This window comes from Collinsella sp. TM05-37, from assembly GCF_003436455.1.
GTDB lineage: Bacteria > Actinomycetota > Coriobacteriia > Coriobacteriales > Coriobacteriaceae > Collinsella.
This window is the reverse complement of sequence record NZ_QSPN01000011.1, coordinates 1-57,671: the sequence shown is the minus strand read 5'-3', so window position 1 is coordinate 57,671 and position 57,671 is coordinate 1. Positions and strand designations below refer to the sequence as shown.

The window sequence follows — 57,671 nt, the reverse complement described above, 5'->3', positions numbered from 1 at the left end:
CGCCCCGACGTGCAGGCCGCCTGCGAGATGCTCGGTTACGATGTGCTGCAGGTGGCAAACGAGGGCAAGATGGTTGCCGTGGTGCCGGCCGAGCAGGCCGATGCCGCACTGACGGCCATGCGCGCCGCGCGCTACGGCGAAAACGCCGCGATTATCGGTCGCGCGCTGCCGCTTGCCGAGGGCGCCCGTCCCGCCGTGCGCGTACGCACCGGCTGGGGATCGACCCGCATCCTCGACATGCTCGTAGGAGAACAGCTGCCGAGAATTTGCTAGCGGCTGCTCTGCAAGCTGCTCAGCATCCGGCCACAATCGGCCCGCCCATTTTCACTGGGACGTTGGCCCACTCAAACTGCGAGGAGATGGAAGGGCCCTCCTGCCGAGCTGATCGGTAGGAGGGCCCTTCGCTTTGCAAGACCATACTCCTTGCAGTATTTACCTGGTAGGCAGAGGCTCGCTACGCCGCGCGGCGTTTGGTGTAGACAAACCAGCCGCCGACGGCCCCGATACCGACGATGCCCACGGCAACGCCAGCGATAGCAAAGCCGTTTGGACCCGCGTCCGCAGCCTTGTTGGCGGCGCCGGCGCTCAACGCGGCGGTCTTGCCGGACGTACCCGACTTTTTGCCGCTCTTGTCTGTCTTACCGGCGACGGAAGACTCCGTCAAATCCTTCTTGCCGGATTCAGCCTCGTCCTTGGAATCGCCAGCTGCCTTGGCGCCCTCGCGCGAGGAAGCACCGGCCATCTTGGCGGCCACAGGAGCCATTACGCCCGCAAAACCGCCGGTCCCGTTGCCGGCACCGCCGTCCGACCCGGCACCCGGCGTCAGGACGCCCGGCGCCACCGTGGGCTTCTGCGGGTCCTTGCTGCTCGAGCCCTTGCCCGCCGTCACGGCCGTCTTCCAGGCAATCGTCTCTCCCGAGGAGACACGATATGTCGTGAGCGCGCGGAGCGCCTGCTCGGTCGCCATGGCGTTGGCCGCGCCGCCCTTGCTGTGCGCATAGCCGTTGCCGCCGTCCACGCGGTACAGGTCCAGCGCGCAGACCACGTTGGTCACAGCATTTGCAAACCCGTTGACGGGGTTGGCCGGGTCTCGGTCGAGCGAAAGCAGCGCGAGGATCACCTGGGCATTGGCCTCGGCAGAACCAAAGTCGCAGGTGCCCGCATTCATCTTGCCCTTGAGGTAGGAGAGGCCATTCTCGATGGCAGCATCGACCTTGGTGTCAACCGCGTAAGGCGCCACGGCCTGGATCGCCATAGCCGTCAGGTCCACGTCGCCCAGGCGCGTACCCTCCACAGCCGCGTCGCTGCCGAGGAGCTCACAGACGGCATCCACGAGACTCGCGCACGTCCAGGTGGAGCCGGCGGGCGCATCCGAGCCGCTCGCATTGAGCGCCATCAGCGCGAAGATCTTCTCGTTGGCGCGCGCCATATCGGTGCGGCTGCAGATGAGCTCGACCAGGTTGACGCCGTCATAGTTGGTGATGTCCTTGCCTATGGCGGAGAGAGCCAGCGCCACACGCTCGGTCTCGGTCAGAGCGCAGGTCGCACTCCCCCACTCGGCCTTGTGCTCGGCCAGCGAGGCATGGTAGTTGTCGAGCAGCTTGGAATCGATCTTGCGGCCCGCCTTGGCAAAGTCGTAGATCTCCCACTCGTCGCCGTACTGGAAGGCGTCGGAGCTGCGGCGCGCGTCGATGAACGCAGCGGCAGCGTCGATGCCCGCCGAGGCGGACTCACTCGTGGCGGGGCTCGCGGCCACACCGGCCACGGTGATGGTAAGCGTCACGGGCTCGGCGGGGGCAGTCGTGTCCACCGGCGTACCCGTCGCGACCACCGTGCCGGCCGAAAGCGCCGTCACCGTGTAGTCGCTCGAGGCCACGTACAGGCCGTCGTCGGGAGCGCCGTCGACGTGCTTCCAAGCGCCCTTCTCGTTGCGGTCGATGCTCACGATCCCCGAGGCGTCCTTGCCGTCGAGCGTCTTGAACGTCCAGGTGAGGCCGGGTTCGGTCACGCTCCAGCCGTCCGCGTCGTTCTTGCCGGTAAAGGCCAGGTCGAGCTTTTGCGCCGAGCCGGCCTTGAGGTAGAGGCTGTCCGTGCCGGCCGTCACGCTCGCAAGCGGATTTTGGTAAGCATAAGTCACGTCGCACGACGCGCTGATGACCTTGCCATCGGCGTCCGTGTCGGGCAGCGTCGCGGTAAACGTGGTGGTGCCAGCCTTGTACGCCGTGTAGCCGATCTCGCCCGCGGTGGTGTAGGCCGCCACGGCAGGATCGCTGCTCGTCACGGTAAAGTTGTCGCGGTTGGTGGCGTTGTCGGGCGCCACCACCGGGCGTGCGTGATCGGTCAAAAACGCGCCGCGCTCGGAGAGTGGGCTGCGGCCCTGCAGGTAGACGGTGGCGCCGTCCTCGTTATAGCCCATCGAGATGGACGTGGCGGCCACGGCTTCGGACGTCAGCGTCACGCTCTTGGAGCCGGCGCCCGCAGATGCGGCGTCGCGCGGGGTAACGGTAATCGTGGCACTGCCGGCATGCTTGAAGTAAAAGCAGGCCGAGTAGTCGTTGCTGTAGATGGTCGTAGGATCGCTCGAGGCAAAGTGGAAGCGGCTGAACGAGACGGGCACGTACTCGCCCTTATCGGCATCGACGTAATGCACGCGAATCTCGAGGTTGCGCACCTCGGAGCCCTGGACGGTAGCCGTACCATCGGTCACGTTGCTCACGGTGCCGTCGGAGGCACGATACCACAGCTCAAAGTCGTCGAACTGCTTGGCTTTGGCCTTGATCTTGATGGTAGCCACGGTCTGCTCGGAGCCATCGGCCTTGCGCTCGGTGGCGGTCACCGTGCCGGTAGCGTTGTCGTAGACGTAGAGCTCTCCCGTGGACTCGTTGATGCCGATGTTGCCGCGGTTGGCGTCATCGGTGCCCCAGGTGATGGTGCTCGTGGCCGGGACGCCCTTAAGTGCAAAGACGCCAAGTTTGCGGTAGGCGTCCACAGCATCAGGCGAAACCTCGAGCATATGGCCGGCAACCGTCTGGCTGGTGCCGTCGTTGGCCGTGAAGCTCACGGTGTAGGCGTCGGCGGGCGTGGTGTCCTCGGGCGCCTGGTAGCTGTTGCCCGAGCCAAAGACCGGCGTGCCATTTTTATCGATACCCCAGCTGCTGCCGTTGGCGCCGCAGTTGGCGTTGATAAGATCGGCGAAGGCATCGGTGGCCATGTCGGCGGGGTCGACGGCATAGGAGTTGACGAATGCCGAGGCGGGAGCGTCCATCTTGTTGGTGAGGAATGCGCCCCAGTAGGTGTTGACGAGCTGGCCCGCGCTATAGGTCGCGAACAGCGCGCCCGCTGTGCCCTCGGAGGTCGACACGCAGTTGGACACGATGCCGCCGTCGAGCGTACGCGCAAAGCCCGCAACGCCCTTGCCGGTCACACTCGTGGAGCAGTTGAGCACGGCACCCTGAACCTTGTTGCCCAGGGGGCCGAACGCCTTACCGTCCGTCGCCTGCTTGAGTTCACCGGAAAACGAGATGTTCTGCACCACGCCCGTGGAGGCAACGCCGTCCATGAGCGACTTCACGCCGCCACCGTTGGCGAAGGTGATGGTGTGGCCCTGGCCGTCGAGCGTGCCCGCGAGCATGCCCATGGGGGCAAAGAACCAGCTGTCATCGATGGTGATGTCGTTGTCGAGAACGTAGTAGGCGTCGGCGTCGGCGGGCTTGAACTTGTTTTCGAGGTCGCTCTGCGAGCTCAGGCGCACTACGTTCTGCGGCCGAGCCACGGGCTCGGTGGGCTTGGGCTTCTCGAGTGCGGCAATGGCATCGGTGAGCGCCTTGGTTGCGCCGTTGACCTCGACCTGTGCGGCATCGTCGTTGGCGTAGACGTCCTGGGCGCTCACAAGGGCCTCGGCGAGCTTCGACCAGCTCTCGGCCGTGTAGTCGCCCTCGACCCTGGCGCTGGCATCGTCAATCGCAGCCTTAAGGGCATCCTTGTTCACGACGACCGCAGCACCGCCCGAGACCAGCACGGGCAAACCGCCCTGTGCAGACCAGCTAAAGCCGGTGGCAGGAGCATCGGTGTTGAGCTTATCGACCGAGGCCTGGGTCTTGAGGTCGTCGACAGAGATTTTGCTGCCGAAGGAAGAATCATTGCCAAAACCGCAAGCCTGGTCGCCCGCGGTGAAGAGGTTGTTGACCATAGCACCGGAGCTATACCGGCAAACGAGACCATGAGCGAAATAGCCCGACATCGATCCGGAAACGTAAGAGTTGATTACAGACCCACCGTTGAGCGTTCCCACCAGGCCACCGTAATCGGCCCAAGTGCCGCCATCGCTCAAAGTGACCGTCGACCAGCACATCTGCACGGTTCCCGAGCAATTGATCGCAAGGGCGCCCTCATAATCGCCCATGGTTGCCCGGCCCGTCACGCCCAGATTCTGCACCGTGCCAGTCACGCTCTTCGCAAGTGCCTTGCCGTTAAGCACGATGCTGTGGCCCTGGCCATCGAGCGTGCCGGCCACGGTCTCGATCTGCTGGTCGGCGCCAAGACTGATATCCGCCGTAAGCCTCACGACGGCCCCAGCCTCGATGGTGGTAGGCAGCTCGCCAGCAGAAGAGACCGTCATGGTCTCGCCGGCCTTGGCAACGCGCACGTCACGTGCCTGCTGAACATCGGCGTCGTCATCGTCGACGTTCACCGCAGCGGCGTTCTGCCCGTCCGCACTCAGCATGGCGGCAAGCCCCTCATCGGCAGACGGAGCAACGTCGGATCTTGCCTCGTCCGCCGACGCCTCGGCGCCTTCAGCACCCGTCTGCTCGTCCGCAGTGAAACTCGACTCGTCGGCATTCTCGGCAGTATCCGCCTGCTGCGAGGCCTGGGCCTGCGCCTGCACAGCGATCTCTGCCACGCCCTCGGCAAATGCCGACGTACCCGGCATCGACCAGACTAGCAGCACCGAGAAAGCAGCGGCCCCCAGGCGCTTGAGCATAATGTTGTTTCGCGTCACCCGTTCTCCTTCTTTCGCGAACCTGCAATAGAGCCATGGCGAAGAAGGCGGGACAGGCGATACCCCGGCAGCACAAAGGCGCACGTCAGCCACCCTATCGGCAGCAAAACACACGCTCAGCAGCACCCCTTGTAGACCGGAATCCAGCGGCAAACAGAAAGGCCCTCGGTTTCGAGAAGAGCGCGGGCAGGTAATCTGGCTCGCGGGCGCGCCCGCACACAGTAACCGCCTTGCTCGGGATTCTCACCCGATTCCCCTTTATGCGCTCGCGCGCACCCGTGCTCCGGCTTCTATTTTTTAACGGAGGAAGTGTACGTTACCGCAGGTAAATTGGTCAATGCACTACACAAAAACCGCCATATCCGAGCCATATGGCTCCCGGATAACCGCCTATAGGCAACCTCTATCGCCACCAGGCCGCTGACGAACCAAACCCACCCACAAGATTGAGCGGCCCGAATGCCCCCGCGGGACTTTTGACCCGCCCATTCCCGGCTGGGCGGCACGCGCTATTATGGTTGCCGTTTGCGTGAGCTATATAGATGGGAGCGTACCTATGGCAGCTTTTTCCACCGTGATCTTTGACCTTGACGGCACCATCCTCAACACGCTCGAGGACCTGGCGGCCGCCGGCAACCATACCTGCGAGACGCACGGCTGGCCTACGTTTGCCGTCGACGAGTACCGCTACAAGGTGGGAAACAGCATGCTCAAGCTGGTTGAGCGCTTTATGCCCGCCGAGTATGCGGGCGACGGCCGTATGTTTGAGCAGACGCTTACCGAGTTTAGGGCTTACTACGGCGAGCACAAGGAGGACCACACCGCCCCCTATGCCGACACGATCGAGATGCTCGACCGCTTGCGCGCCGCGGGTGTGCAGCTTGCCGTACTCACTAACAAGGACCACGTCTCGGCGGCTCCGCTTATCGAGAAATACTTTGGTTCCGAGCGCTTTGCGCTGGTGCAGGGCCGTGTCGATGCGTTTCCGCCCAAGCCCGAAGCGCCCGTCACGCTGCATGTGATGGAAGAGCTGGGTGCCGATCCGGCAACCACGCTCTATGTGGGCGATTCCAATGTCGATATCCTGACCGGCCACAACGCCGGCCTTAAGAGTGCGGGCGTCAGCTGGGGCTTCCGCGGCCGCGCAGAGCTGGAAGCCGCCGGCGCCGACTACGTGGTGGACACCCAGGCAGAGCTCACGGCGCTGGTACTGGGCGAGTAACCGCCCATCCCTCCCACGGGCAGCTAATGTGGGACGGAACTCTTTTAGCCGTCCCCCGCACCAAAGAAATGTCCCCCAACTGCCGGCAGAAAAGGAACGCCCCCAAGTGCAGCACCATGGCAACGTCGCAGGTAGAGGACGGACAGCGAGCGGGCACCAGAGCGAACAAATTGGCATGAAAAGAGGACGGCATAGACCTTCTGGTCATGCCGTCCTCTTTGAATGACAAGTTGTCGCTCTGGTGCCCGCGTAACCCCCCTAGTTCATCATCGCATTCATCATCTCGGTGGTTGCGGAATCGTCGGCAGACCACTCGCCATCGTCATTGCAGGAATACTTGAAGGTGACCTTGGTGTCCTTGGTCTTAGCAGCCTTGGTCACATCGACCATAACCTGACCGGCCATCTTGTACAGCTCGTCATCGGAAGGCATCGAATCGAGCGCGGCGACCTTCTCCTGATACTGGGTGGCAAAATCCTCAACGATCTGGTTCATGGACTTGCAGGTAATGGTGACCTCGGCAGTTGCGGTGCCCTTGTCCTCGTCGACCGTCACGTCACCGATCTTGTAGTCAAAACCCTCGAGATAGCTCTTGGCGTACTCCTTGGGATCGATACCCAGCTGCTCGAACTCGTCGCCCGAGGCCTCTTCCAGGCCGGCGAGGAAGTCGTCGCCGCCGTTCTTGACCTCGTCAAACTGCGTCGTAAGATCCTCGGTGATGAGCTCCTCAACCGAAGGACCTCCGCAGCCGGAAAGCACAACCACGCACGCGACCAGAACAGCCATCAGGGGCGCAAGCAGCAGCTTCTTCTTCATGACATTCCTCCCAACAAGCGGCACCGCGCTTCCCGACGCGGTGCGCGTCGTAACAATAAGGCCATATTAGCCGATAACGAACACCCCCGGCAAAGCAAAGGCGCAGTCGGCTCGATTTAACGTCCGAACGGTTTACCGGTCCGCCCAACGCGCAATAAAACGTTCCGCCGCATTGCAATAAAAAAGGGCGGCCGGATAACCCGACCACCCCAAAACACCCTTATGTTGCCGCAGACTACTTGCGGACGACCTTGACGATGGCATCGCCGGCGGCGACAGCGGAGTCAGCCTCGACGGCGAGCTCGACGTCGGCGAACTCGGCGGTGTTGGACACGGCCACCACGACGCAGTCCTTGTAGCCGGCAGCGGCGATCTTGGCGCGGTCGATCTTGAGCATGGGCTGGCCAGCCTTAACGACGTCGTCGGCCTTGACGAAGCCCTCGAAGCCGTCGCCGTTCATGTTGACGGTATCGACGCCAACGTGCACCAGAACCTCGATGCCGCTATCGGACTGCAGGCCCACGGCGTGACCCATGGTGACGGTCACCTTGCCGTCGCAGGGAGCGTAGACCAGATCGTCCTCGGGCCACACGGCGCAGCCCTTGCCCAGAACCTCGCCACCAAAGACGGGATCGGGCACGTCGGCCATCTTGATGACCTTGCCCTTGACGGGCGAGCACAGCACGTCGGCGCCGGCAGAAGCAGAGATGGAGGCCGGAGCAGCGGCAGCCGCGGGCTCAGCCTTCTTCTTGAACATGTCAAACAGACCCATACGTTTTCTCCTCTTGATCAAGCGCAACGTTATGCGCATGCCTATGGTGATTATAGTGCCAAATGGTTCAAATGCTAAGGTGGGGACTCGAATCGCGAGCCCGTACCAAGGCTTTCCCCGGTGGCACTCATCTTGTCAATTAAGCCAGGCCCTCGGTACCGTTGGACTTGATGATCTTCTGGTAGGCGAAGAAGCTGTCCTTGCGGCGGCGCTCGTAGGTGCCGGTGCCGTCATCGTACTTATCGACGCGGATAAAGCCGTAGCGCTTGCGCATCTCGCCGGTGCCGACGGAGACCAGGTCGATGGGACCCCACCAGGTATAGGCGATCAGGTCGACGCCGTCCTCGATGGCCTCGCCCATGGCTTTGACATGGCTCTGGAGGTAGGCGATGCGGTACGGGTCGTGGATGGAGCCGTCCTCCTCCACCTCGTCGTAGGCGCCCATGCCGTTCTCGACCACCATCAGCGGAATCTCGTAGCGGGCGTAGATCTCGTTGAGGGCGATGCGCAGGCCCGTCGGGTCAATCTGCCACCCCCAGTCGGTGCTCTCGAGGTAGGGGTTCTTGCCGCCAAAGGCCATATTGCCCTCGGTCATCTCGTGGTCCTTATGGGTGCCCACGGTGCCCGACATGTAGTAGCTAAAGGTGTAGAAGTCAACCTTGCCGTCGGCGATGTCCTGCAGGTCGCCGTCGGCGATGTTAAGCTCGATGCCGTTCTCGGCCCAGAAGCGCTTGGCGTAGAACGGGTACTTGCCGCGCACCTGCACGTCGGAGCAGTACCAGTTCATGGTGTTCATCTCCTGCTGGGTGGCAAGGACGTCGGCCGGGTCGCACGTGGCGGCATAGGACAGGATAAAGCAGTCCATGTTGCCCATCTTGAGCTTGGGGAAGTGCTCGTGCGCATAGCGGATGGCGCGACCGCTCGCCACAAACTGGTGGTGGAGGGCCTGGAAGCGCTGCTGCGGAGTGGTGTGGGCGCCGGAGGCCGGGCCCTCGTAGCCGCGAATCATGCTGGTCTCAAAGAGGTTGCCCAGGTCCAGGGTGCCACAGTTGATCTCGTTGAAGGTGAGCCAGTAGGTCACCTTGTCGTGATAGCGCTCGAGCACGGTCTGGGCATAGCGCTCAAAGAAGCCGATAAGCTCGCGGCTCTCCCAACCGTTGTACTTCTCGACCAGGGCATAGGGCATCTCGTAGTGGCTAAGCGTAACAAGCGGCTCGATGTTGTGTGCGCGCAGGCAGTCGAAGACGCGGTCGTAGAAGGCAAGGCCGGCCTCGTTGGGCTCGGCATCGTCACCGTTGGGGAAAATGCGGCTCCAGGAGATGGACATGCGGAACATGGTAAAGCCCATCTCGGCAAAGAGCGCGATGTCTTCCTCGTAGTGATGGTAGAAATCGATACCGTCGTGATTGGGGTAGAAGCGGTTGGGGTCGATGTCGAGCGTAATCTGACGCGGCTCCTTGTAGCTGCCGCCCAGGAAGTGGTCGTCTACGCTGGGGCCGCGGCCGTCAACGTTCCATGCGCCCTCAAACTGGTTTGCGGCCGTGGCGCCGCCCCAAAAGAATCCCTCGGGAAATCCCATATGTGCCTCCTCGCAGCGGGTTTTATGTGCTGAGCTGAGTATCGCGCGCGCCCGGGCGCCCAAGGCGCGGAGGCGGCGCATTGGACACTTCTTTTCGCCCCAGCGCGTCCGCCGGCTGACACTTTTTGATACCGAGGTCTAGACGAGGCAAAAATCGACCTGACGGCCACCCTCCAACCCGGGTGGATGAAACGAAACGACCTATTTAGATGTGGCATATCGATAGCTAAAAGCCCGCCCCGCCTTGCTCATCCACGGTATGTTGCCGGCGTGCAGCCGTAGGCGGTGCGGAACTTGCGATAGAAAAAGCTCATGTTCTCATAGCCAACGGCACGCGCCGCCGCCTCGGCCGTGGCACCCGTGCGCAAGAGCTCCGCGGCACGCGCGAGCCTGCGCTCCTGGACCAGCTGTCGGTAGGTCTTTCCCACATGCTGCTTGAGCAGCGCCGACGCGTAGTTAGGGCTCACATGAAAGCGTGCCGCCATCTCCTCGAGCGAGCAGGTGGCAAACGAGCGCTCGATGTAGCCGAGCATCCCTGCCACGAGCGAGGCCGCGCGCCCCGACTCATCGCGCCCCGCCGCCGCGCCGCGCACGAGCTCGTGCTCGTAGCAATCCATGAGCTCGGCCAACAGAAGCTGAAACAGGCGCAGAACGATCTCGGCGCTGTTGAGGCTCGGCTCGTAGCGTTCGCAGAGCATCTCCTGCATGTAGCGCCGCACGCGCCGGCTCTCCCCGCAGCGAAAGCGCACGTGCCCGCGATGGTCGGTCTCGCTGTTGAGCGCGTTGAACAAAAACCGCGAGACCGCGCTCTCGCGCGAGAGGCTCGCCTCGAGGCCGCGCTGCAAAAAGGTACGTGAAACGGTCATACTTAGCATGATGTCATCCTCGCCGAGCGCCGCCACCGCGTGCGGGCAGGCGGCATCGAGCAGCAGTACCTCGTTGCGTTCGAGCACGAGCTTCTCCCCCGCAACCGTCTGCGGACAGCGCCCCCGGTACACATAGCTGATCTCAACGTAGTCGTGCACATGCTCGGGTACCGCGTTAAAGCGCGAGTTTCTCCTGATCATCAGGCCAGCTGGCATTCCGGCCTGAGCATATTCCGCCCCCATCTGCCCGATCTTTCGCACCGACCGTCCATCGACCTCAACGCGCTCGGTCATGATCGACCAGTCAAAGGGAGCCTCGTCCCTATATCGCCTCTCGCTGGCGCTCAGCTCGCTCAGCCGGCGCTCGAGCTCCAAGATCTCCATGGCCCCACCAATCGTTGATTCGGTCATATTCTGTCGTGATTTGGATATTAGCACGCCATCGCCCGCACGCCAGAATGGAGTCATGCAACATACGCTGCCCACCATCGGCTTGCAAGGAGGATCCATGACCGCGTACTACCAGCAGGTGCTCAACGGTGCCTATGACAACCACGTGCTCCCGTTTTTGTGGATGAAGGGCGAGGACCAACAGACCATTGCCGAATATCTGGAGAAGATTGCCGGCGCCGATATCCACGAGGTCTGCCTCGAGAGCCGCCCGCATCCCGATTTTTGCGATGAGGGCTGGTGGCGCGACCTGCACTTTGTGATCGACACGTGCAAGCAGCTGGGCCTCAAAATCTGGATCTTAGACGATGCGCACTTTCCCACCGGATACGCCAACGGCGCCGTCAAGGAGGCGGCGCCCGAGCTCCGCAAGATCGTTCTCACCCACCGCACCATCGACGTGGTGGGCCCCACGCCGCAGGCGAGCATCGCGCTCACCAACATGTTCGACAAGACGGAGCGCTTCTATGGCGTAACGTTTATGCAGGAAGGGCGCACCGTCGAGGTCGAGCACCGCGTAATCGAGGACGAGCACGGCATGCCCTGCCGCTTGGTCTTTGACGCACCGGCCGGCACCACGCAGGCGTGCGTGATGTTCACGAGCGGCAAGACCTCCTACAACGAGGACTACATCAACATGGTCGACCGTGCCTCGGTGGCGCAGCTCATCGATGCCGTGTACAAGCCGCACTTTGCGCATCTGGGCGATGAGTTTGGCAAGACCATCCTGGGCTTTTTCTCCGATGAGCCCGGCTTTGCCAACGAGAAGGGCGTCACCGGCGCCAACGGCATCTCCGACACACTCATCGGTAAGGCCACCGCGCCCCTGCCCTGGTCGGCCGAGCTCGAGCGCCGCCTGCGTGCGGCGCTGGGCGAGCGCTACCTGGACGAGCTCCCGCACCTGTGGGATCGCAAGGACGCCGGCGCGCACGTGCGCCACGCGTACATGGACATTGCGAGCACGCTCTACAAGGAGTGCTTCTGCGACCAGCTCGGCGACTGGTGCCGCGCGCACGGCGTGCAGTATATCGGCCACGTGATCGAGGACAAGGATTGCCACGCGCGCCTGGGTGTGGGCGCCGGCCACTACTTCCGCGCCGTGGGCGGCCAGGACATGGCGGGCGTGGACATCGTGATCAACCAGCTCATCCCCGGCATGGACCGGGGGCTCCACTCCTACGGCCGCGGCGTGTGGGACCTGGAGTTCTACAACTACGTGCTGCCCAAGCTGGGCTCCTCGGCAGCGCATCTCGACCCCAAAAAGCAGGGCTGCTGCATGGCCGAGGTATTTGGCGCCTTTGGCTGGCATGAGGGCCTGCGCGAGATGAAGTGGATCGCCGACCACGTTATGGTGCGCGGCGTCAACTGGTTTGTGCCACACGCCTTTAGCATGGCCGCCTTCCCCGATTTCGACTGCCCGCCGCACTTTTACGCGCACGGTCAGAACCCCCAGTTTGCGCACTTTGGCAAGCTCATGAGCTACATGAACCGCACCTCGAGCCTGCTTTCGGGCGGGCGGGCCGCCACGCCGGTGGCGCTTCTGTACCACGCCGATGCCGAGTGGGCGGGCGAGGCCTCGTTTATGCAGCATGCCGCCGCCGAGCTCGTGCGCGCGCAGATCGATTTCGATATCGTGCCGGCCGAGTCGTTTGAAGATACCGAACGCTACTCCGTGGAGTTCGCCGCAGACAGCAGCGGCTTTAGCGTGAACGGCCAGGCGTACCGCTGTCTGGTGATGCCCGGCGCCGAATATGCCGGCGGGGCCGTACTCAACTTTGCCGCGCGCGCTGCGGCCGCAGGCGCTGGCGTATATGCCCTGGATAAGCTGCCGAGCAAGCGCTATGACGGCGAAGCTGCCAGCCGCGCGGGCTTTGCCCCCGTGGAGGCCAGCGAGCTTGCACGTGTGCGTGTTGTTGCCACTTCCGAGCTTGCGAGCGTGCTCGCCGCAGCCGGCATGCAGACCGTGTCGTGCACCGAGCCGCAGCCGTGGCTGCGCGCGCTTCGCTACGACCGCGCCGGCGAGAGCTACCTCATGCTGGTAAACGAGCATCCCAAGCAGGGCATTCACACGCATGTTGAGTTCGCAGACGGCGCGCCCGTGCACGGCGTGCGCCTCGATTTGCTCAACGGCAGCGCACCCGTCGCCTTTGACGGCACGCTTGAGCTCGCGCCCTACGAGAGCTGCATTGTGGTGCTCGGGGCCGAGGCGCCCGCTGCCGCCGAGCGCGGAAACTCCGATGCCGAGCGTGAGGTCATGCGCGTTGACGGCCCCTGGAACGTCTCCTTTGCCACGCCCGACGCCGATGCCACGCACCTGGTCTTTGACGAGGCCGTCGAGCTTGGCGACCTGCACGATCTTTCCTGCGCCGAATTCCCCGGCAAGGCAGGCACTTTCCGCTACCAGGCAAGCTTTGCCGTTGCTGAGAACCTCGCCGGCGCCGCGCTCGACCTGGGCGAGGTCTTTGAGACCGCCACGGTCGCACTTGACGGCGCGGATCTGGGCTGCCGCATCTGTCCGCCCTACCGCTTTGAGCTCGGCACCCTTGCCGCCGGTGAACATGCGCTCACAATCGATGTAATCAACACCCTCGACCACGCCATCCCCGACATCTTCGCCCTCACCGAACCCTCCGGACCCAGCGGCTTGCTCGGCCCCGTGCGCCTGCTTGGCTAACGGCATCGAAGCCCACTTCAATCAAGGCAAAATCCTTGGTTGAATCTAAGTCAGCGAGCGGGTTCCAAGTGCCCCAGGTTGCCACGAAGCAAGGCGGCATAGGGCTTTTGCCCATGCCGTCGAAGCTGAGCGGCAAGATGGGGTGCTTGGGGCCCGCGCAGCGTCAAGCGGTCCGCCGTTCGTTAGAACGGCGGACCATAGAAAGGGCTTGCTCCCCGGCGTTTTGTTTACCGCTATGATTGATACATAGCGACACGAACGCATAGGAGTCATATGGACATCAAGCGCAAGATCACGCAGGGCAAGGAGCTCACCCCCACCGAGCAGCAGCTCGGGCAGACGGTTCTCGCCATGGGCGAGGACGTCCGCGGGCTCTCCATTAAGGAATTTGCGCGCCAGGCCAATGTCTCCGTTGCGAGCATCCACCGCTTTTGCAAAAAGCTCGGCCTCGAGGGCTTCAAAGAACTCAAGGTCGAGCTGATGCGCGCAGCCTCGCGCGCAGACTCCGCCCCCGAGGTGGATATCAACTTTCCCTTTGATGCGACCTCCAGCGCCCAGGAGATCTCCGAGCGCATGGCGCGACTGTACGAGACCACGCTTTCCGAGACGCGCGAAATCCTCGACCCGGCACAGCTCGACTACGCCGCCAAGCTCGTCTTACGCGCCGGCACCGTGGACATCTACACGGGCTCGCACAACCTGTATCCGGCGGGAATGTTCCGCGATCGCCTGCTTTCCGCCGGTAAGAGCTCAACGTGCTACGACAATATCGAGGCCCAAGTGCGCACGGCGCTCGCCTCGGGCCCCGACCATGTGGCAATCGTCATCTCCTACAGCGGCCTTGCCCCCAACCTCAAGGAGATCTTGCCGATCCTCTGCAGTCGACATGTCCCGGTCATCGTCATCGGCACGCCATACTGTGCCCGCATTCACCCCGGCTTTGCGGCATATCTCACCGTAAGCGATATCGAGAGCCTGAGCCACCGCATCACGCAGTTTGCCAGCCACATCGCCGTGCAATACGTACTCGATTCGCTCTACAGCAGCTACTTTGCCAAAGATTACGCCCGCTGCTCCGAGTTCCTCGAGCAGTCCTTCCCCTTTACCAAGCTGCCCGGGCTCAAATAAAACGAGAGAGGATTTTTGGTCACTTAAATGACGAGGGTGGATAATCTCCCACTTTGAGCCCGTACACAGGCAAAAAACGGGAGATTATCCACCCTCATTCTGTAGTCGTTACTCGGGCCTTTTTGCCGCCGGTCGCGTTGGAACCGCGCGCTACTGAGCGGGCGAGACCACCAGGAGTGCATCGTGCTCGAAGGGATGCTGGGCCACGCGCACGGCACCGTCGACGGGCACAACCGGCAGGTTTGCCACGCGCTTGTTCTCTAGGTCAAACGCCACAGCATTCCAGGCGGTGGTGCCGCCCTCGAGTTTGAGCTTGACGGACGTGGTCCTCGGCAGATAGACCACCACGCGTTCGCCCACGCGCGCCACGCGGATGGCCTCGCGTGCGTCGTCGAGCAACTCCTGCGCGGGTTCAACAGCTACCGCCCCATCCGCGCTCGTGGCACCCAGGCCGCGCAGCACGTGCTCGATCAGGCCAAAGTCCCACACGCCCGCAAACTGCAGGCACTCTTGCCAGCGGAACGGCATGTCAAAGCCCTCGCCAAGGACGCTGCCACGGCTCTGAGAGGTCTGCCAGTTCCACACGCCGTGCGCACCGTAGGTAATGCCCGCCGAGGCACCGGCCAGGATGCTCGACCACACGCTTGCACGGCAATCCTGCGCGGTAAAACGCCAGTACACGTTGCGCGACGCACCCATCTGCTCGTAGCAGGGCTCGGAGTTGACCATCGGGCGCTTGGGATAGTTGGCGCGGAAGTCCTCGGGGAGCTTCCAGGCCTCGGGCTGACCCTCGTAGTTGTGCCCGGGCTGGAACATGTAAAAGTCCAGGCGCTTGGCAAACTGCGTGGGCAGGCTGCGGTTGCCGCGGTTGATGTGCATGGTGCGCAGGGCCTCGGGCGCCAGTTTGGCGGCCTCGTCGAGCGCCTCCTCGTAATAGGCAATCGCCTCGCCACTGGCAAAGTCGGTATCGCCCGTCACCACGTAGACGGGGTCGAACTCGCCCAGGTTCTCGACGACACGCGCAACGTGGGCGCGAACCTCCTCGCGCGGCATAATCTCGGCACCGCAACGCTCGGCAATCTTGGCGCCCCAGGTACCGGGCACGTAGTTACACCACATGAGCACGAGCGCCGGGCGAATGCCGTGCTCCACAGCTGCCTCGCACATGCGGCGGGCGCGGTCCCAGTACTCCTGGTTGGGCGCGTTCCAGTCAAAGTGAACGCCGTCCTCGCTCGCGTAGGGCCAGATACCCAGATCGGGCAGGCAGCGGTCCCACTGCGGCAGGGTGTTGATCTGCAGTACGTTCATGCCCTGCTCGGCACGGCGGGTCAGGTAGTAGTCCCAATCCACCTCGGTGATGCTCGTGAATGCGCTCCAGCACGTATCGGCAAACCAAAAGAATGGTTTGCCGTCGCACAAGAAGCCATCCTGGCGACCGTTAACGGTCAGTTTTCCCAAACTCATCTGCATGTCCTTTCGTTTGACAAAGGAGTTGCGAACCGCCGGGGGCTTTCGCGGTAGCCCCGCGCGAAAGCCCTCGGCACTTGGCAATTCCTCGCGGGCGGATCTCATCCGCCCCCAATCAGTCTACCTTGCAAAAAAGACCCCGCCGGGCTTGCGCCTGACGGGGCCCTGTCGTGTAGGGGTCTTTTTAGACCGAATGGCTTGGCCTTAGGCCTCCATCTCGGCGAGCTCCTCCTTGGAGAAGCCGGAGACAAAGACGACGGCAGCGGCGATGACAAAGGAGATTGCCATACCGACGATAGCCCAGACGGTGTTCATCTGGCCGCCCTGCAGGTAGTTGGTGAAGACCAGGAAGTTGGAGGCACCGCCTGCGAGGTAATAGGTAACGCCCATGAGGCCGGAGAACACAGCGCCGATGGCACCGCCGATGAACATGCCAAACATGGTGCGACGGAAGCGCATGAGGATACCGAAGAGCGCGGGCTCGGTGACGCCGCCGGCGATAGCGGAGATGACGTAACCGATGGCAAGGGACTTCTCGTCGGGGTTCTTCATCTTGAGGAAAGCACCGAAGGCGCAGCCCCAGACAGCGGCCATGGCGCAGTTGGTGGAAACGAAGACAAAGGGATCGAAGCCGGCGGCGATGATCTGAACCTGAGCGAGCAGGATGACGGGCATGTGCATGCCGCAGACCACGAAGAGCTGCCAGAAGGCGCCGAGCACGGCCATGACGACGAGGACGCCGATGCCGCCCATATCAGCCAGGCCAAACAGAGCGTTTGCGATGAGGGAACCGATCTCGTTGCCGACGGGGGCAAGGACGATGAAGGCAATGGGGATCGTGACGATCATGGTGCAGAACGGCGTGAAGACCGTGGAGAGCACGTCGGGCATGACCTTCTTGAAGAACTTCTCGATGAAGTAGAGGACAGGCACCGAAAGGATGATCGGCAGAACGGACTGCTGATAGTTGGCGGCAGCGATCTGGATACCGTAGACGGAGATGATTCCGCCACCCTCCTGCGTAGCGGCCGTCACCACGGACGGGGCCATGAGAGCGCCGCCGAGGAGCATGCCGAGCACAGGGCTGGCGCCGAGCTTCTTAGCCGCAGCATAGCCCAGATAGATGGGGATAAACGTAAAGGTTGCCTCGTACAGCGTGGTGTAGAGGAAGGTGTAGGTCGGGTCGTCGGCCGAGAGCACGCCGAGCATGGTGGGACCGAGGACCGCGGCGATGGTGCGGAACAGACCGCCGGCCATGAGCAGCGGGATGAGCTGGGTCATGGAGCCGGACAGATAGTCGAGGATGATGTTCGGCAGGTTCTTGAGCTCGAACTTCTCCTTGGGCGCGTCGAGGTTCTCGTTGACGGCCTCGCCCTGCTTGACGCCGGACATGGCCACAAACTCGGCGAGCACCTTGGGCACGTTCTGGCCGATGATGACCTGGAGCTGGCTGCCGGCGAACTGGCAACCCAGAACACCCTTGACCTTCTTGATCTTCTCCACGTCGGCCTTGCTGTTGTCCTTGAGCGTCAGACGCAGGCGCGTCATGCAGTTGGTGGCGACGGTAACATTCTCCGCACCGCCCACGAGCTCGAGGACATCGGTGGCAATCTGCTTGTTATCTACTGCCATGGGACCCCTCCCCATATCTTCGTGTGCCTATCCGCTTGGGCGTAGGCACGCCTTTGGCCCGGTGACTATAACCCCTTACGGTTACCGAACCCTTGGATACGTCGTCGTAAACATTGTGTTTACTGAACGTTTACGGACTTTAGTTTACACGGAGCGCCTCATTTGTGGCAATTCTGCCGTCTAGAGTCCGGTGAACGGTAGGAAATCGGGGGTAAGCGTATTTAGACGGTAGAAGATCGTCTATTTGACCCGATATTGATATATGGCTATTTACGTGGGCTTTTATTTTGATAAACACCTCTATAACCTGTTGGATCCTCAACAAAAGTCCTGCTAGTTAATAGTAAACGTCTGTTTAGTAGTTCATTGCGTGTTCAGTTTTACCGTTTACCGAGTTCATCTGCTCATTCTACAGTTCTGCATTAAACTAAACATGTTTAGTCTGTATTGCCGCTCTTGTTTAGTACTTGCGGCACAAAGGAGTAGCTCATGGAACTCAAATCGTGTACCTACGCAACCGTCACCACGCTGGGCGATTTTGGCCCCTGGATCAGCAAGGTCGTACTCGACTTGCCCTGTACCGTGCGCGCCAACGACGTGAACGAGCACACGTTCAATATCTACTGTGCCCGCCACGAGCGCGCCGGCGAGGTCTTGATGCGCAAGGAGCACGGGACCGATCACGCGGCGCCCTCCGTGGGCTACGTGCCGGTCCTCGCCACCTACCCCTGTGATGAGAACGGCCAGCGCCTGCCCAAGGGCACACACGTAGCGCTCGAGACGCCCGAGGTGCGTCTCACCAAAGAGATCGAGGGTGGCGTGCTGGGTTCGCGCTATATAGAGAACCGCCTGCGCGTGACGCAGCTTGTGGCGCTCCCGGGCGAAGACGGCGATGACCCCACCGCAGGTCTCGTCTTCGACCGCAGCCGCGGCGACATCTGCCCCGCGCTCAAGGGCTGGCATAACGCCGTGCAGCAGACGCCCGTCGACGGCATCGCGCTCGAGTACGGCTATTATGAGCCGAGCTTTGAGCCCGCTGACTCCGCGCTCTTCAACCCGTTTGCGCCTGAGGACACGCCCGCCGTCGAGAAGGCGCCGCTGATCGTGTACCTGCACGGCGCCGGCGAGGGCAAGGGCGCCACGCAGGGCGAGGGCGCGACGCGTGCTTACACCGGCAACCGCGTGACAGCGCTCTCACAAAAGCAGATCCAGCGCTACTTTGGCGGCTTTGCCTGGGTGCTCGTGCCGCAGTCGCCCACCTTTTGGATGGACAACGGCATCGAGCAACTCGGTCGCTCCAACCAGAGCATCTACTCCCCCGTGCTCAAGGCGCTCATCGACGAGTTTGTCGCCGAGCATGCCGACCGCATCGACACCGATCGCATCGTGGTCGCCGGTCTTTCCAACGGCGGCTTTATGACCCTGCGCCTGTGCGCCGACTACCCCGATTTCTTCGCCGCGGGCCTTCCCTGCTGCGCGCCGTGGTACAACGCCACGGACGAGGACGTGGCCGCACTCTCCAAGACGCCGTTGTGGTTTACGCACTCCAAGGGCGACGAGCTCGTGTGCCCGCAGCAGACGGTGCTGCCGCTCACGGCGCGCCTGCGTGATGCCGGCGCCAACGTGCACCTCACCTACTTTAGCCATGTCGAGGACCTGACCGGCGTGTACCGCGAGGCCGACGGCTCGGCCAAGAAGATATTCAACCACGGCGTGTGGATCCACCAGTTCAACGACCTGTGTTATCAAGACTTCGACGGGGGCAACGTACTCATCGACGGCGAGCCGGTGGGCTGCTGGGAGTGGTCGGCCAGGGTTTCGAGGTAACCATTCCATCGGGTGCCCCGCCCTTTAGTTTTGTGAACGTCCTCGCGCATGGGCCCGTTCATCCTGCTCCTTCGGAGCATCGGATAAACGGGCCCGCGCTGCGGAATGTTCACAAAACTAAAGGGCGGGGCACCCTGAGCTAACGTTGTTCGAAACGCTGGCCGGGCGCTTCCGGCGGACCGCCGGGTCGGTGGCGATGTGAGCGTGGGTCCCGTCTTGCCTTGCGCGTAACTGGCTGAAAAAAAATCGTGGTTGGAGTTGTTCCTATGTCTCAGAATTTGACTCGGGTGATTGTCACCACCGATATGGAAGTCGATGATATGAACTCTCTGGTTCATTTGGCTCTGTATCTCAATGTGCTCGATGTGCAGGCTGTGGTGTACACGGCTTCGCAATATCACTTTCTTGGCGATGGTGTCCATACGCTGGGCGAGGTGAATCCGCATTGGCGGACCAAAGGTGTGCGCTCCTATACCTGGGACGTCGTTCCGCACGAGCCCGACCCCGAAGCTGGCTCGCTCATGGAGTACCGTCCATTCCCCGAGGGTTGGATCGAAAGCCTGTGGAGCAACGAGTATGCCCAGGCCTGGCCGCAGCTGCAGGCCAACGCCGCTGCCGCCGGCGAGCCGTCCTTCCCCACGCCCGCTCAGATGATCGAGCGCACCTATATGGGCAACGCCGCCTTTGAGGGCGACGTGCGCGAGGAAACGCCCGGTTCGCGCGTCATCGCCGACGCCATCATGGATGACGATCCCCGCACGCTGTGGCTGCTCAGCTGGGGCGGTATGAACACTATCGTTCGCGCCCTCATGAGTATTTCCGAACGCTATCGCGCCACACCCGAGTGGCCCGCCGTTCAGCAGCGGATCTATCAGAAGGTGCGCGTGATGGGGGTTGCCAATGGCGTAGGCCAGGACAACTCATGGCTCGACCATGGGCGCGAGCTCTTTCCCAAGCTCGTCTTTTGGCGCGTGCCCTATAGGTATGGCGGCTATGTCGACGCCAAGACGGCTCAGCCCGATACGCTGCGGCTGTTTAAGGCTCCTTGGCCTGCACAGAACCTCACGCAGGGCAACGGCCCCCTCATGGCGCGCTATATGCTCTATGGCGATGGCAAGGTCTACGAAAACGAGCCCGAGCGCTTTCAGTTTGGCAAGCATGCCCGTCTGGATTGGGGTCTGGAAGGCATGCCCGCGATGCAGTTTGAGCGCGGCGACTTTATGGCCGAAGGTGACAGCATGACCTATATTCCGCTGCTGCCGTTTGGCCTGCGCGGTATCGACGACCGCGGCTTCGACACACTGCTCGGCCGCATGTTTCTTGATGGGCATCCTGATGCAAACGCGCCCGCCGGTTTTGCCGCTATCAGCACGCCCGCAGACGACAATCCCAATCCCTACCTGCGCGCTTATCAGGAAGACTTTGCCGCCCGCGCGCAATGGTGTGCCCACGATCCGGCAGTCTGCTCGCATCCGGCGTATGTTGTCGAGGTTACGGCCGACCGTAGCGCCGCTGCTAGCGAGCGCGTCGCCCTTGCAGCGACGATTGTCGACCCCGACGACCGCGGCTTCGACGCACATTGGGATGTCGCCGTAGGCCCGTCGAGCTATGCGGGCGCCCAAGATCTGTCGCTTTGGCAAGAATGCACGGTGGACACCGCCTTCATCGTGCCCGCCGACGCACGACCAGGCGACCGCTTCGTGCTCACCCTCAGCGTGCAGACGCGCGCCGAGCGCCCCTGCACCCGCTACGCCCAGATCGCCATCACCGTCGCGTAGCAACCGGCGGCGCCCACATTCGGCAAGGAGTGTCCCCAGGTGCCGGCACAAAAGAAACGTCCCCAAGTGCCAAAATGACGAGAGTGGATAATCTCCCACTTTGAGCCCGCAAACAGGCCAAAAACGGGAGATTATCCACTCTCACTCTGCGGGCACTCATTTAAGTACGTCCCCAATGAGTACCCAATGAGTACCCCCACAGCAACGGCAACGCCGATGTTTTGGCAACGACAGCGAGCGGGTCGCATTTGAGACAAGGTGACGTGAAACGAAAGGGCGCTGACCTTCTGGTCGCGCCCTTGAAGTTGAACGTCAGATTGTCCAAATGCGGCCCGCGCAGCGTCGGCCGGTCCGCCGTTCGGCAGAACGGCGGAACCTACTTAACTCCGTACTGCTCGTAGTAAGCGTCGATGGCGGCCTTGAGCTCGTCATCGATGACGACCTTGCCGTCGATCTCGTGGTTGTAGAGGGTCTCGACGACCTCGGCCATGGAAACGATGCTCGCGACGGGGAAACCGTACTTGGCCTCAATCTCCTTCTGAGCGGTGGTCACGCCGCCCTTGCCGACCTCCATGCGGTTGAGCGAGACGATCAGGCCCTTGATCTCGACATCGGCCGCAGCCATGACCTTGGGATAGGTCTCGTCGATGGACTTGCCGGAGGTGGTCACGTCCTCGACCATCACCACGCGATCGCCGTCCTGGGGCTCATAACCCAAAAGGTTGCCCTTGTCGGCACCGTGGTCCTTGGCCTCCTTGCGGTCACAGCAGTACTTGACCTCCTTGCCGTACAGCTCGTGGTAGGCAATGGCGGTAACAACAGCCAGCGGAATACCCTTGTAGGCCGGTCCAAACAGCACGTCAAAGTCGTCGCCAAAGTTATCGTGGATGGCCTGGGCATAATACTCGCCCAGCTTCTTGAGCTGATAGCCCGTCACGTAAGCGCCGGCGTTCATAAAGAACGGGGACTGACGGCCGCTCTTGAGCGTAAAGCTGCCGAACTTAAGGACGTCGGACTCGACCATGAACTTGATGAACTCTTGCTTGTAAGCCTCCATGCGGGCTCCTCTCGTGTTCGCGTACGTGCCTTCCAGTTTAGCGCAGGCAGGGCTCATTGCGGGCGCGCTTTGAGACCGCGACATTCTGTAAAGGCTTTGTCAGGGGCGATGATTTTCCGAACAATGGGGTTGACACGGCAAACCCCCTCATCAAGAATACGGGCGGATTCAAACGGGCACGAGATGCCCGAAGCGCGCCGCGCCCGGCCTTAAGGAGGTGTGCCATGGAAGGCAGTCATAGTCGAAAAACCTGCATGTCGCCCTCGGCACGCCGCGAGGATTCCGCGCACGCATAAGCGCCACTAACCGATCGTCAAAACCACCACCAAGGTGCCTGTCCCCTTTGTGGTGGTTCGCGAGTATGACGTGAGCGACATCTAGGTTTTTTAAAGCAAATACGACACGTACGCTAACTCCCTTCAACAAGGAGGACCCTATGCTGATGCTCAAAACCGCCACGGTACTCGAAGCCATCTCCAAGCGCCGCCGCACGGCGCGCCCCGCCGCTCACGCCGGCCTGTCAAAGAACACCATATTCGCCGCCACCCATAGCGCCGAGGACGCCCTCGTGCTGCTCGACACCACGGCCGACGGGCTCACTGCCGAGCACGCCGCCGAGCGCCTAGACGCCACCGGGCCCAACACCATCGAGGCGCCGACCAAAACGCTCGCCCGCCGCATCGCCGACGCGTTCATCGATCCCTTCGCCGGCATCCTCGCCGCGCTCGCGCTGGTCTCGCTCTACATCGACGTGCTCGCCGTGCCCGAGCCGCAGCGCGACCCTTCCACGGTCATCGTCATCGGCATCATGCTGCTGGTATCGGGCGGCATGAAGTTTATCCAGGAAGCCCGCAGCGGCAATGCAGCCGAGGCCCTCAAGGACCTGGTCTCCAACACCTGCTGCGCCCTGCGCGACGACGAGCGTCTCGAGATCCCCTTCGACGAGCTCGTCCCCGGCGATGTGATCCACCTCTCTGCCGGCGATATGGTACCGGCGGACGCCCGCATCATCACCGCGCGCGACCTGTTTGTGATCGAGTCAGCGCTCACGGGCGAAAGCGAGGCCGTCGAGAAGACCGCTGCCGCCACGGTTATCGAGGGTGCCGACAGCTCCGCGCTACCGCTCTCTGCCTGCAAGAACATCGTCTTTACCGGCACCTCCGTGCAAAACGGCAGCGCCATGGCACTTGTCGTCGCTACCGGATCGGACACCTACCTGGGCGGCATCGCCAAGATGCTCAACGGGCGCGGCGAGAAGAGTGCGTTTGACCGCGGCGTCTCGAGCGTCTCCATGTTGCTCATACGCCTCATGCTCGTTATGGCGCCGGCCGTCTTTGCCATCAACGCCGCCACCAAGGGCAACGTCATCGACGCGCTGCTGTTCGCCACGAGCGTGGCCGTGGGCATCACGCCGCAGATGCTTCCCGTCATCGTGACCACGAGCCTGTCGCAGGGCGCCAAGGACCTCGCCCGTCGCCAGGTTATCGTCAAGGACCTGCCGGCGATTCAAAACCTGGGTGCCATGGACGTCCTGTGCTGTGACAAGACCGGCACCCTCACCGAAGACCGCATCGTGCTCGAGCGCTACCTCAACACCGACGGCAACGAGGACGCACGCGTACTGCGCCATGCATTTTTGAACAGCTTCTTCCAGACCGGCCTCAAGAACCTTATCGACCTGGCCGTAATCGACCGTGCCGACGTGACGCCCTCGACCGTCGTGCCCGATTCCATGCTGGGCCAGAGCCTGCGCGACCGCTATACCAAGGTCGACGAGGTGCCCTTCGATTTCTCACGCCGCCGCCTGAGCGTAGTTGTCGCCGACGCCCAAGGCAAAACCCAGATGGTTACCAAGGGAGCTGCCGAGGAAATGCTCGAGATCTGCTCCTTTGTCGAGGTCAACGGCATCGTCCAGCCGCTCGCCGACGAGGAGCTCGCCCAGATTCGCAAGCAGGTCGCCGGACTCAACGCCGAGGGTCTGCGCGTGATTGCCGTGGCGCAGAAGACCAATCCGCGCTGCGTGGGCGAGTTTGGCATCGCCGACGAGTGCGACATGGTACTGATGGGCTTTTTGGCCTTCCTCGATCCGCCCAAGGCAAGTGCCGCGGGCGCCGTCGCCACCCTCGAGGCCAAGGGCGTAGCGGTCAAGGTCCTGACCGGCGACAACGATCGCGTCGCTGCAACCGTCTGCGAACAGATTGGTATCGACGCGAGCAACGTCTTGCTGGGCTCCGAGATCGATGCGCTCGATGACGCCGAGCTTGCCGAGCGCGCTGAGAAAACTCATCTCTTTGCCAAGCTCTCGCCGCTGCAGAAGGCGCGCCTGGTGCGCGTCATGCGTGAGCTGCTCGGTCACACCGTGGGCTTTATGGGCGACGGCATCAACGACGCCGCCGCCATGCGTGCGAGCGATTGCGGCATCTCGGTCGACTCCGCCGTCGACATCGCCAAGGAATCCGCCGATATCATCTTGCTCCAGAAGGACCTGGGCGTGCTCGAGCGCGGCATCATCGAAGGCCGCCGCACCTACGGCAACCTGCTCAAGTACCTCAAGACCACGGTGAGCTCCAACTTTGGCAACGTACTGTCCGTAACCGTCGCGAGCCTGTTCTTGCCGTTTTTGCCCATGAGCGCCCTGCAGCTGGTACTGCTGTCGCTGGTCTACGAAATCGTGTGCATCGCGCTGCCGTGGGACACCGTCGATGACGCCTGGACTGCCCGTCCGCGCGCCTGGGACGCCGCGTCCATCAAGGGCTTTATGCTCGAGCTGGGCCCCGTGAGCTCGCTGTTTGACATTGTGACCTTTGCCGCGCTCTTCTTTGTGGTATGCCCCGCCGCCGTGGGCACGAGCTGGTCCGAGCTTGCCGCCGCGGGCGACGTCGCGGGCATGGCGACCTTTGCGGCGCTCTTTCAGAGCGGCTGGTTCGTTGAGTCCATGTGGTCGCAGACGCTCGTGATCCACATGCTGCGCTCCCCGCGCCTGCCGAGCCCGCGCGACCACGCCGCCCCCGCGCTGTGCGTACTCACCGTGCTGGGCCTGGCGCTCGTCACCTGGCTGCCGGCAAGCCCCATCGCCGATGCACTGGGGCTCATGCCGCTGCCAACGAGCTTCTTCGCGCTGCTCATCGGCATCGTCGCCGCCTACATCGCACTCACTCAGCTGGCCAAGCACCACTACATCGCCCGCCACGGCGAGCTGCTGTAGCGTCGCCGGAACTATCGTCAAGAATGCCCGGGCCGCCGCGACCCGTCCCTGCTGGCCGCAGCGGCCCAAAACAGCTAAAAAAGCCCCGTCCCAAATTAACTAATCATTTGGTGTCCAAGACCAGAAGAAGTTGATAAGGGCCACGCGCGAGGCGGCGCCGGTCTTTTTGTTAATCGAGGCGATATGACGGTAGAGCGTGGAGCGCGAAAGGAAGAGCGTTGCGGCGATGTCCTGAACGCTCTCGTGCGATGCGACCAAGGCCTCCAAAATATCGCGCTCGCGCTCTGTAAGCTCAAAGGCGGCGACAAAGGCATCGAGCCGCTCGCCGAGCGTGAGCTCCGGAACCTCCGCGAAATCGGGCTCGCTCTGAGCAGACGCGCGGTCCGCACCAAGATCATCGGCAGCAAACGCCAGCTCGCCGGGCGCCGCAGCGTCATCGGTCCGATGCCCAGACTGCCCCAGCAGCGAAATCGCAATGCCCACAAACAGCACGAGCACCGCACTCACCGCCAGCAGCACGTTCTGGCTCGAGACAATCGCCACCGCCGGCGCCGTCACGAGCATCGCGCAAACGTTGCTGATGACACGACCCATGCACGGCCACAGATACGACCAGTGCGCATAAACCGAAATGGCAGCAAATTTCGTCGTGAAAACACCACGAAGAAGCCCGAACCCAGATAGAAAATCGCCATGGCCGCAAGCGCATTACCGCCATTGCCGTCGACGAGCAAGACAAAGAACGAAAGCGTGGACAACATGGCAGTGCAAGTCATGGTGATGTTCATATACGAACGACCGTGCAGGTCAAATAGGGCGCCGGCGACTAGAGCGCTCACGCCCATCAGCAAGCGCGGCCAATCGCCCAAGTCGATGGCCCCGGCGGCGTGCGAGGTCGTGAGCCCCGCATTGAGGGCGGCAAACACGCCAGCAAGACAGGCGATTGCGACCGTCAAACGCACCACGGCGCGCCGAAAAGCCGCCGTTGATTCAGAATCGTCTTGCCATTTGGCGCCAAATTCCGACGCATCCACCGAAAGCTCGGCGATATCGGACTCGCTCCCAGGCTCAGATTCACCGCGCAGCTTGGCACGACGAGCGTCGTGGAGCAGCGCCACCTGCACAACCGCACAGGAAACAAGAACAAACTGTTGCGGAATTCCCGCGGGCATCACCATATGGTTGAGCACCTGCACCAGAACGCCCAGGGCATACGAAAGCGCCGCCGCGCGCGCCAAATACGGCGTCCGTGCAAAGCGTCGCGCAAAGTTGGCATGGGCGGTCGATCCGCAGTAGCCCAGCGTGCAGCACGCTATCAAACCGCCAGCGATTACCACCTCAAACCGAACAGCCATAATCAGCAGCAGCAATGCCGATACCAGCAGCACGCCCGTGACGTCGCTCGTCGTATCGATCGCATGGGGGCGGCGGTAGTACAGAAGGGGGCGCACAAGAAAGCCGATCACGCTCGCACCGACGATGAAGCTCTCGTAGACACTGACCTCGCTCGGCGGCACAAACTCGGCAACGCGCACGTCAAAAAGATACTCGCCAGCCAAATACGTAAAATAGAACAGCGCCAGGCATATAATCTCCCGAATGCCCCGACGCAAGTATGCGGCTGCGTCTCCCATGCCTCTCATGAATCCCCCCCCCCGCACTCAAATGTCTGTAAAACTATTTTAATAAAGAATCAGTCCCAATATCGAAGCCGTGCTCGAAATGCCGCATATTTGGCCCCAACAGTCCACGCGTGCAGCGTTTTTGAGCCGTCTGGCCCAGAAAGAGCACGACGTAGACTGCCGGCTCGGCAAGGAGTGTCCCCGACGACTAGTCGTTTAAGAACGTCCCCGATGACTACTGCCATCCCGCTTTCACTTCTTTTGCAAGCTTTAACTTCTTTTGCTTTCTTTCACTTCTTTTAACAAGGCGCCCGGCGGGCATAAGTTGCTCGCCGGGCGCCTTGGTTAGAACGTTATAAAGCATGACTTTCGAAATGCGACGGTCAGGTCTACCTCCTAAGGGCCTGAGGTGCTCAAGATTGGGAGCGACAAGCCCGACGAAGCGTACTTTAGGTACGCGAGGAGGGTTGGAGCCCCAAGGTTGAGTGCCTCAGGCCCTTAGGCCAGGTCTTCGCCGTTGGAGGCGATTACCTTCTTATACCAATCAAAGCTCTTCTTCTTGGAGCGCTTGAGGGTGCCGTTGCCCGCGTCGTCGCGGTCGACGTAGATAAAGCCGTAGCGCTTGGACATCTGGCCGGTGCCGGCAGAGACGAGGTCGATCGGGCCCCAGGTGGTGTAGCCCAAAAGGTCCACGCCGTCCTCGGTCACCGCGTCGCGCATGGCAGCGATGTGCTGGCGCAGGTAGTCGATACGGTAGTCGTCGTTGATGGAGCCATCCTCCTCGACAACATCCTTGGCGCCCAGACCGTTCTCAACCACAAACAGCGGCTTCTGATAGCGGTCGTACAGGTCGTTGAGCGTGATGCGGAAGCCCAGCGGATCGATAGCCCAGCCCCACTGGCTCTCCTGCAGATAGGGGTTCTTGGCGCCGGCGAAAGCGTTGCCCTGAGTGCGCTCGATATCGGGGTTGTCGGCACCGGCAGAGCAGCGGGTGCTGTAGTAGCTAAAGCTGATGAAGTCGACGGTGTTGGCGGCCAGGATCTCGCGATCCTCATCGGTCATCCCGACGTCAATGCCCAGGCGCTCGAGCTTCTTGAGCGCATAGGCCGGGTAGTAGCCGCGGCTCTGGACGTCGACAAAAAAGTAGTTGCTCTGGTTATCGAGCTGCGCCTGGCGCACGTCGCCCGGACGGCAGCTGTAGGGGTAGTAGCTACCCGCGGCGAGCATGCAGCCGATCTTGACCTCGGGGTCGATCTCGTGGGCAATTTTGGTTGCCCAAGCGCTGGCGACGAGCTCGTTGTGGGCGGCCAGGTACTCGACGGCCTCTTTGTTCTCGCCCTCCTCAAAGACCAGACCGGCACCCATAAACGGCAGGTGCAGAATCATATTGATCTCGTTGAAGGTGAGCCAGTACTTCACCAGGCCCTTGTAGCGGGTGAAGATCGTGGTCGCGAGGTTCTTGTAGAAGTCGATGAGCTTGCGATTGCGCCAGCCGCCATACTCCTTGATGAGGTGAATCGGGCAGTCGAAGTGCGTAATGGTCACGAGCGGCGCGATGCCGTGCGCCTGACACTCGCGGAATACGTCCTCGTAAAAGGCCAAGCCGGCCTCGTTGGGCTCGGTCTCGTCGCCGTTGGGGAAAATGCGGGTCCACGCCAGGCTCATGCGGAAGGTCTTAAAGCCCATCTCGGCAAAGAGGGCGATATCCTCCTTGTAATGGTGATAGAAATCGATGCCGGTCTGCGCGGGATAGTAATAGCCGTCCTCGAAGTCGAGCATCTTGCGCTGACCGGAGACCACCGCATAGCGCTCGGGGCCGTGCGGAGCCACGTCCACGTTGGCAAGGCCGCGGCCGTCCACGTTGTAGGCGCCCTCGCACTGGTTGGCAGCTGTTGCGCCGCCCCACAGGAAGTCGTTACGGAAAGCCATGCATCGATCCTTTCACACGTTGTTTGTCGTAGGCTCAGTATCCCTGCAAACAGTGCGTCGCTCAACGGCAACAGCACAAGTCGATACTTCTTTTCGCGCGCAGGCGCCTACCGGCCGCCCCCGTCTGACACTTTTTGATACCCGCCTGCCCAAACCACCACAAAGGGGACAGGTACCTTTGTGGTGGTTTGGGCCGGTTTGTCTTGATCTGTAACAGCTAGGCCGTCAAAATCGGGTTTGGTGTTACAGATTGAGATTTTTCGGGCGGCCCTCTACGGTTTGTCTCGATCTGTAACAGGTAGAGGCGATTTAGCCCGCTAGATGTTACAGATCGAGACAGAAGATTCTAGTCGCAGGTGATGTCGAGGTTTTTGCCGATGAGGCCTACGTAGCCGCCTTCGGCTGCCTTGGGGCTGTCGGCGTGGCAGAGAACCCACTTGTCGGCCTTCCAGTAGCAGTAGCTGTCGCCGACCGCAGGCATGTCGGCCGCGGCCTCGGGGCGCGGCCCGTTGGTGCCGGCGGGCAGCGCCACCATCACCTGGAAGCCGCCGCCGTCGACCATGCACGGCGTGTAGTGAAGCGTGGTGTTGAAGACCTCGATGACCGTACCCGCCGGCACGCGGAACGCCTTGACGCACGCGGTGTCGAGCTTGCCGTCCTCGATCTCCCAGCGATGCGCCACAAGCAGGATAAAGTCGCGAGCGCCCAGGTTGAATTCGCTGGCGCGGTGATACTCCAGACAGTTGAGTTTCGTGTTGTGGCCATTGCACCAGCCGAGCTGGAAGGGACGACCGCCAAACATGAGAAAACCCAGTTTGTCGGCATCCTTGACGCCCTCGAGCTCCGGCGCACTCGCTACGTACTTGCTGCCCTCAGGAATGGGCGTGGCAGAGAGCGCCTCGAGCACGGGCGACGTGAGCTCGGACGGAACGTCATCCCAAACGTTGCCATAGGATTTGAACTCGGGATCGTTAACAGAGTAGATATGCATGTTCGCTCCTGTTCGTAAATGTGACTATACGAACATTCTAGAACAAACATGAGCGATTTTGAACGCTCGTCCCGACCACTCAACAAAAAGGCGCCCCCGTATAAGCGAAGGCGCCCAATGCGCGCGTTTTAGGCGATATAGCCCTTAGGCCTGCTGATAGTGCAGGTGCTTCTCGTCGATATCGGCCAAGTCGCGGTCGAGGTAGCGGCGCGCGAGCCAGTTTGCCATGGGGAGGTTCTGGTCCAGGTAGTTACCGCACTCCTCGGGAGCGGCACCGGGGACATCGCCCTCAAAGTCGGCGACAAACTCGAACAGCTCACGCACGAGCGGCAGGATCTCCTCGCTCGTCACTTCGCCAAATACGACGAGGTAAAAGCCCGTGCGGCAGCCCATGGGGCCAAAGTAGACAATTCGGCGCGACCACTCGGCATGGTTGCGAAGGAACGTCGCACCCAAGTGCTCGATGGTGTGGCACTCGGCGGTGTTCATGACCGGCTCCTTGTTGGGCGTGGTCAGGCGCAGGTCAAACGTGGTGACGGCGGCGCCGGTCGCCGGATCGCGGTCGATGCGGCTCACATAAACGCCGGGCTCAAGCAGCAGATGGTCAACGGAAAAGCTGGCGATGCGCTCCATGGCAGATCCTCTCGATAGTCAATTTGGGACGGGCTCTTTTAGCTGGTTCGAATGGTCGCACCAATCATACCAGTCAAAAAAGCCCCGTCCCAAATGAGCTGCCTAGGACGAGGATCAATGAGTTTTTAATCCCCGTCCCAGAAAAATCATTTTAGGCCGTGTACGCGATGGTCGCATCGACGGCATGCCGCCAGCCGACGATCTTTTTGGCTCGCTCGTCTGCGGGCATGGCAGGCTCCACGATGCCGCGGGCGCCATAGACGTCGACGACATCGCGCGCGTACATGCCCAGCGCAATGCCGCAGGCCCAAGCTGCGCCCAGACCGCTCATCTCGTCATTGCTCGCAATGCGGATGGGCGAGCCGACCAAGTCGCTCTCAAACTGCATCAGGTACGCATCGCGCGTGGGGCCGCCGTCAACACGAAGCTCGGCAAGCGCCGCGCCCGAATCCTCGACCATCGCATCAATGACGTCGAAGATCTGATAGGCGATCGACTCATCGGCGGCCTTTACGAACTCCGCACGACCCGTGGTGCGCGTCATGCCAAAGACGCAGCCCTCGGCATCACTCGCCCAGTGCGGCGCGCCCAGGCCGGTAAACGCCGGCACAAAGTAGACGCGGCTCGACGGATTGGCGGCGTAGCACAGGTCGGTGACCTCCTCGGGGTTGTTGATGAGCTCCAAATCGTCGCGCAGCCAGGTCTTGACGGCGCCGGCGTAGCTCACGTTGCCCTCGAGCACGTACTCGGTCACGCCGTTCATACGCCACGCAAGCGAGCTCGAAAGCCCGTGCGAGCTGGCGACAAACTCGTTGCCGACATTCATCATGACCGAGCTGCCGGTGCCATACGTTGCCTTGGCCATACCGCGGCTGTGGCAACCCTGCGCAAACAGGGCCGCATGGCTGTCGCCCAGCACGCCGTGCACCGGCACGGGCGCGGGCAAAAAGCCGTCCAGGTCCGTCGTGCCAAAGAGACCGTCGGAGTCGGTCACCTGCGGCAGGCAAGCCGGATCGATGCCAAAGGCCTCGCACACCGGCTCGCTCCAGCAGCCATGGCGCAGGTCAAAGAGCTGCGTGCGGCTAGCATTGGACCAGTCGCAGCGGAACTCCGCGCCGCCCGTGAGCGTCCAGACAACCCAGGCATCGATGGTGCCCAGGCACAGCTCGCCCGCCGCCGCTGCCTCGGCAGCCGCCGGAACGTTCGCGAGGATCCAGGCCATCTTGCCCGCCGGATAGTAGGGCGAAAGCACCAGGCCTGTCGTGTCGCGCACCAGCTCGGCCACGCCTTCGCGCGCAGCAAGCTCGTCGCACAGCTCGCGGGCGCGGGCGCACTGCCACACCACGGCGTCGCACAGCGGCTCGCCCGTCGTGCGGCTCCAGGCAACGGTGGTCTCGCGCTGGTTGGAGATGCCAATGCCGGCGATATCGGCCGGATCGACCCCGGTCTCCTCCACCACGGCACGTGCCACGGCCAACACGTTGGCGGCAATCTCGGCCGGATCATGGCTCACCCAGCCGGCCCTGTTAACGATCTGGCGATGCGAGCGATCGGCACGATGAATCAGGTGGCCGCCCTCGTCCACCAGCAGCGCCTTCGTGCCCTGCGTGGACTGATCGATTCCGATGATGTATTTGCTCATGTACTCTCCCATTCCTTCCGTCAAATCGAATGTGACAAAGGGGCTGTCCCTTTGTCACATTCCAATTACTCTGCGGGCAGGAACTCGGTAACCGTCTTGGCAATGCCTTCGCCGGTGAGACCGTAGTGCGCAAAGACCTCGGGACTCGTGCCGGTGATGACCGGCGCGTCGGGCAGGCTTAGGCACTTAACCGGACGCGGGCAATGCTCGCCCACGACCTGCGCGACCATGGAGCCCAGGCCGCCAAAGGGGCTGTGCTCCTCGACGGTCACGACGGCGCGCGTGGCACCGGCGGCCTCAATCACGGCCTCGGCGTCGAGCGGCTTGACGCAGTACATGTCGAGCACGGTAGCGGAGATACCCTGCTCGGCCAGCAGATCGGCGGCGTCAACGGCATGGCGGACCATCTCGCCGGTGGCGACAATCGTCACATCGGTGCCGCGACGTACCCAGGTGGCACGGTCCATCTGGAACGGGCACTCGTCCTCGGTGTACACGTCCTCGACCGGGTTGCGGCCCACGCGGATATAGGCCGGCTTGTTGTCGGCAACCAGGGCGCGTACGAGCTCGGCAGTCTGGAAACGATCGCTCGGCAGATATACGCGCATGTTGGGAATCGCGCTCATGGCAGCGATATCCTGCGCGGAGTGATGGCTCATGCCCAAGGCGCCGTAGGACACGCCGCCCGAGATGCCAATGAGCTTGACGTTGGTGTTGGAGTACGAGACATCAACCTTGCACTGCTCATACGAGCGCGTGGTCACAAAGGACGCCGGCGAGGCGGCCCAGGCCTTCTTGCCGCACGAAGCCATACCGGCGGCGATGCTCACCAGGTCCTGCTCGGCAATGCCGACCTCGACGGACTGCTGGGGATACTGATCGAAGAACGGCGTGAGCGATGCGGAACCGCGGGAGTCGGAGCACAGGACGACGATGTCCTTATCGGTCTCGGCGGCCTCGAGCAGCGTGTCGCAGATAACCTTACGGTTGGCGATCTTGTTAGCCATTGATGGCCTCCTTATGGGCAGCGAAATCGGCGATGATCTGGGCGTATTCCTCATCGTTGGGCAGGTGATGATGCCAGGCGGCCTTGTCCTCCATAATGGGCGAGCCATAGCCCTTCACCGTGTTGAGAATGATGACCGTGGGCTTTCCCTTGGTCTCGGCCGCAAGCGTCAGCGCGGCGTCAATGGCCTGGATGTCGTTGCCCGGAATGGAAAGCACGTTCCAGCCGAAGGCAGCCCAGCGCTCCTCCTGCGAATCCTGCTTCATGACGTCCTCGGTGCTGCCGCTGATCTGCAGGCGGTTGCGGTCCACGAGCGCGCACAGGTTATCGAGCTGGTAGTTGCCACCGCTCATGGCGCCTTCCCAGACCGAGCCCTCGGCAAGCTCGCCGTCGCCCATGATGGTGTAGACGCGGTAGTCGCGGCCGTCCATCTTGCCGGCAAGCGCCATGCCGACGGCCACGGGCAGGCCATGGCCCAGCGAGCCGGAGTTCATCTCGATGCCCTTGAGCTTGTTGTTGGGGTGACCGATGTAGGGGCTGCCGAACTTGGAGAAGCGGGCCTTGACGTCGTCGAGGTCCAGATAGCCCTCGTGGCAGAGCACCGCGTAGTAGGCCTCCATGGCGTGGCCCTTGGAGAGCACGAAGCGATCGCGGCTGGGATCGTCGACGGTCTCGGGCGAAATGTTGAGGTGATTGGCGTAGAGGGTCATCAGCGCATCGATGACCGACATGTCGCCGCCGATGTGCCCGCCGGCGCCAGCCATGATGATATCGACGCAATCGCGGCGAAGGTCCCAACGCAGGGATTCAAGCTCTTCGATAGTTGCCATTTCTACTCTCCTCGCAGGTAAGCTTTGACGTCTTCTTCGATGGGGTCGTACAGGTCGGGGACAATGCCGATGTACTTGCACGCCTCGTAGAGCACCGGCACCACGTTGGCGTGAATGGCGACGCAGTGGTGGATGTAGGGACCCTCGACGATCTTGGCCTCGAGGCGCTTGAGGTTGTCGACCTCGACCCACAGGTAGGTGCCCATGCCGGCCGGGCCGTCGATGCCGCGGGCGTTGCCCAGCAGCAGCGAGTACTCGCCGTTGTCGCCGTCAAAGCGGGCAAGGGTGAGGTCGCCGTGCTTGGCCTCGGCCGTCAGCGCGCCGGGGTGATCGAAAGCCAGCGGGTAGGTGAGCTTGGGCTTGACGGCCGCGCAGCTGCAGGGCCAGGGGCCGCAATGCTGCAGCAGCTCGCCGTTCTCGTTATCGGGATGGCGCACGGTCCAGTCGGCGAACATGCCGCGGTGACGGCCCAGGTCGGCGGCCTCGACCATCAGCGCGGTGATGGCGCCGTGGATATCGGTCTCGCATACGATAGGAATGCCCATCTCGTTGAGGATGGCGTTGGCGGCGCAGGGCATAATGCCCAGCTCGTCCTGCAGAGCGTTCCAGCACTGAATGGCACCGGCGTTGCAGCCATACTTCTCGACCAAGCGCTTCATGGCGATGGCAAGACCGGCGACCGCGGGGACCTTGTCCTCGGGGATGCAGATCTCAAAGCTGTCGTTGATGTGGGCAAGCATGGCGGCCATGGCCTGCTCGTCGGCCTGGGCGTCGCGCACAGCCTGGACAAGTTCGGTCATGGGGATAGGCGAAAGCTGGATGTTGAACTTCTCGAGCAGCTCGCCCTCGTTGCACATGGTCGACCAGAAGTCGAACGGACGGGTGGCCATCTGCAGGATGCGGGTGTGCTTGAAGGTCTTGACCACGTTGCAAACGGCCAAAAAGTCCCAAACGCCGCGCTCGAACTCGGGGTCGGTCAGGCGGCAGTTGGTCATGTAGGTGAAGGGAACCTGGAAGCGGCGCAGGACCTTGCCGGTGGCGAACAGGCCGCACTGGCTATCGCGCAGGCGTGTGCCGTCGGGCTCGGGGCGCTCGTCGCGCGGACCCCACAGCAGTACGGGTAGACCGAGCTCGCGGGCAAGGCGAGCGCAAACGTACTCGGTGCCAAAGTTGGCGTGGCACAGCATAATGCCATCGACGCCCTCGGCGCGGAATTTCTTGACGATGGGCTCGATATGGCTGTCGTCGAACAGCAGGCCCTCTTCATTGATGTCGTCGATATCCACGATGTCGACGCCGATCTCGCGCAGGCGATCAGCCGTCAGGCCGCGATACTTGATTGCGTCCGGCGCGCTAAAGATACTGCGGCGCGTGGGCACAAAGCCGAGCTTGATCTTGTCCATGTACGTCCTCCCCTAATCACATGTTCAGTAAACAGACGCATGTTTCGTTTTGTTCTGTTTACTAAATGTTTTACTCTACTGTTTAGAAGTTTAACGCGAAATACCCGTAGACGGTAGAGAAATCAGCCTAAACGGTATGTAAACAAACTGAACATACAAGGGCATCAAAAAGAGGGCCCAAAGGACCCTCTCTTAGTAGCGTTATGTATGGCTGCCTTAGCGAGCTTTGCCTCCCTACGGCCCAGCGTTGCCTTTGCCTAGATCTCACGCACGCTTTGGCGCTCGACAAAATAGGTCGACACGGCCGTCTTGCAGGTATAGCTCTTGGGATTGCGGATGTTGCCCACCAGGCGGCGCACCGCGATCTCGCCCACCTCGTGCTTGGGAACGTGCACCGTGGTGAGCGGCGGATTGGAGAAGGCGCCCAAAGACAGATCGTCAAAGCCGATGATTGAGACATCCTCGGGGACACGTATGCCGTGCTCGTTCAGCGCGCGCATGGCGCCTACGGCGAGCACGTCGTTTTCGGCAAAGAAAGCCGTCGGCAGGTCGTCGCGCGAGACGCTGTCGAGCCATGCGCCCATGTCGCGATAAGCACCTTCGAGCGTGGTGCCCAATGTGACGCGCCATGTCGGGTTGGCCTCAAGGTCCGCATCCTCAAGCGCTTGGCGATAGCCGCGCTCGCGATCCTTAAAGTTGCGGATGCGAAGGTCGCCTGCCAGATAGCCGATTTGCTTGTGACCCTTCTCGATAAGGTAGTCCACGGCGCGCAGCACCGAGTCGGTGTTGGCAATGACTACGGCATCGAAGTACTGACGATCGCTCCAGCCATCGAGCACGATCAAGTGGGCGGCAGCGTTGGCGAACAAGGCATAGTCTTCCTCACCCAGCTCGGTACCCATCAGCACGATGGCGGCCGACGGGTCGGCGATCAGGCCCTCGACCTGCGGGCGCACGGCGTCCAGGTCGCTAAAGTCGAGCGAGACAAAGCTCGTGCTCATGCCGTGGCGACGCGCCTGGCGCTCCACGCCCTCGATGACCGCGGGGTGGAAGGTGCTCTCGTCCAGGATGGCGCCCGTCTTGCGCGCGAGCACAAACTGGATGCTCTCGAGCTGCGTCGACTGCTGATAGCCGAGCGACCGCGCGCACTCCAGGATGACCTTGGCGGTCTCCTCGCTCACGCTGCGCTTGCGGTTAAGCGCGTTGGACACGGTCGCAGGCGAAAAACCGGTGATGCGGCTGATTTCGCGAACACTTGCTTTGGCCATTGTTCCCCCTAGTAGCGGTCGCGGTCGAGCATCGTGGCCTGACCGCCCCGTGACTCGACAACTAAACGACCGCAAATTCAATCTAAACAGAATAGTAAATGTTTAATAGCTAGTTTAGCCTGTTGTCAAGCGAAGCGACGCGACTATTCCCCCAACGGGCACATTTGCTCGGTAGCTAAAAAAGCCCCGTCCCAAATTGACTACTTGGGGCGGGGCGTGAAAAACATTTAGCCCAGGACGCGGGCCATACGCGCCTTGAACTCGGACAGGAAGCGTGGGGCGTCCACGGTGAGCGCCACGAGCGCGCTCTTATCTGGATCGGACAGACGGTGCTCGTCGCAGATGGTGCGGCCGCGATACTCGCCCAGCAGGTCGACACGCAGGTTACAGCCGAGCGCACCCACGAGCGTGGGATCAATCGCCACGGCAACCGCCAGCGGATCGTGCAGCGCGCAGCCGCCCAGGTAGGGCGCGTTCATTTCGTACGAACCGATATAGTGCTCGACCATGCTCGCAAACGCGCAGCCAGCCATAGTGCCCGAGCCCGTCCAGCCGGCAACGTCGCGACGTGTGAGCACCACGCGGTGCGTCACATCCAGGCCCACCATGGTGAGCTTGCGGCCCGAGCGCAACACAGCGTCGGCAGCCTCGGGGTCGCCCGCCATGTTGGCCTCGGCGCCCGCGCTCACGTTGCCGGGCACGGTAAGGGCGCCGCCCATCACGACCACGCGGCCGATAGACATCATCGCCGCCGCATCGCGCTCCAGGGCAAGCGCCAGATTGGTGAGCGGGCCGGTCGCAACGTAGACCAGATCGGGACCATAGGTACGCGCGGCATCAATCAGGTAATCGACCGCCGCATTGCCGTCGGCCGACGTCGCGCCCACCGGCTCGTACGGCGAGGCGGGCACGCTTGCGCCGCCGATGCCGTTCTTGCCGTGGATAAGCGTGGTGGACGCCGGCGGCGTGTAGGGTTCGGTCGCCTTCATGGGACGATCGGCGCCCAGGTACACCGGCACCTCGGGACGACCCAACAGGTCGAGCACCGCCAAGCAGTTGTGCGCCGACTGCTCGACGCGCACGTTGCCAAAGCACGTGGTGATGCCGACGAGCTCCACCTCGGGGCTCGCGATGGCGTAGGCAAGCGCCATCGCATCATCCACACCCATATCCAGATCAAGGATCAGCTTCTTGGTTGCCATTGTTCTACTCCGCTTCTCCGTCTACATCCAAACCGTCTAAACCAAACTTGTGCTCGACTTCCGCACGCGTGGGAATTGATTGCTGAGCGCCCAGGCGCGACACCGTCACCGCCGAGGCGCGAGCACCCGCCGCCATGCACTCAAAGAGCGGCAGGCCCTCCAGACGAGCCGCCGCCAACGCGCCGATAAACGTATCGCCCGCGGCCGTCGTATCGACCACCGCGCTCGAAAGCGCCGGCATGCGCAGCGGCTCACCGCCATCGCCGAGCGTAACCGAGCCGGCGCCGCCCAACGTGATGACCGCAGCCCCGGCGCCCTTGTCGAGCAGCGCATTGAGCGCGGCGACGCAACTCGCATCATCCGTGGGCAGAATGCCCGTCAGTACCTGGCACTCGGTCTCGTTGGGGCAGACCAGGTCGACCGCTGGCCACGCTCCTGCCGGCAGGTCGCAGGCGGGCGCCGGGTTAAAGATCGTATAGAACCCCAGCTCGTGAGCGCAAGCAAGCGCCCCGGCCGTCGCCGCAAGGTCACATTCGCCCTGGGCGATAAAGACGCCGCCAGCAGCCGGGGCAATCTCGCTGGCATCGCCGTCGAGCTCGTCGGCCACCAAACGCCTCAGTGCGCGGGCAACGTCCTCGCCCGCAAGCGCATGGTTGGCGCCCGGCGACAGCACGATGCGGTTGTCGCTCTCACAGCGAATGATAGTCGCAGTACCGGTCTCCACGTCGTCGAGACGTGTCACGGACTCAACGCCCACGCCGGCATCTTGGAGCCCTGCCACAAGCGCATCGCCAAAGGTATCGCGCCCAACAGCGCCGATCATGCACGTGCGCGCACCCATGCGCGCAGCGGCAACGGCCTGATTGGCTCCCTTACCGCCGGCGTTGGTGATAAAACCGCTGCCATCGACCGTCTCGCCCGCGCGCGGCATGCGCTCGCACGCCACCGAAAGGTCCATGTTCATGCTGCCGAACACCGCAACGATGCTGTGATCCGCCATGGAAACCTCCTCGTCTTCAGGCTTTGCGCCCACCATCGACCAACGATTGTGCACTCTCGCACCCCCTATAACTTTAGTCCACTTTGATGTGGACGCGCGCTTGAGCTTGCGCCAGCAGCAAGCATTCACAGGGGCAGGCAGCTACAATGAATACGTGCTGATTATTCTCGTCATTGGATGATGTTTTATGGAACAATTCTCGCAATCGGGCTCGCGCGGTCGACGCCGCACGGGCAACGAGCCGGCGCCGCACGAACGCGTGAAGGGCGAGCGCCGTGCCAACGAGCCGCGACGCACCGCGAGCCCCCATCGCGCTTCTGCCAACAACGCTGGCCGCGCCAACACTCCCGCCGCGGAGCAGACGCCTGCTCGCCCCAAGTCCCGCTACATCCCTGCGCTCGACGGCCTGCGCACGCTTGCCGTCGTCGCGGTGGTGCTCTATCACCTCAACCTCACGTGGGCTCAGGGCGGCCTGCTTGGCGTCACGATCTTCTTTGTGCTTTCGGGCTATCTGATCACACGCCTGCTACTCAACGAAGTCGCTAAGACCGGCCGCATCGACCTCAAGAGCTTCTGGATCCGCCGCATCCGTCGCCTGGTCCCCGCCGTGGTGACCGTTGTGGTTGTAACCTGTGCGCTGTGCACCGTCTTCAACCACGTGATGCTCACCAAGATGCGTCCCGACATTCTGCCGTCGCTGCTGTTCTTTAACAACTGGTGGCAGATTATGCAGGACGTTTCGTACTTCAACGCCCTGGGCGACCCCTCGCCGCTTACGCACTTTTGGTCGCTCGCCATCGAGGAACAATTCTACCTGGTTTGGCCACCGCTGCTGTTTGCCATGGTGTCCATGCATGTGAGCAAACCCAACACGCGCCGTATGGTCCTGGGACTCGCAGCGGTATCCGCCCTTGCCATGATGGTGCTCTACAACCCTGCCGCCGACCCCAGCCGCGTGTACTACGGCACCGACACCCGCGTCTTCTCGCTGCTGCTGGGCGCCTGGATGGCCTTTATCCCCGATCGCGACCTGGCGCCGGTGTGTCTCGCTCATCGTTTGGGGCTCAATCGCCTGGCTGGCGCCGCCAAGCACGGCAAGAACGCCGAGGGCAAGCCTGGCGAGAAGGCCGACAACGCAGCCGAGACCGTCCCGGCACAGCCGAGCGCCCTCGTGCGCTTTTGGTCCTCGCCCGCATCCATCGATGTGTTGGGCGTCGTGGGTCTGGTTGGCCTTGCCGCCATGGTCGCGCTCACCAACGGCTACACCGCGTTCCAGTATCGCGGCGGCACGCTGCTATGCTCCATCCTCACGCTCATGGTCATCGCGGCCTGCGTGCAGCCCCAGGGAATGGTTGCCCGCGCACTGTCCGCCGAGCCGCTCGTGTGGGTTGGCAAGCGCTCGTACAGCATCTACCTGTGGCACTATCCGCTACTGTTGCTCATGAACCCGGTCGCCAACATCAACGATACGCCGTGGTGGCAGTACATTTTGCAGGTGTTGTTGGTGGTCGCCGTAGCCGAATGTTCATATCGCTTTATCGAGACGCCGTTTAGAAAGGGCGCCTTTGGGCGCACCGTATCCGAGTTCCGCGACGGCATCACCGCGCCCGCCAACTGGGTGCGCGCGCACGTCCCTGTCTGCGCAGCCTGCGCTGTCGTGTTGGTCGTTGCACTGGGCGGCCTGATCTTTGTGCCGGAGACCTCCGCACTGAGCGGTGAGGGCGCCGAAGTCCTCAACAAGGAAGCCAAAAACACCGCGCCCACAGACCAACAGGCGGCCGACGACACCGACAAGGACAACGACGGCTTCCCCGATGGCTCCTACGACCTGTTGATGATCGGTGACTCCGTGTCGCTGCGCGCCGTTGATTCCTTTGACGGCGTGTTCCCGCACAGCCATATCGATGCCGAAAAGGGCCGCCAGTTTGATGCGGGCCGCGCGACATTTGAGGGCTATCTCCAACAGAACCTTGCCGGCAAGATCGTGGTCTTTGCACTGGGCACCAACGGCTTGGTAACCGACGACCAGATCGACGCCATCATGACCGATGCAGGAGATAAGCGTATTGTGGTGTTTGTGAACACGCGCAGCCCGCAGCCGTGGGTTGGCTCTACCAACCAGGCCATCGCCAACGCTGCTACGCGCTACAAGAACGTGCGCGTTATCGACTGGTACGGATACAGTGCCAATCGCAACGACCTGTTCGATGGCGATGGCACGCACCTGTCGACCACTGGCGTGACTGAGTACCTCAACTTGATCCACGATGCAGTCAAGAAGGACCTGCCCGTGCATCCCGAGGATCACGTCAACGATCTGCAGCCGGCGGCCGTCAAGTCTGCCACCGACGCGCTCGTCAATGCGCTCGCTCTCAAGCCGCACAAGCTGGGCACCGACAAGTAACCTGCAGCGCAAACTTCCCACATCCGGAGGGGTGCGCCACGGCAGGCACCCCCTCCGACAGTTAGGGACGTTCCTTATGTGCCGGCACCCAGGGACACTCCTGACACAGCCGAGGAACGCCCTCCTTGCGACCAAATTCTGGGCGCCTCGCCACCCCGAACGTTGTTTCCAAGCCCACACCCGCAGCAAACAACCCAAAATCACTCTTTTCGAGCCGGCTCCAAGGGGTCGTGGACAAAAAGGGGCAAATATGAGTACTGTTACCATTTTAGTAGCAGGCAAAACCACCCAAAATGACGTCCGAGCGACCCCTACAACCCCCTAAAGCAGCCAACCTGACTGGTTTAAGACATATTGGAGCCAATTTTAATGAACATACTATCGGCTATGTCCATTATCTTCTTGGATGTAAATGCTATTCACTTAGCAACAGTACTCATATTTGGCATTTTTTGTCCACTGCCATATAACTAATGCCCTATAGCGGGCAAAAAACAGGCCGCAGTCCATCGCTGCGGCCTGTTCGGAAGCAAAAGTGGGCGTTAAGCGCTGTAGCCCATCGCCTGCAGGACAAACATGACGACCGTGAGCACCGTAATCACGCCGATAGTCGCCCACGTGAGCACGTTCCATACGCGGCCGTTGCGGTTGGCGCCCATAATGTGACGGTCGGCGGCGATAACCACCTGGAACACCAGAACCACGGGCAGTAGCACGCCATTGATGACCTGCGAGGTCATCATAATCTGGAACAGATCGACGCCGGGCATAAGCACCAGCACGGCAGAGATACCGATGATGGCCGTAATGATGCCGCGATAGACCGGGGCCTCGTCCCAGCTGCGGTCGGCACCGCGCTCCCAGCCAAATGCCTCGCAGATAGCGCTCGACGTAACGCCCGGCAGCACGCAGGCAGCCAAGAAACTCGCCGCGACCAGGCCCGAGGCAAACAGTACCGTAGACCACTGACCCGCAATAGGCTCCAGCGCGCGGGCAGCATCGGCAGCATCGCTAATCTGAATACCCGCCGGGAACAACACCGTGCCGGTCGTGATGATAATAAAGCCGGCAATAACATCGGCGGCAAGCGAGCCGCTCACGGTATCAATACGCTGCAGCACGATGTCGTCCTCGCCCGCGTTCTTATCGACCACGTTGTTCTGCGCCAAGAAAATCATCCACGGCGCGATGGTGGTACCGATCGTTGCGACCACGAGCGACACGTAGCTGGGGTCATTTTGAATGTTAGGCACGACCAGGTCGACCGCGACCTCACCCCAGTTGGGGCCAGCCATAAACGCGGCGACGATGTAGGTCACGAACACGCAGCTCACCAGCAGCAGAATCTTCTCGATGCGCTGGAAACTCCCCGACATGGTAAGCATCCACACCAGCAGCGCCACCAACGGCACCGAGATGCTCGCCGGCACGCCAAAGAGGGCAAGGCCGCTCGCAATACCCGCAAACTCCGAAATGGTCACAGCCGTGTTGGCGATCAACAGCGCCGCCATAGCAAGTACACTCTTGCGCACGCCAAAGCGCTCGCGAATGAGCGATGCCAGGCCCTTGCCCGTGACGCAGCCGCAGCGCGCCGCGGTCTCCTGCGTCACGATGAGCAGCACAGTCATGACAGGAAGCATCCACAGCATCTTGTAGCCATAGCTGGCGCCCGCGCTGGAATACGTTGCAATGCCGCCGGCGTCATTGCCCGAAAGCGCCGCCAGCAGACCGGGACCCATAGCGCCAAAGATGGCCGCGATGGTCAACTTTTGCTTGGTGCCCGACTTTTGCTTGGTATTTTGCACGCGACCACCTAACCCATGACTGATATGGCGAGCAGCACCGCGGCGATGCAATACGCCACACACGAAATCATGACGGCAATGACGTTCATGGCGGTGCCCGACGTGTTGAGGTCATGCTCGTCACGCCAGAACAGCACCATCAGGTAAATCACGGCGCTCATGTTGCCAACCAGGCAAATAATGGCAGCGATATTAAAGCACCCGGTAAAGAGCTGCTCCTCAAACATGGGCGCATCGAGGAACGCAGCGGTGCGCACCAGCTGGGCGCACAGGTAGGTCACGAGCGACAGAATCAGGCCCATGCCCGTGCTCTGGAAGAAGAACCCCAGATACGGCTTGGGCTCGTCGTCGTGACCGTCATACTCCAGGAAGTAGTTCTTGACGAACGACACCATGCGCGAGGCCGCCAGCAGCACGAGCGGCATGGCGCACATGGGGAACACCACCAGATGCGCGGAGCCGAGCGCCGTTCCCAGCACGGTCGCCATGATGCACGACGCGATGCCCCATACAACAACCCAGTACTGGCGATGCACGAACCAGCTGAGCACGTTCGTCGAGTCGTCCGACGCGCTGTCGCCCGAGCCGACACCGGCGATCTGCAGGTCCTCCTGATGCTCCTCGGCGATAACGTCCATGGCGTCGTCGAAGGTTACGATACCCAGGATATGACGGTTCTCGTCGCAGACGGGGATAGCGACCAGGTCGTACTTGGTCATCTCGTCCGTCACGTCTTCCTGGTCCTCGTCGGGCGACACGTAGACCAGGTCGCGATAGGCCAGCTGACCCAGCGTGGCGTCGCGGTCGGCTACGATCAGCGTGCGCAGCGAAAGCACACCGGTCAGCATGCCGCTCGGATCCTCGGTATAGACGTAGTAGACGCTCTCGAAGTCCTCGTCGAGCTCGCGAATCGCCTCGATGGCGTCACCGACCGTTGCCGTGGCGGGCAGGGAGACAAACTCCGAGGTCATGATGCGGCCGGCGGTGTTGTCCTCATACCCCAGCAGGTTACGAATCGCCTTCTCCTCCTTGACGCCCATCAGGCGCAGGAGCTTCTCGGCCTTCTCGTAATCAAGCTCGTCGATCAGGTCGGCAGCGTCGTCCGGGTCCATCATGGCCAGCATCGACGATGCGTCCGTGTCGGACAGGCCCTCGAGCATCTCGGTCATAAGCTCGTCGTCATCGAACTCCGAGATAGCTTCGGCTGCCTGGGCGGTATCGAGCTGCGCAAACACCTGCGCACGTAGGCGCGGGTCGAGCTGCTCGATAATGTCGGCGATGTCGGCAGGGTGCAGCTCGCCGAGCGTCTTGTGCGACACCGAGAGTTGGATGTTTTTAGTCGAGCGGTCGAGCAGGTCCATGTAGGACCAAGCGATGATGTCCTCGCTGAGCGGCTTGCCCAGGTGCTTCATAAAGCCCTCGACGACGTGCTCGAGTGCGGGGCTGATCGCGCGCAGCAGACCGCGGGCACCGACCTCGGCACCCAACAGGCGCAGCTGGTTTTCGCCCGACATGGAAAACTTGATGTCGTTGACGCGCACGACCTTCATGCCCTGCGTGTCGACGATCTGCTTATTGAGCACGTCGCGCGCCAGCAGGAGCTCGGTCGGCTGCAGGTACGAGAAGCGAATATTGGTGGCAGACGTGTTGAGATACACGCCCGTCTCGTCGATACGGTCGACCCATTTGCGCCAGCTGATCATAAACGGCGTCTTGCCGGGGCCGCGGAACGCGAGCGACGTCACGTGCGGAAAAACTTCGCCGGTAGCAATGCCAAAATCGTTGACCACGCCGAGCTTTTCGCCGTCGACGTCCAAGACCGGCAATTTGAGCATCTCACTCAGATAATTCAATGGTGCTCCCCATCATTATTCCTCCGGACGCGGCCGCGCGTGCGGCGTCCGGGGGCTTCTGGATATGTATACGCATGCGCGGGCGGCACGCCGCTCGACGCTTACACCCCGTGCATGCGCAAAAAGCACCTGCATGGGGTCATCGACTGTATGGTCGAGGTTTGGATTTCACCTGTAACCTTTCTCTTGACCCTCATTAACCGCAGTAACTATAGCATCAGCATCGCCCTGCGGCATCGAATTTATGCGCTGCACATTGCAGGCATACCAAACGCTGACGTATCCGTGACATAGCCCTTGGGGACGTTCTTAAACGACTACCCAATGACTACTCTGTGGTGTCATCGTCCTCGGCAAGTTGGGGGAACACGGCGTCCTTGGGCATGGTGACCTTCGTCAGCGAGGTGAGCTTTTTGCTGAGCGATGTGTCCGTCTTGACCAGGTCGCTGAGCGTCACGATCTTGTATCCGTCGGCGACAAGACCGTCGATAATCTGCGGCAGCGCCTCGAGCGTCTGCTCGGCGCATTCGTCTCTATCGGTGAGCAGCACGATATTGCCCGGCGTCACCGAATCGAGCACCGTTGAGACCTGCTCGTCGGCACCGTTGAGCAGCCAGTCGCCCGAGTCAATATTCCACGAGACCACGGCGGAGACCAGGTCCATCGCATCAATCCAGTTTTGCTCGTCAAAGGCAGCGTAGGGAGCACGCAGCAGCATCGTCTTCACGCCGGTCGCCGACTTAATCGCATCGGTGCCTTTCGTGATCTGTTCGCGTACCGTCTCACGGTCCTGACCCTTGAGCGAATCGTCGCTGTAGCTGTTGGATCCGATCTCGCACCCGGCATCGACAATCGCCTTGGCCGTGGCAGGCGAGGCCTCGGCCGCATCGCCCGAAAGGAAGAACGTCGCGGTAACGCCCTTTTCCTTGAGCACCTGCAAGATCTGTTTGGTGGCGCCGCTCGGACCCTCGTCAAACGTCAGCGCCACGTACTTTTTGTTGCCCTTGGGCGCCACGCTGGCGCACGCAACGACGCAATCGGTGGCGGGCACAACCTCGCCGCGGTCCTGCGTCTTGCCCGACTGCTCACCAACCCACACCTCGGAGCGGCCCTGGACACCCCATGTCTGCACATACTCGATAGCGCCCGTGCCCTCGACCTTGAGCTTGGGCTCGATAACCGTAGCCTGAACCTCGTGCTTCTCGTAGGTGTTACGGCCATCCTTGACCGTCACCTTCTCGCCGCCCTCAAGTTCGCGGCTATCCCATTTGCCCTGTTTTATGCGCTTGCCGTCCACCTTAACCGACAGCTTTTCGCCGCCATGGCGCTTGAGCACGCTGTCATCGACGGCCAGCAGGTCGCCTGCGTCGTAGGTATCGGTCAACTCCTGGTCGTCGATGAGATTCTGCAGCGTAGAGCCCACGCGCACCGCGGTCTTTTGCCCGTTAAGTTCCACGTCCACGCTGCGGTTGACGTAGCCCACGACGGCAGCGATAAACAGCACGAGCGCACAGCCCACGGCAATGAGCGCATAGGGCAGACGGGACGGTCGGCGCGGCGAGCGCCCGTTGCCGATGCGCGCGCTGCGGTCGCTAAACCCGCGGCTATGGTTGAGGTACATCGCGCCGGGCTTACGGCGGCGACGGCGCTGACCGCTGGGCAGCTGCCCCAGGTCGCGGCGCGCCGTCGGACGCGCACCCGAACGCCCGTTTAAGTTGGATCCGTTTTGGCGCATGTGCCCTCCCCCATAAACACAGCAAGCCGGAGCAACAGGTCTCCGGCTTGCCTCCCATCATTTGGTACGTCGCTATTTTGTAGCTTTTGACGAGCCTCCGCTCGCCTTTTGGTATTCGTCCTTAAAGGCCTTGAACATGCCGCGCGTCTTGCCGAGCTGCTTGCCCAGTGCGCGACTGCCTTTGTCCACGGCGACCGATCCCTTGTCGTCGAGCACCTTGGCGCCCTTTTTGACCTTGTCGCCCACCACGACGCTGGCCTCGGCGGCCTTGGCGGCCGCACCGCCCGAATACCCAAGCGACTTGACCTCGTCCGAGACGACCATCGCACCGTTCTCGTAGCCGCGTAGCATCGTCGGCGGCACCTGCGTGTCACCAACCAAAACACTCGAAGCAGCACCGGCGGTCACATAGAATGCCTGCACGATGCCCGAACGTGGCTTGAACTCAACGTCCGAGCAATAGCCCACGACGTCGCCCGATTCCGTGCGCACGTCCATACCGACCCAGATGATGCAATCGTCCAGGTTGATGTCGAGGCGCTTGGCGGCGGCGGCATCGTACGTGTCCTTGACGTCATCGACCGCAATGGCGCCCTCGTAGACACCAATGGCGTCGAGCGCTACGAATCGATCGGGACGCTCGATCATGCCCGCGATATCGGACTGGCGGACCATAAAGCCGACCACGCGCGTACCGCCCGGGGTAAAGACCGGAAAGTGAATCTTTCCGAGCTTTTTAGGGCTGCGCGGCGTGCCGTCCTTTTTGGTGCGCTTGTCCTCGGTAGGCTTGCGATAGATCTTGGCGCCGACAAAATCCCCGGCGCGCATTATGCCTCGGTCGAGGGCTCCGCAGCCTCGGTATCAGCCTCGACGGCGTTTTCGACCACGACGTCGGCGGCAGGCGTCACGTTGCCGCCCGAAATGGCGTCGTTGAGTTGCTCGCGCAGCTGGTCCATGCGCTCGCGGGCCAGGTCGACCTTGGCGCGCAGGTCGTCGGTCTTGGCGTCGACCATCGGGCCAAAGTCATTCACCGCAGCACGGGCCTCCTCGGCGCTGTGCTCGTAGGTGTCGCGCATATTGTCCCAGGCGTCGTTGGCGATATCGGCAGCCATGGCGCGGGTCTCGGCGCCCGAGCGCGGGGCCAGAGCAACACCGATAATAGCGCCGGCAGCGGCACCAAAAAGTGCGCCGGAGACAAAGCTGAAAGTCTTACCCATGATCATTCCTCTCCTGCGGGCACGTCGGTGCCCACCGTTTGAATGCTGTCCATTATACCCGCAGCGCATCACTTGCCGCTCCGCTCATCTGCGTACGGCAAAGGCGCAGGTACGTGATGGCGATAAACGCGTAGGCCTACTCCTGAGGCATAGCCGGCATGGCCACCGTGGCACCCGGGTCCTCGCCGGCGCCGTCCACGAGCGGCAGGCCGCCCTCATGCGCAGGTCCTACCGGAACCGTCGCAGCACCGCCAAAGACGGCAGCGGAGGCCTCGTGGTTCTCGGCAACCGCGCCCTCGGTATCAATCGCCACCTGGGGCTCGTCGTCAAAGTTGGGGGCGCCCTGGGGCTCGGTGGGAACGGGCTCGGCGGTCGCATCGGCAACGGGCTCGGCGTCGACCGGCACATCGCCCTCGTCAGCACCCTCGTCCTCGGCAGCATCTTCGCCGTTCGCAGCAGCGACGGCCTCGTGAGGATCCTTGCCCTCGGCCTCGGCGCGCATGCCCAGCACCAGGTTGCGCAGGCCCGCGACCGTGCCTTCCACGTCGGGGGCAGGCTGGTCGGCGTGCAGGTACGCCCAGTCCATCATAAAGGTGGCCGACGACAGCGCACCGATGGCCAGTGCGTCGTCGGGGCACGAAAGCTCGACCTCAAAGACACGCTCGTCATGCTCGCTTACGCGCGTGCGGCCGCACGAGATGCTACCGGCAAGACCGGTCTCGTTCATAAGCTCGACCGTCACGTGCTCCAGCAGGTGGCAGAGCTCGGTCTGACCCATGCAGTCCTGGAACTCGCGGCCGGAATCGCCCAGGCACAGGTGCTTGGCAATCGCGGGCACCAGGTAGTACACGCGCGCCGTGGCCTCGATGTCCTCCGAGGTCATGAGCGGCATGCCGGGGTTCACCAGCACATGCGCGCAGATCTTGTCCTCACTGACGGTGACCTTAAGGATGTTGAACAGGCCTGCCATAACTCTCCCCTACTCTTCCTTGTCCTACTCGTCGCCGTCGTGCGGATTCGCGGAACCCGCACCCGACGTCGTCGGCTCGTCTACCGAAGACTCGGAATCCTTCTTATCGGTTTCGGCCGGAGCGATCACGCGAATGAGCGAGATGCGCTGGCCACGCATCGACTGCACTTTAAACTTGTACCCCGCGACCTCAAACACCTCTCCGATGTCGGGCACCGAGTCGCAAAGCTCCAAAATCCAGCCGGCGATGGTCTCATAATCATCGCTTTCCTCGAGCGGCCAACCAAGCTCAATCGCGTCATCGCACGAAAAACGCCCATCGACGAGCCACTCGCGGCGCGAAAGGCGCGTGAGGTACTTGTTGTCGGGGTCGAACTCGTCCTCGATCTCGCCCACGATCTCCTCGACGATGTCCTCGATGGTGATGATGCCGGCCGTGCCGCCGTACTCATCCACGACGACCACGATCTGGTCGTGCGAGGTCTGCATCTCGGACAGCAGCGGCAGGATGTCCTTGGTGTCGGGCACAAAGGTGGCGTCGCGCAAAAAGCCGGCGATGGGCTGGTCGCCCTTGCCGTCGAGCGCGGGCTGGATCAGGTCCTTGATGTGCGCAATGCCCGCGACGTTGTCGGGATCCTCGTGATAGACGGGGATGCGGCTAAAGCCGGTCTGGCGCATGGTGGACAGCACGTCGGCGACCGTCTCGTCGTCCTCGCACATGGTGGTGTCCACGCGCGGCACCATGACCTCGCGGGCAACGGTGTCGCCCAGATCGAAGATCTCGTGGATCATGCGCTTTTCCTCGTCGAGCAGGTCGTCCTGCTCCGAGACCATGTACTTGATCTCTTCTTCCGAGACGTTCTGACGGTCGTCGGCGCTCTTGATGCGCAGGATGCGGGCCAGGCCGTCGGAGCAAGCGCCAGTCAGCCACACGAGCGGACGGGCGATCTTTTGGAAAAACGACAACGGTCCCACGACCTGCTTGGACACGCCCTCGGCATTGGCCAGGCCGATGCGCTTGGGGACGAGCTCGCCGATCACGATGGACACAAAGGCGACGGCGACGGTGATGATGACCGGCGCCAGGCCGCGTGCGATGGCGGAAAGCGGCGCGATGCCAAAGCTCATGAGCCACGTGGCGAGCGGGTCGGACAGGCTCGTCGAGGCGACGGCGGACGAGGCGAAGCCCACGAGCGTGATGGCGACCTGGATGGTAGCCAACAGCTGATCGGAGTCGGCGGCGAGCTGGACGGCGCGCTCGGCGCGCTTATCGCCCTCCTCGGCATCGTGCTCCAGCACGGCGCGTTTAGCCGTGGTGAGAGCCATCTCGGACATGGAGAAGTAGCCGTTGATAAGCGTTAAAACGAGCGTGGTAATAAGGGAGATGGTTATGTCCATCGGGAGTTTCTCGAACCTCCAAGATTCGGGACGTTGGGTAGTAAGCGTAGGTGACGGATAGGGCAATTGCGCCGGTCGCCCGTGCGAGCGGGGCCGTGGGCGCGGTCGCTAGATTACGAAGAGGATCACCGCCATGAACTGGAAGATGCTGCCGGCGAGCACCCACAAGTGGAAAACACTGTGCAGATAGCGCACGTTTTTGGCGATATAGAACGGCACGCCCGCGGTGTAGCACACGCCGCCGACGGCGAGTAGGGCAAGTGCCACGGGGTTGAGCAGCGCCACAAGTTCGGGCAGCTTAAAGACAACGAGCCAGCCCATCAGCAGGTAGACCAGGCCGCTTACCCAGTGCGGTTGACGCTCGCGCATAAAGCACTCGAGGGCGATGCCGATAATGGCGATGGCCCATACGGCAAAGAACAGCACAGCGCCGCCGTCGTTTGCGAGCGTGATGAGGCAAAACGGCGTATAGCTGCCGGCTATGAGCAGGTAGATGCAGCTGTGGTCGATGATGCGGAACACGCGCTTGGCGCGCGCGGGTTGAATCGCATGGTAGAGCGTGGAGGCTAGGTACTCGAGGATGATGCTGACGCCATAGACAATTGCCGCGGCCATGTGGGCCGGGCCACCGCCGCGCAGTGCAGCGAATACGATCAGGAGCACCAGACCCGCGATACCCAGCAAGCAGCCGACACCATGGGTGACGGAGTTCATGATCTCCTCGCCCACCGTGTAGTGCGGAACGGCCGCGATCTTGGGTCGCGGCTTGGAACTGTCGCTCGAATCGGACATGCCGGTTACATCCTCCAATGTAAAGAGTTCTCAACACTATATCAAAGCGTCTGGGTACGTGCGAAATTTGCACCATACGTGACCCTTTGTTTACCCATTCTTTGCTTGTTGACGCATCAACGGCGAACATCCATAATGCGCTTGTTTTAAATGTTGATGTATTAACATCTTATAGGAGAATACCGCATGGCTCAAAACGAACATTCCCATCGAAAGCTCAAGATAGCCGGCATCGTTGCACTGGTGGTTGTCATTGTGCTGCTCGGATTTGCCGGCAACTTTCTGTTTGACTTCGCGCTGAATCCCCGCGCGCCATACACCATGAAGATGATGCAGGACGGCAAGGACGACAAAGAAAGTGAGCAGCCGGATGCCGAGGGAACCGAGGCGCGGGCATGGTTTAAAGAGAACCGCGAGAGCAGCAGCCTCACCGCAGATGACGGAACCGAGCTCTCCGCTTGGTATTTTGCCGCCCCAGAGAGCACGCACAATTACGCTATCTGCCTACACGGATTCACCGATGAGCCCATCGGTATGGCCCGATACGCCAAACGATTCCATGACCGCGGCATGAACGTGCTCGCGCCTGCCGCCCGTGCCCACGAGCGCTCCGGCGGCGACTATATCGGCATGGGCTGGCCCGAGCGGCTCGATGTCGTTGCATGGATTGGGCGGATCGTTCAGGCTGACCCCGAGGCGCGCATCCTGGTCTTTGGCGAGTCGATGGGTGCGGCAACCGCCATGGACGTCGCGGGGGAATCTTTGCCGTCCAACGTGAAATGCATTATCGAGGACTGTGGTTATACGAGTGTTTGGGACGAGTTTTCTCTGCAGCTCAAGGACGTGTTCGGCCTGCCCAGCTTTCCCTTGCTCGATGTAGCAAACTTGGTGTGCAACGTGCGCGCGGGCTACGACTTTCATAAGGCGAGCAGTGTGGAGCAACTCAAACACGCGACGGTTCCCATGCTATTTATCCACGGCGACCAAGACACCTTTGTACCGTACAGCATGCTCGACCAAAACTACGAGGCGTGCGCCAGCAAGGTCAAGCAAAAGCTCACTATCCACGGCGCCACCCATGCCAAGAGCGCGCAAGTCGACCCCGAACTCTACTGGAACACGGTCGACAGCTTCCTCGACGAGAATTTTTAGGCAAATAGTACGGTTTACTTGTCTATCTGACCCCCTGTTTTCGGAAGTGCGGGGAAATCGCACGAAGCCCGACCAGACCACAGTTTTACCAACAATTTATCAGGGGTTTTGTTGTCAAAAAACGGTTTGTGGTCGGCGGTATTCGATTTTTCACCGCACTTCCGAAAAGCCGCCCGTGGGCACTGTGCTCGCGGGCGGCTTTTACTAACGTTGCACTACAAAAGCGCTTGATATGTCCAATAGTTAGGTGCTACTTGACCTCGATGAGCTCGTACTTGCTCGTGCCCAGGCCGATCTTCTCGGCATGCGCGATGCACGCGCGCCAGTCGGTGTCGGGATGCGTGATGCAGAAGGGATCCTTGGCCTGCTCGCCCTCCAGATGCTCGTGATTATGCTCCATCTTGGCCGCGCTGTCGGTAAGCTCGGTGTTAGGCAGCGGCTCGGATGCCAGGACGGCGTCGGCGCAGGCCTGGTCGATGGCGACCGGGTCGAAGCTCGCGAACATGCCGATGTCGTTGACGATGGGCGTGTCATTCTCGGGATGGCAGTCGCAGTTGGGGCTGATGTCCATGGCGAGCGAGATGTGGAAGCTCGGGCGGCCGTCGACGATGGCCTTGGTGTACTCGGCGATCTTGTAGTTGAGTACGTCGGCCGCGGCATCATAGTCGGGCTTGATGCAGTCCTGGTTGCACGCCGCAATGCAGCGTCCGCAGCCCACGCAGCGATCGTGGTCGATGGCAGCCACGCGAACCGTGCGGGTGCTGCCGTTGGCAAGCTCGCGCTCGCGCGTGTCGTCAAACGTGATGGCGTTGTGCGCACAGATCTTTTCGCAGGCACGGCAACCTACGCAGTTGGTGGTATCGACGCTCGGCTTGCCGGCGGCATGTTGTTCCATCTTGCCAGCACGACTGCCGCCGCCCATGCCCAGGTTCTTCATGGCGCCGCCAAAGCCGGCCTGCTCATGGCCCTTAAAGTGGGTGAGGCTAATCACGATGTCGGCGTCCATGAGCGCCTGACCGATCTTTGCCTCGCGCACGTACTCACCGCCCTCGACCGGGACGAGCGCCTCGTCGGTACCCTTGAGGCCGTCGGCGATGATGATCTGGCAGCCCGTGGCATACGGGGTAAAGCCGTTCTGGTAGGCGGTATCGATGTGCTCGAGCGCGTTTTTGCGGCTGCCCACATAGAGCGTGTTGCAGTCGGTGAGGAAGGGCTTGCCGCCCAGCTCCTTCACGACGTCTGCGACGGCGCGGGCGTAGTTGGGGCGCAAAAAGCTCAGGTTGCCCAGCTCGCCAAAGTGAATCTTGATGGCGACAAACTTGTTCTCGAAGTCGATCTGCTCAATGCCGGCGCGGCGAATGAGGCGCTTGAGTTTGTCGAGCTGGCTCTCGCGAGCATGCGTGCGCAGGTTGGTAAAGTACACCTTAGCGGGTGCTGTGGGTGCAGTTGCGGTCATAGTTATATCCCCTCGGTCTATATGGCGTTACAGACATAGAGGATGGTACCCGTTGAAGTAGGGTCGAAGTCAAGCGCAACACCGAGTCGTTAGGCACTCATTGGGGACAGACTTAAATGAGTGAAACCACTCATTGGGGACGGACTTAAATGAGTGCCTCCCTTCCGGCAGTTGGGGACAGTCCTTGCCAGCCCGGCCGGCGAGCCGGCGAATCGGCAAAGACCGTCCCCGATGACTAGTCGTTCAAGAACGTCCCCGATGACTACTCTTGCACCTTGAGGGCCTCGGCTAGGCTGACGTGCTTGATAGAGCGCGTGTGTAGCAGCGCCACGACCAGGTAAGTTGCAAAGCCGATGCCCACGCACGCCGCCATGGACCAAGTGGGCACGTAAATCTCGATATTGCCGTTGTAGGCGAGCAGCATCGAGCGGAAGATGGCCGTGAGCGAGCCAATAATGACCGGCAGGCTCAGCACGAGCGACGCCGCCACGCACAGCGTGATCGAGCGGATGTACAGATGCGAGATCTCACTATCGCGATAGCCAAAGACTTTCATGTAGCTGATCGAACGGGCGCTGTGGTCGATCACCGCTTTGGTCAGCAGGTACATAAACAGCAGGAAGATAAACACCGCGAGCCCGACCATCATGCCGATCATTTTGCTCATCATGCCGATGAACTGGTCACCCACGGCGCGCATGTCGTCGGGCGTGGTGTCGCCGGCAAAGTAGCGCGCGTCGAGGTCGAGCTTCTCGTCGCTCACATAGCCGTTAAAGTAGGCGGCGTCGTTGTCGAACAGCTCGTTAAAGTCGTCGATACTCATATAGATGTTCATGTCCGACTTGGAGCCCCAGGCACAGTCCTTGCCCGCGTACTCAAAGGAATAATGCTCACCCTCGTACTTGTCGCTGAGCGTGACCTTCTGGCCCTCGCTCCAGCCAAACTTATCGAGCAGACCGCCGCCAAAGACGACGCGGCCATCGCCGATGTTGAGGCCCTTCCAGTAGCGCGAATCGGACGAGATGCCGTAGACAGAAATCGTCTCCTCGCCATTGCCGTCGCCACGGTCGTACTGCAGCTGGTGAACGGCATATTTCTCGGCCTGCGCGATTGCGCCCGCGCCGTTGTCGGTCGTATTGACCGGGTGGATATCGTCGTTGTCAGTGTCGATCTTAGAGGCCTTGTCGATCAGATCGATGGCCTCATCGCGGTTGCAGCCGAGGGCATCGGCAAGATCGTCAAGGCGCGCGTAGAGCGCATCCTTCTTGTCCTGGACCTTGGCAAGCGCATCCTGCGCTGCGGTCAGGCTCTCGGCAGACGGAGATGCGGTCGCGGCATCGGCTGCCGTCTGCGCCGCATCGGCCGCGCCGTCAAGCTCGTCATCGGCATCCTGGGCGGCAGAAAGCAGCGCGCCGTCAACCGACTGCAAGCGCTCGAGTGCCGACCACTGCTCGCGCTCCTCGGTAGTGCCCTCGAGCTCCAGCGGCGCCTTGAGTGTGTACTGATGCTCGGCGACCAGGCTCGTCTCGAGGTTGTCGGCGTAGTGCGTCATCGTGGGCAAAATCGCCAGGCCAAAGAGCAGTAGCAGCGACGCAAACGCAATGCCCACGAAGAGCGTGGCGAAGTTGCCCAGGTTGCGCAGGAAGATGCGCAGGCGAAAGCGCGAGACAAAGCCCATGCGCTCCGGCAGCTGCAGGCCGCGCTTGGTGCCCGATTTGCCGCTCGCCTCGTGACGAAGGAACTGCAACGGCGTCTTGCCCATCTTGCGGAGCAGGCCCACCAGCGTAATGAGGATGAGCGCGGCGGCGGGAACCACGGCGCACTTCACGAAGATCTCCCAGCTCCAGTACACCTGGAAGGGAGGCAGGCTATACGAACCGTAATAGAGGCCGCGCATGGGCTCGGTAAAGAACGCGACGCCGAGCGCGGTGCCCAAAAGCGCCGCGAGCACGCCCACGATGGCGGGAAGCGCGAGGTAGTGCAGAACGATCTCGCGGCGGCGATAGCCGCTGGCGAGCAGCGTGCCGATGATGGCGCTCTCCTCCTCGATGGTGGCGTCGGTGAGCACCACAAAGACAAACGCCATGATCACGATGATGATGTCGAGCAACGTCATCCACATCATGGAGTCGCCGTCCACGTCGTCGCGCGCATAGCCAATGCCCTGATTGGAATCGGCATCGATCAGATCGTCCACGCGCGCATCGGCATCGGTCAGCGCCTCGACCATATCCTGCTCCGCATCGATGCGATCCGCGGTGGGGAGGTCGCGATCGGTAAAGGTAAAGGAGTAGGTGTAGGCAGGCGCGCCGCCGGCGTCCTCAAGCGCGGCAAAGCCGGCGTCGGTGACCTCGGCCACGCCGTACGTGATGGTGTTCACCGTAAAGTCCGAATTGTCGAGGAACAGCGCCTGGCTATCGGGCTGGGTCATGATGCCGCAGATGGTGTAGGTGCGGCCCTCAAGCTCGACCTTATCACCCACGGCGAGGTCGTTGTTGGTGGCGAAAACACGGTCGATTGCCACCTCATCGTCCGTCTTGGGCTGCCTGCCTTCGCAGTAGGACGCAATGTCAACCTTGGTGCGATGCGCGTAGGTGCGCAGGGTGCGCTTGGTGCCGTCGTCGCCAGCCGCCTTTTTGATGATGGCGTCGATGGAGAAATTCTTGTAGAACGTAACGCCGCCGACGTCCTCAGCCGCGTCTTCGGCAGCCTTGAGCTGATCTTTGGTGGCCTCGAAGGAGGTAGTCACGCGGCCGTCCTCAATCGTGTAGTCGTCGCGCATGTCGTCAATGAGGCAGCCGATGGAATGCGCCGCGAGCAAAAAGCCCGACGTGAGGGCGATGCTTCCGCACATAAGCAAAAAGATGCCCAGGTACTTGCCGATATTGCGGCGCAGCTCGCGCGGGAGACGTTTTGCGAGAGGTGTCATGGCGCCGCCTACCAATCGAGCTCGGCGGCCGCGACGGGCGACTCGTTGAGCTCGTCCTCGACGATGCGCCCGTCGCGCAGGCGCAGCACGCGATTTGCCATGTGCGCGATGGCCGCATTGTGGGTGACAATGATGATGGTGCAGCCGTAGGTGCGGTTGACATCCTCCATGAGCCGCAAGATTTCCTTGGATGTCTTGTAGTCGAGCGCGCCCGTGGGCTCATCGCACAGCAGCAGGCCCGGATTTTTGACGAGCGCACGGCCGATGGCGCAGCGCTGCTGCTGGCCGCCCGAGACCTGGCGCGGAAACTTGTTGCGGTGCTCGTAGAGGCCCAGCGAGCGCAGCAGATCGTCGACATTGAGCGGGTTTTTGGACAGGTGCGCCATGACCTCGATGTTTTCCTTGATGGTAAGGTCGGGCACCAGGTTGTAGAACTGGAAGACAAAGCCCAGCTCGCGGCGTCGGTACTCGCCCAGATCGGCGGGCTTGAGCGCCGTGAGATCGCAGCCGTCCACCATGATGGAGCCGCCGTCGGCATCCTCCAGGCCGCCGATCAGGTTGAGAAAGGTCGACTTGCCCGAGCCCGAGGGCCCCAGCATGACGCAGATCTCGCCGCGGTTGATGGACGTGTCGATGCCGTCGAGCACCGTCAGGCGTGCATCACCGTCGCCATAGTGTTTCTTGAGTCCGTTGACCTGGACGTAGGCACGCTTTGTCGCCATGCTATCCCCCGTTGTTAGCCTTCTGCTACTTTTCTAAGGTAATAGTAAACCTAGGTGAACTATTTTTAAGCGACAGGCGCAATTTTTTCCAACCTACTCATTGGGGACAGACTTAAATGAGTGAAATCGCTCATTTAAGTCTGTCCCCAATGAGTGCCGGCAGGAAAGGAACGTCCCCAAGTGCCGACATATTGGGACAGTCCTTGCCAGCCCGGCCGGCGAGCCGGCGAATCGGCAAAG

Annotated in this window: 40 protein-coding genes and 1 riboswitch (1 of these 41 running past the window's edge); of the genes, 9 read left to right on the top strand and 31 right to left on the bottom strand. The window is 61.8% G+C overall.

The genetic code is table 11. From position 1 onward, the window contains the following. Positions 1-273: the 3' portion of a hydrogenase expression/formation protein HypE gene (hypE, locus tag DXD48_RS06950; protein WP_117564536.1), read on the top strand. The gene continues 762 nt to the left of window position 1, outside the view; the window shows 273 of its 1,035 coding nt (coding positions 763-1,035); its start codon lies beyond the left edge, outside the window; its stop codon occupies positions 271-273. 181 nt (positions 274-454) lie between these two features. Here the strand turns inward: hypE and DXD48_RS06945 are convergent, their stop codons facing one another. After that, positions 455-4,999, bottom strand: a complete 4,545-nt coding sequence (locus tag DXD48_RS06945; protein WP_117564535.1) for an FIVAR domain-containing protein — start codon at positions 4,997-4,999, stop codon at positions 455-457. A 167-nt stretch (positions 5,000-5,166) separates the two neighbouring features. After that, positions 5,167-5,294, bottom strand: a riboswitch (cobalamin riboswitch). Between the two features lie 261 nt (positions 5,295-5,555). On the opposite strand from DXD48_RS06945, the gene DXD48_RS06940 reads away from it, so the two are divergent. Continuing rightward, the gene (locus tag DXD48_RS06940) at positions 5,556-6,221 is read left to right on the top strand and encodes an HAD family hydrolase (protein ID WP_199407918.1); all 666 of its coding nucleotides are present in this window, start codon (positions 5,556-5,558) and stop codon (positions 6,219-6,221) included. Positions 6,222-6,479: 258 nt separating this feature from the next. On the opposite strand, the gene DXD48_RS06935 is transcribed toward DXD48_RS06940, so the two are convergent. The 4 genes from DXD48_RS06935 to DXD48_RS10020 form a co-directional block, all read right to left on the bottom strand. Beyond that, on the bottom strand, positions 6,480-7,037 hold the full coding sequence (locus DXD48_RS06935; protein WP_117564533.1) for a hypothetical protein: 558 nt from the start codon (positions 7,035-7,037) through the stop codon (positions 6,480-6,482). Between the two features lie 235 nt (positions 7,038-7,272). Then, positions 7,273-7,809, bottom strand: a complete 537-nt coding sequence (locus DXD48_RS06930) for a PTS glucose transporter subunit IIA (protein ID WP_055310775.1) — start codon at positions 7,807-7,809, stop codon at positions 7,273-7,275. A gap of 139 nt (positions 7,810-7,948) precedes the next feature. Continuing rightward, a complete protein-coding gene (locus tag DXD48_RS06925; RefSeq protein ID WP_117564532.1) occupies positions 7,949-9,388 on the bottom strand; it encodes a glycoside hydrolase family 1 protein in 1,440 nt (479 codons plus the stop codon). A gap of 248 nt (positions 9,389-9,636) precedes the next feature. Continuing rightward, positions 9,637-10,638, bottom strand: a complete 1,002-nt coding sequence (locus DXD48_RS10020; protein WP_158548950.1) for an AraC family transcriptional regulator — start codon at positions 10,636-10,638, stop codon at positions 9,637-9,639. Between the two features lie 124 nt (positions 10,639-10,762). Here DXD48_RS10020 and DXD48_RS06905 point away from each other — a divergent pair, with 124 nt between their 5' ends. Together DXD48_RS06905 and DXD48_RS06900 are read left to right on the top strand one after the other, a co-directional pair. Further along, positions 10,763-13,378 (top strand): glycosyl hydrolase, encoded by a 2,616-nt coding sequence (locus tag DXD48_RS06905; RefSeq protein WP_158548949.1) that lies wholly within the window; start codon positions 10,763-10,765, stop codon positions 13,376-13,378. A gap of 273 nt (positions 13,379-13,651) precedes the next feature. Then, on the top strand, positions 13,652-14,506 hold the full coding sequence (locus DXD48_RS06900) for a MurR/RpiR family transcriptional regulator (protein WP_117564529.1): 855 nt from the start codon (positions 13,652-13,654) through the stop codon (positions 14,504-14,506). Positions 14,507-14,656: 150 nt separating this feature from the next. On the opposite strand, the gene DXD48_RS06895 is transcribed toward DXD48_RS06900, so the two are convergent. Further along, positions 14,657-15,970 carry a DUF4038 domain-containing protein gene (locus tag DXD48_RS06895; protein ID WP_117564563.1) on the bottom strand — a complete coding sequence of 438 codons (1,314 nt, stop codon included), beginning with the start codon at positions 15,968-15,970 and terminating at the stop codon, positions 14,657-14,659. A gap of 207 nt (positions 15,971-16,177) precedes the next feature. Further along, on the bottom strand, positions 16,178-17,605 hold the full coding sequence (locus tag DXD48_RS06890) for a PTS transporter subunit EIIC (protein WP_117564528.1): 1,428 nt from the start codon (positions 17,603-17,605) through the stop codon (positions 16,178-16,180). A gap of 489 nt (positions 17,606-18,094) precedes the next feature. Between DXD48_RS06890 and DXD48_RS06885 the strand changes: the two genes are divergently transcribed. Both DXD48_RS06885 and DXD48_RS06880 read left to right on the top strand, forming a co-directional pair. Further along, positions 18,095-19,432 carry a prolyl oligopeptidase family serine peptidase gene (locus tag DXD48_RS06885; RefSeq protein WP_117564527.1) on the top strand — a complete coding sequence of 446 codons (1,338 nt, stop codon included), beginning with the start codon at positions 18,095-18,097 and terminating at the stop codon, positions 19,430-19,432. 266 nt (positions 19,433-19,698) lie between these two features. Then, positions 19,699-21,210: a nucleoside hydrolase-like domain-containing protein gene (locus DXD48_RS06880; protein WP_117564526.1), complete on the top strand. Its 1,512-nt coding sequence runs from the start codon at positions 19,699-19,701 to the stop codon at positions 21,208-21,210. A 376-nt stretch (positions 21,211-21,586) separates the two neighbouring features. Here the strand turns inward: DXD48_RS06880 and pyrE are convergent, their stop codons facing one another. Further along, positions 21,587-22,267, bottom strand: coding sequence for an orotate phosphoribosyltransferase (gene pyrE, locus DXD48_RS06875; RefSeq protein ID WP_117564525.1), 681 nt, complete (start codon positions 22,265-22,267; stop codon positions 21,587-21,589). A 436-nt stretch (positions 22,268-22,703) separates the two neighbouring features. Between pyrE and mgtA the strand changes: the two genes are divergently transcribed. After that, on the top strand, positions 22,704-25,472 hold the full coding sequence (gene mgtA, locus DXD48_RS06870) for a magnesium-translocating P-type ATPase (protein WP_117564524.1): 2,769 nt from the start codon (positions 22,704-22,706) through the stop codon (positions 25,470-25,472). 99 nt (positions 25,473-25,571) lie between these two features. Here mgtA and DXD48_RS06865 read toward each other — a convergent pair whose 3' ends face one another. The 12 genes from DXD48_RS06865 to DXD48_RS06810 all read right to left on the bottom strand — a co-directional run bounded on the left by DXD48_RS06865 (position 25,572) and on the right by DXD48_RS06810 (position 38,998). After that, on the bottom strand, positions 25,572-26,066 hold the full coding sequence (locus DXD48_RS06865; RefSeq protein ID WP_117564523.1) for a helix-turn-helix domain-containing protein: 495 nt from the start codon (positions 26,064-26,066) through the stop codon (positions 25,572-25,574). Then, positions 26,027-27,115, bottom strand: a complete 1,089-nt coding sequence (locus tag DXD48_RS06860; RefSeq protein WP_147324153.1) for a hypothetical protein — start codon at positions 27,113-27,115, stop codon at positions 26,027-26,029. The genes DXD48_RS06865 and DXD48_RS06860 overlap by 40 nt, the downstream gene beginning before the upstream one ends. A gap of 477 nt (positions 27,116-27,592) precedes the next feature. Further along, positions 27,593-29,023: a 6-phospho-beta-glucosidase gene (locus DXD48_RS06855; RefSeq protein WP_117564521.1), complete on the bottom strand. Its 1,431-nt coding sequence runs from the start codon at positions 29,021-29,023 to the stop codon at positions 27,593-27,595. Positions 29,024-29,369: 346 nt separating this feature from the next. Then, positions 29,370-30,014: a DUF4867 family protein gene (locus DXD48_RS06850; RefSeq protein ID WP_117564520.1), complete on the bottom strand. Its 645-nt coding sequence runs from the start codon at positions 30,012-30,014 to the stop codon at positions 29,370-29,372. 144 nt (positions 30,015-30,158) lie between these two features. After that, entirely contained in the window at positions 30,159-30,647 is a 489-nt protein-coding gene (locus DXD48_RS06845; protein WP_117564519.1) for an S-ribosylhomocysteine lyase, read from the bottom strand. 151 nt (positions 30,648-30,798) lie between these two features. Continuing rightward, positions 30,799-32,289: a glycerol kinase GlpK gene (locus tag DXD48_RS06840; protein WP_117564518.1), complete on the bottom strand. Its 1,491-nt coding sequence runs from the start codon at positions 32,287-32,289 to the stop codon at positions 30,799-30,801. Between the two features lie 65 nt (positions 32,290-32,354). After that, positions 32,355-33,296: a transketolase family protein gene (locus DXD48_RS06835; protein WP_117564517.1), complete on the bottom strand. Its 942-nt coding sequence runs from the start codon at positions 33,294-33,296 to the stop codon at positions 32,355-32,357. Further along, positions 33,289-34,125, bottom strand: coding sequence for a transketolase (locus DXD48_RS06830; protein ID WP_199407917.1), 837 nt, complete (start codon positions 34,123-34,125; stop codon positions 33,289-33,291). The genes DXD48_RS06835 and DXD48_RS06830 overlap by 8 nt, the downstream gene beginning before the upstream one ends. Positions 34,126-34,127: 2 nt before the next feature. Further along, complete coding sequence (locus DXD48_RS06825; protein WP_117564516.1) at positions 34,128-35,528, bottom strand: L-fucose/L-arabinose isomerase family protein; 1,401 nt, start codon at positions 35,526-35,528, stop codon at positions 34,128-34,130. A 257-nt stretch (positions 35,529-35,785) separates the two neighbouring features. Beyond that, positions 35,786-36,796, bottom strand: coding sequence for a LacI family DNA-binding transcriptional regulator (locus tag DXD48_RS06820; protein ID WP_117564515.1), 1,011 nt, complete (start codon positions 36,794-36,796; stop codon positions 35,786-35,788). A gap of 227 nt (positions 36,797-37,023) precedes the next feature. Beyond that, entirely contained in the window at positions 37,024-37,998 is a 975-nt protein-coding gene (locus DXD48_RS06815; RefSeq protein ID WP_117564514.1) for a nucleoside hydrolase, read from the bottom strand. A gap of 4 nt (positions 37,999-38,002) precedes the next feature. Next, positions 38,003-38,998 (bottom strand): ribokinase, encoded by a 996-nt coding sequence (locus DXD48_RS06810; protein ID WP_070097149.1) that lies wholly within the window; start codon positions 38,996-38,998, stop codon positions 38,003-38,005. A gap of 187 nt (positions 38,999-39,185) precedes the next feature. Between DXD48_RS06810 and DXD48_RS06805 the strand changes: the two genes are divergently transcribed. Next, on the top strand, positions 39,186-41,402 hold the full coding sequence (locus DXD48_RS06805; RefSeq protein ID WP_117564513.1) for an acyltransferase family protein: 2,217 nt from the start codon (positions 39,186-39,188) through the stop codon (positions 41,400-41,402). A 542-nt stretch (positions 41,403-41,944) separates the two neighbouring features. Here the strand turns inward: DXD48_RS06805 and DXD48_RS06800 are convergent. The 8 genes from DXD48_RS06800 to DXD48_RS06765 form a co-directional block, all read right to left on the bottom strand. After that, entirely contained in the window at positions 41,945-43,141 is a 1,197-nt protein-coding gene (locus DXD48_RS06800; protein ID WP_006235731.1) for an Nramp family divalent metal transporter, read from the bottom strand. A gap of 74 nt (positions 43,142-43,215) precedes the next feature. Next, positions 43,216-45,060: a magnesium transporter gene (locus DXD48_RS06795; RefSeq protein WP_117564512.1), complete on the bottom strand. Its 1,845-nt coding sequence runs from the start codon at positions 45,058-45,060 to the stop codon at positions 43,216-43,218. Between the two features lie 328 nt (positions 45,061-45,388). Next, the gene (locus DXD48_RS06790; RefSeq protein ID WP_233502635.1) at positions 45,389-46,795 is read right to left on the bottom strand and encodes a polysaccharide deacetylase family protein; all 1,407 of its coding nucleotides are present in this window, start codon (positions 46,793-46,795) and stop codon (positions 45,389-45,391) included. Positions 46,796-46,867: 72 nt separating this feature from the next. Further along, the gene (locus tag DXD48_RS06785) at positions 46,868-47,623 is read right to left on the bottom strand and encodes a hypothetical protein (protein WP_055252569.1); all 756 of its coding nucleotides are present in this window, start codon (positions 47,621-47,623) and stop codon (positions 46,868-46,870) included. After that, positions 47,623-48,012, bottom strand: coding sequence for a YtxH domain-containing protein (locus DXD48_RS06780; RefSeq protein WP_099432470.1), 390 nt, complete (start codon positions 48,010-48,012; stop codon positions 47,623-47,625). Before DXD48_RS06780 ends, DXD48_RS06785 begins: the two co-directional genes overlap by 1 nt. 136 nt (positions 48,013-48,148) lie before the next feature. Continuing rightward, positions 48,149-48,982: a hypothetical protein gene (locus DXD48_RS10250; RefSeq protein ID WP_233502314.1), complete on the bottom strand. Its 834-nt coding sequence runs from the start codon at positions 48,980-48,982 to the stop codon at positions 48,149-48,151. Positions 48,983-49,006: 24 nt separating this feature from the next. After that, the gene (locus DXD48_RS06770) at positions 49,007-50,380 is read right to left on the bottom strand and encodes a hemolysin family protein (RefSeq protein WP_117564511.1); all 1,374 of its coding nucleotides are present in this window, start codon (positions 50,378-50,380) and stop codon (positions 49,007-49,009) included. A gap of 108 nt (positions 50,381-50,488) precedes the next feature. After that, complete coding sequence (locus tag DXD48_RS06765; protein WP_199407916.1) at positions 50,489-51,172, bottom strand: hemolysin III family protein; 684 nt, start codon at positions 51,170-51,172, stop codon at positions 50,489-50,491. Positions 51,173-51,358: 186 nt separating this feature from the next. On the opposite strand from DXD48_RS06765, the gene DXD48_RS06760 reads away from it, so the two are divergent. Further along, complete coding sequence (locus DXD48_RS06760; protein ID WP_117564510.1) at positions 51,359-52,324, top strand: alpha/beta hydrolase; 966 nt, start codon at positions 51,359-51,361, stop codon at positions 52,322-52,324. Between the two features lie 250 nt (positions 52,325-52,574). On the opposite strand, the gene DXD48_RS06755 is transcribed toward DXD48_RS06760, so the two are convergent. The 3 genes from DXD48_RS06755 to DXD48_RS06745 form a co-directional block, all read right to left on the bottom strand. Continuing rightward, positions 52,575-53,780, bottom strand: a complete 1,206-nt coding sequence (locus DXD48_RS06755) for a DUF362 domain-containing protein (protein ID WP_117564509.1) — start codon at positions 53,778-53,780, stop codon at positions 52,575-52,577. Between the two features lie 262 nt (positions 53,781-54,042). Continuing rightward, positions 54,043-56,709: an ABC transporter permease gene (locus DXD48_RS06750; protein ID WP_117564508.1), complete on the bottom strand. Its 2,667-nt coding sequence runs from the start codon at positions 56,707-56,709 to the stop codon at positions 54,043-54,045. Positions 56,710-56,717: 8 nt separating this feature from the next. Beyond that, entirely contained in the window at positions 56,718-57,431 is a 714-nt protein-coding gene (locus DXD48_RS06745) for an ABC transporter ATP-binding protein (RefSeq protein ID WP_117564507.1), read from the bottom strand. Between the last annotated feature and the right edge of the window lie 240 nt (positions 57,432-57,671).

What these genes read in the sequence shown, in the direction of transcription:
- DXD48_RS06940 (WP_199407918.1), top strand. Translation starts at nt 5,556, where the DNA reads ATGGCAGCTTTTTCCACCGTGATCTTTGACCTTGACGGCACCATCCTC.
- DXD48_RS06935 (WP_117564533.1), bottom strand. Translation starts at nt 7,037, where the DNA reads ATGAAGAAGAAGCTGCTGCTTGCGCCCCTGATGGCTGTTCTGGTCGCG.
- DXD48_RS06930 (WP_055310775.1), bottom strand. Translation starts at nt 7,809, where the DNA reads ATGGGTCTGTTTGACATGTTCAAGAAGAAGGCTGAGCCCGCGGCTGCC.
- DXD48_RS06925 (WP_117564532.1), bottom strand. Translation starts at nt 9,388, where the DNA reads ATGGGATTTCCCGAGGGATTCTTTTGGGGCGGCGCCACGGCCGCAAAC.
- DXD48_RS10020 (WP_158548950.1), bottom strand. Translation starts at nt 10,638, where the DNA reads ATGGAGATCTTGGAGCTCGAGCGCCGGCTGAGCGAGCTGAGCGCCAGC.
- DXD48_RS06905 (WP_158548949.1), top strand. Translation starts at nt 10,763, where the DNA reads ATGACCGCGTACTACCAGCAGGTGCTCAACGGTGCCTATGACAACCAC.
- DXD48_RS06900 (WP_117564529.1), top strand. Translation starts at nt 13,652, where the DNA reads ATGGACATCAAGCGCAAGATCACGCAGGGCAAGGAGCTCACCCCCACC.
- DXD48_RS06895 (WP_117564563.1), bottom strand. Translation starts at nt 15,970, where the DNA reads ATGAGTTTGGGAAAACTGACCGTTAACGGTCGCCAGGATGGCTTCTTG.
- DXD48_RS06890 (WP_117564528.1), bottom strand. Translation starts at nt 17,605, where the DNA reads ATGGCAGTAGATAACAAGCAGATTGCCACCGATGTCCTCGAGCTCGTG.
- DXD48_RS06885 (WP_117564527.1), top strand. Translation starts at nt 18,095, where the DNA reads ATGGAACTCAAATCGTGTACCTACGCAACCGTCACCACGCTGGGCGAT.
- DXD48_RS06880 (WP_117564526.1), top strand. Translation starts at nt 19,699, where the DNA reads ATGTCTCAGAATTTGACTCGGGTGATTGTCACCACCGATATGGAAGTC.
- pyrE (WP_117564525.1), bottom strand. Translation starts at nt 22,267, where the DNA reads ATGGAGGCTTACAAGCAAGAGTTCATCAAGTTCATGGTCGAGTCCGAC.
- mgtA (WP_117564524.1), top strand. Translation starts at nt 22,704, where the DNA reads ATGCTGATGCTCAAAACCGCCACGGTACTCGAAGCCATCTCCAAGCGC.
- DXD48_RS06865 (WP_117564523.1), bottom strand. Translation starts at nt 26,066, where the DNA reads ATGGGTCGTGTCATCAGCAACGTTTGCGCGATGCTCGTGACGGCGCCG.
- DXD48_RS06860 (WP_147324153.1), bottom strand. Translation starts at nt 27,115, where the DNA reads ATGAGAGGCATGGGAGACGCAGCCGCATACTTGCGTCGGGGCATTCGG.
- DXD48_RS06855 (WP_117564521.1), bottom strand. Translation starts at nt 29,023, where the DNA reads ATGGCTTTCCGTAACGACTTCCTGTGGGGCGGCGCAACAGCTGCCAAC.
- DXD48_RS06850 (WP_117564520.1), bottom strand. Translation starts at nt 30,014, where the DNA reads ATGCATATCTACTCTGTTAACGATCCCGAGTTCAAATCCTATGGCAAC.
- DXD48_RS06845 (WP_117564519.1), bottom strand. Translation starts at nt 30,647, where the DNA reads ATGGAGCGCATCGCCAGCTTTTCCGTTGACCATCTGCTGCTTGAGCCC.
- DXD48_RS06840 (WP_117564518.1), bottom strand. Translation starts at nt 32,289, where the DNA reads ATGAGCAAATACATCATCGGAATCGATCAGTCCACGCAGGGCACGAAG.
- DXD48_RS06835 (WP_117564517.1), bottom strand. Translation starts at nt 33,296, where the DNA reads ATGGCTAACAAGATCGCCAACCGTAAGGTTATCTGCGACACGCTGCTC.
- DXD48_RS06830 (WP_199407917.1), bottom strand. Translation starts at nt 34,125, where the DNA reads ATGGCAACTATCGAAGAGCTTGAATCCCTGCGTTGGGACCTTCGCCGC.
- DXD48_RS06825 (WP_117564516.1), bottom strand. Translation starts at nt 35,528, where the DNA reads ATGGACAAGATCAAGCTCGGCTTTGTGCCCACGCGCCGCAGTATCTTT.
- DXD48_RS06820 (WP_117564515.1), bottom strand. Translation starts at nt 36,796, where the DNA reads ATGGCCAAAGCAAGTGTTCGCGAAATCAGCCGCATCACCGGTTTTTCG.
- DXD48_RS06815 (WP_117564514.1), bottom strand. Translation starts at nt 37,998, where the DNA reads ATGGCAACCAAGAAGCTGATCCTTGATCTGGATATGGGTGTGGATGAT.
- DXD48_RS06810 (WP_070097149.1), bottom strand. Translation starts at nt 38,998, where the DNA reads ATGGCGGATCACAGCATCGTTGCGGTGTTCGGCAGCATGAACATGGAC.
- DXD48_RS06805 (WP_117564513.1), top strand. Translation starts at nt 39,186, where the DNA reads ATGGAACAATTCTCGCAATCGGGCTCGCGCGGTCGACGCCGCACGGGC.
- DXD48_RS06800 (WP_006235731.1), bottom strand. Translation starts at nt 43,141, where the DNA reads ATGGGTCCCGGTCTGCTGGCGGCGCTTTCGGGCAATGACGCCGGCGGC.
- DXD48_RS06790 (WP_233502635.1), bottom strand. Translation starts at nt 46,795, where the DNA reads ATGCGCCAAAACGGATCCAACTTAAACGGGCGTTCGGGTGCGCGTCCG.
- DXD48_RS06785 (WP_055252569.1), bottom strand. Translation starts at nt 47,623, where the DNA reads ATGCGCGCCGGGGATTTTGTCGGCGCCAAGATCTATCGCAAGCCTACC.
- DXD48_RS06780 (WP_099432470.1), bottom strand. Translation starts at nt 48,012, where the DNA reads ATGGGTAAGACTTTCAGCTTTGTCTCCGGCGCACTTTTTGGTGCCGCT.
- DXD48_RS10250 (WP_233502314.1), bottom strand. Translation starts at nt 48,982, where the DNA reads ATGGCAGGCCTGTTCAACATCCTTAAGGTCACCGTCAGTGAGGACAAG.
- DXD48_RS06770 (WP_117564511.1), bottom strand. Translation starts at nt 50,380, where the DNA reads ATGGACATAACCATCTCCCTTATTACCACGCTCGTTTTAACGCTTATC.
- DXD48_RS06765 (WP_199407916.1), bottom strand. Translation starts at nt 51,172, where the DNA reads ATGTCCGATTCGAGCGACAGTTCCAAGCCGCGACCCAAGATCGCGGCC.
- DXD48_RS06760 (WP_117564510.1), top strand. Translation starts at nt 51,359, where the DNA reads ATGGCTCAAAACGAACATTCCCATCGAAAGCTCAAGATAGCCGGCATC.
- DXD48_RS06755 (WP_117564509.1), bottom strand. Translation starts at nt 53,780, where the DNA reads ATGACCGCAACTGCACCCACAGCACCCGCTAAGGTGTACTTTACCAAC.
- DXD48_RS06750 (WP_117564508.1), bottom strand. Translation starts at nt 56,709, where the DNA reads ATGACACCTCTCGCAAAACGTCTCCCGCGCGAGCTGCGCCGCAATATC.
- DXD48_RS06745 (WP_117564507.1), bottom strand. Translation starts at nt 57,431, where the DNA reads ATGGCGACAAAGCGTGCCTACGTCCAGGTCAACGGACTCAAGAAACAC.